The following is a 56,337-nucleotide window of genomic DNA, read 5'->3' on the forward strand; positions in this document are numbered from 1 at the left end:
ATCCACGAACGACAAACTACCGACGCGGTACGACAGTTTTCGAACACCTGTTCGGCGTCGCTTACCGTTGATACGCGGGGGTCGGGGACGTAAGGGTCGAAAGAGGACATGGCGAGATTCGGTTCGGGTGCCGGAGCGATGTGCTGACTACGCCCGGACGGCGGCAGATGAGTGCGGTTGGGAGTACCCTGGTCGGCTTATTCGACTGCCGGCGTTGTTACCGTGTTGGCATGCAGCGGCTGGCGCTGTTCGACTTGGACGACACGTTGATCGAGCGGAGCGAGGCGTTCGCTGCCTGGGCCGGCGAGTTCACCACAGCGCATGGGTTGGACGAGAAATGGACCAACTGGCTGATCCTCGCTGATGCGCACCGCTCGGGTCCGATGGACCGGTTCTTCGCCATGGTCCGAAAAGAGTTTGGTCTCGATGAGTCAGTCGATGCGTTGTGGCAGCAGTACCGCCGACGGATGCCGGAGTTGGCGTCATGCCGCCCCGAGGACCGTCGCGCACTCGCCGAGTTGCACAGGACCGGGTGGCGGATCGGGATCGTCACCAACGGGATGACTGACAACCAGCTCGGCAAGATCCGCAACACCGGCCTGGTCGATCTCGTCGATGCGTGGTGCATCTCCGACGAGGTTGGTATCCGCAAGCCCGATCCGCAGATCTTTCGACTCGCGGCTCAGCGGTGCGGCTTACCCATCGACGGCGGCGGCTGGATGACTGGTGACAGCCTGCCCTTGGACATCACCGGTGGCCACCGCGCCGGGCTCCGAACGATCTGGATCGCCGAACCTCGTATGGCTGCTGCGGAAGGGCCCGACTTCTTCGTCGGGCCCGCACCCGATTTCACCGTCGGCTCCGTCGCCCAAGCGGTCGCGATTCTCCTCGCAATCGAATGAAGACCGGTCGCCATGCCGACGTCCATAACGCGCTGCTCGCGGCAATAGCGGACGTTGTCGAGTAGGGCCGTGCGTTGGTGCCGCCGCGATAACACTTGGCCGACTGTCGAACAGCGTGGTACTGCTAACCGGTGCTGTTGCTCCAGCCAGTAATCCAAGTAGTCCCGCTCAACGGGTTCGCCCTGTGGCCGATCTCCACCGCCGGTGGTTGGCTGGCACTGTCGGAAGGTCTGAGTGCGGACCAGGTTGGGTCGGCCGTGGCGGCGATCGCCGCCTACAACCACCATCATCGGCACACCGACTGGCAGGCCGTCCAGGATCCGATGGAAACGGTGCGCCACCTCGTCAATATTGATCCAGAGGCAGGTGCTTTGGTCGTGGCCGGTGGCCTTCGGCTCACCGACGACATCGGTGGCGTGACTATCGACCCGGGCTGCTGCTGCGGGCTGGAAACCTAGCGCGAGTGGCTGGAGGTACCGGCAGGGGGACAACCATGGCTGGGGCATGATCCCGCCCCTTGGATGGAAAGACGCAGTGACGGCAGGATCCGCGTGTGGGCCGATGGCGGCATGGGCGGCAGCGGCTTGGCCGGAGCCGGCTACATCGACATCACCGCCACCGAGCTGCCGGCGCTCCTGCATCGAGCACACGCCGACCTGCTGGGGTTCCTGCGCGTACTCAAGGCTTGGGCGGATTCCCTCATACCGTTCTGCGCCGACGCGCTGGTCGACAGCCTTGATCGGCAGATCGCTATTACCGAGCAGGCCGGTCCAAACGTCTCCCCGCAATAGCCGCCGGCGGCCTTGCTCGTGATGGCCCAGGTCTCATGCGATCAGCGGCATGAGCGTGCACCGGCAGGTGTCGTCGATGAAGGTCCCCGCATCGCCGACGTCGGTGCTTAGGCCTCCGGTGCCGCAATTTGGATGAGGTTGCCGCACGTGTCGTCGAACACTGCGGTCATTGTGCCGCCCATGCTCAGCGGCTCCTGAGTGAAGATCACACCGAGCCCTTTCAACCGCTCGTACTCAGCGGGCACGTCCTTCACGCTGAACATCGTGAAGGGAATCCCGTCTGCTACGAGTGCTCTCTTGAACGTTGCCGCCGCCGGATGCTGGTCGGGCTCGAGGACGAGTTCCACACCGTCGGGGTCTTCCGGAGCCACCACGGTCAGCCACCGGAACTCTCCCAGCGGGATCTCGGTCTTCTTCACAAAGCCGAGCACGCCGGTATAGAAGGCCAATGCCTTGTCCTGGTCGTCGACCAAGATGCTCATGTGTCCGATGCGCATGGTCCTACCCTCCATCGCTGGTAGATCTGTTGAAGTGGGGACGCGTCGAGGTCGATAAATATGTACCTGCCCTCGCGGCGCACCACTACCAGCCCAGCGTCCTCCAGGACGGCGAGGTGCTGGGAGATGGCCTGCCGCGACGAGGTGAACCCTTTACCAATCAGGCGGGTGCACAGCTCGAACAGCGTCTGGCCACTGCGATCCTGCAACTCGTCGAGGATGGCGCGCCGGGTGGGATCCGCAAGTGCCTTGTACACGTCGCCCACCGCCGGAACGGTATGCAAGCAACTGCTTGCATGTCAAGGTTGCGGATGAGGTCATCCGTGTCTGGCTGAGGATTTGGCCCAACCGGCGCCCTCTTCCTGCGGCGCGGTCGGAGCATCCACATCTCGGCACGACATACCGCCGCGCCCGGCGGTCCAGCGCGCGGACAACGGCAGATGAGTGCGCGCCGTTGGGTCCTAGGGGACTTGGATAACCCGTCGGCCGCACTCCGATCCCGCAGAGCGTCACTGGAGCGGGCCGGTGCCATTCTCCCGGCGCAGTCGCCTCTCACGACGCACCACGAAGACCAAGCCTGTGACGATGACGGCGAGGCCGGTGAGCAGCAGGATCGGAACCGCGCCGCGCATCTCATCGTGGGTCTGCTGGTACACGCCGCCGGGTATGAAAACGACGGCGAACCCGACCGTCAGCACCGCGAAGGGCAATTCGAATCCGCGAAGCCTTGGCGGCGTCCAGATACGCGTGACCGCGAGGACAGACAGCACCAACATCCCGGCACCCATCAACGTCACGAGCCAGCCGTACCAGCCGAGCACCGCGGCCGCCAGGAAGACTGCACCGGTTCCCGCCGTGAGCGCTGCGTATCGGCGCTCACGGCCGCGCCATCTCTCCGGAACCCAGTAGCGTGTGATCGCGAGAATCGAGAGCACGAACATGAAGATCGCGAACACCCAGGCAGAGGACACGAATATAAGTTTATCGTTCTGTGGCCCAGTGTCCCCTGCTGGAACCGGGACTGGCCGCTCCTCGCAGCATCAGGTCGCAGCGCGGCAGCGTGCCGGCACCCGGCTCCGCCGGAGCCGTCGCCCGACACCGGGCAGCAAGCGCACTCATCTCGACATGATGGGACGCCACTGTGCAGAACGGCCACCCGGACGTCCGATACGGACAGTGACGAGCGTACTGGCAGCCGGCGCGCCTCGTCGCGGCGGATCCGGGCGTTGCGAGGCTCAGCCGATGCGCTCGGCCAGCGAGACGATGATCCCTTCCGGCCCCCGGACGTAGGCCATCCGCCAAGCACCCTCGTACTCGCCGATGCCACCGACAAGTCCGTAGCCCTCGCTAGCTGCCCAATCGACAGCGGCCTGCAAGTCGTTGACCTCGAAGGACACGTTGCGCAATCCCAGCTCGTTGGCCATGGCGGCCGGCGAGCCCGGCACGGAGTCGGGCCGCACGAAGCTTGCGAGCTCCAGGCGGGCGCCATGGTCCGGTGACTTCAGCATGACGATTTCGGTGCGGGAGTCGGGAATGCCGCAGACCGTCTCCAAGAACTCGCCCTCGACGAACGCCCTGCCCTCGACCTCCAGGCCGAGCGCCACGAAGAAGGCGGTCACGACATCGAGATCTGTAACCGTGATGCCGACGTGGTCGAAGCGTCGTACATGTGACATGGACCGTGCTCCCGTCGTATCGATGGCTCGGCTGCCGTCAGGGCGCGCCCGCCGTACTGAGCGCGCCCTGACCCGTACTTACCTCGGGCTTACTTCACGACCATCCAATCCAGGATCGGCGTGCTCTGCAGCGTCACGAGTACGCACATGAACAGCAGCAGTACCAGGCTCCAACCGACCACCTTGCGGAAGATCTCGCCCTCCCGGCCGGCCATGCCGACCGCGGCAGCCGCGATCGCCAGGTTCTGCGGGCTGATCATCTTGCCCAGGACGCCGCCGGAGGAGTTGGCGGCGGCCAGGAGGACCGGGTCGAGCCCGGCGCGGGTCGCCGTCTGTACCTGTAGCGCGCCGAACAGTGCGTTGGCCGATGTGTCCGATCCGGTCACCGCGACGCCGATCCAGCCGAGGATCGACGACAGGAAGACGAACGCGCCGCCGGTGCCGGCGAAGAACGCGCCGAGCGTGTTGGTCTGGCCGGACTGGTTGAGCACGTAAGCGAGGGCTAGCACGGCCATGACGGTCACGATCGCGTGCCGCAGGTCCACCCACGTCTTGGCGTACGCGCGGAGCGCCGCCCCCGGCCGTACGCCCAGGACGACGGCGGTGAGGATGCCGGCGATGATCATGAGGGTACCTGCCGCCGGTAGCCAGTTGAGCACGAACGTCATCGACGACTGCGGCTTGCCCGCGGCGGTGAGGACGTCGAGCCCGGGCCATTGGAACTTCACCGTCCACGGCTCCTTCGCGAGCGCGGTCTTCACCGCACCCAGGTTGGCGATGGAGAAGAGGGCGATGATGATGGCGTACGGCGCGTAGGCGCGGACGGCGTCGGCGCGGCTGTCCAGTGGACGGGCTTCCACACGCTCCACAGTGGAGGTGGACGTGCCGGGGCGGGTCGTCGTCGCGGAGACGGTGGTGTCCCCGTCGACCGTACCCGCGGCAGCGGCGGAACCGTCACCGACAGCGTCCTGGGAAGCGCGCAGGTCGGGCGACTCGGACGGGCGCCACACCCGCAGCAGTAGTACGACGGCGGCGGCGGACACCAGCGAGGCGACGATGTCGGTGAGCGGCACCGAGATGTAGTTTGCCGCGACGAACTGGGCGATTGCGAACGTGACGCCGGCCAGGACCGCCGCCGGCCAGGTCTGGCGAACGCCCCGCTTGCCGTCGACGACGGCGACCAGGACGAGCGGAACGATGATCGCGAGTACGGGCGTCTGGCGGCCGACCATCGCGCCCAGGTTGTCCAGCGTCAGCCCGGGGTGGTCGCTGGCGCCGTGGGTGACGGTCGCGAGCGTGGTGATCGGCGCCGCGAGGGCCCCGAACGCCACCGGAGCGGTGTTGGCGATGAGGGCGACCGACGCCGCGTGGACCGGGCGGAAGCCGAGCGCCATCAGCATGACGACGGTGATGGCCACCGGGGTGCCGAAGCCGGCCAGCGCTTCGAGCAGCGCGCCGAAGCAGAACGCGATGATGATGGCCTGAATGCGCAGGTCCGGGCTGACCCGCTCGAAGGAGCGGCGTAGGACGTCGAAGTGCCCGCTGGTCACCGTGAGGTTGTAGACCCAGATCGCGTTGATGACGATCCAGAGGATCGGGAAGAAGCCGAACGCGGCGCCTTCGCTGGCCGACAGCAATGCCTGCCCGAGTGGCATCGAGTAGACGATGACGGCGACGACGAGCGCGATCGCGAGTGAGATGAGCCCGGCCAGCCATGCCTTCATGCGGACCACGCCGAGCAGGATGAACAGCGCGATCAGCGACAGGGAAGCGAAGATGGCCGATAACGCGACGGATCCGGAGAACGGGTCAGTGATGATCTTGTATTGCTCAAGCATAGAGATCACCTCGGCGCTGAGGGGGGGGTGAGGGTGAGGGGGGGTGGGGGTGAGGAGGGGAAGGGGGTGCCGAAGGGGGTTACTTCAGGCGGATTACTTCAGGGTTTCGACGGGCAGCCCGCGGATCGAGGCGTCAAGCACCTGCGCGGTGTGGGCCAGACCGATGGTCCCGTTGAGCCGCTGGACAGACGCCGCCACCTGCATGAGGCATCCGGGGTTGGCTGTCACGAGCAGTTGCGCGCCGGTCGCCAGCACGTCGCGCGCCTTGCGATCGCCCAACTGTCGGGCGGGTTGCGGATTGAGTATGTTCCATACGCCTGCGGAGCCGCAACAGATCTCCGCGTCGGCGATCTCGCGTAGCTCCAGCTCCGGGATGTCCCGCAGCAACTGGCGCGGTTGCGCCCGTACGCCCTGGGCGTGCCCGAGGTGGCAGGCGTCGTGGTAGGCGACGGTCACCGGCAACGGGTGCCGGGGCGCGACCGGGCCAAGCTCGACGAGGATCTCGGACAGATCCCGCACCTTGGCGGTGAACGCCGTGGCTCGCTCGGCGTACGCCGGGTCGTCGGCGAGCAGCCGGTCGTACTCCTTCAGCGATGATCCGCACCCCGCCGCGTTGACGACGAAGTAGTCCATGCCGACGTCCTCGAACGTGTCGATGAGGGCGCGGGCGAACTTCTGCGCCTCGGCCTCCCGGCCGTTGTGGACGCTCAGCGCTCCGCAGCACCCCTGCGTACGCGGAATGACGACCTCGCAGCCTTCCGCGGCGAGGACCCGGGCGGTCGCCGCGTTCACGTCCGGGAAGAACGCGCTCTGTACGCAGCCCGTGAGCATGCCGACGACCGCTCGCCGGGTTCCCCGCGCGGGGATGCGCTCGGCCAACCGTTCGGGCCGGCGCAGCCGGGGCGCCAACGACTCCATCGTGGACAGCGTGGGCATCAGCTTCAGCAGCCCGGTACGCCCGACGAGGCGCTGCAAGCCACTGGCCTGATAGGCCCGCAGTGGCCCGCGGAGCAGGCGCAACCTCTTCGGGTACGGGAAGAGCGTGAAGATGGCCTCCCGCAGCGCCCGGTCCCGGGGCGATCGGGGGTGTCGCCGCTCGACCTGCTGGCGGGTGTCGGAGATGAGTTTGTCGTACTGGACACCGGACGGGCAGGCGGTGACGCACGCCATGCAGCCCAGGCAGCGGTCGAAGTGCTCGACCATGCTGTCGGTCATCGGTTCGCCGTCGAGGCCCTGCTTCATCAGGTAGACGCGCCCGCGTGGCGAGTCCATCTCCTCGCCCCACAGCACATACGTGGGGCAGGTGGGTAAGCAGAACCCACAGTGGACGCAGTCGTCGACGAGGTCGAGCCCGGGCGGGTGGTGCCCGTCGAAGGCGGGCTCGCCGGGGGTGCTGCCGACGAGGCCGAGGACGTCGCGCGGCGCGCTTGTGGGATGTGAGCCCGAGGGCGTGGAGACAGCGTCGTCGGGCATTTCAGATCCCTCCCACGAACCGACCGGGCGCGAACCGCGCGTCGGGATCGAACTGTTCCTTCACGCGCCGCATCAGGTGCAGCCCCTCGACCGGGCCCCACAGGTCCAGCTGTGGGCGTACGGCCGAAGGGGCGGTCAGGACCACGGCGTGGCCGCCCGCCCGGCCGGCGGCGGCGCGAAGGTCGGCAAGGACGGCGGCAACGACGTCGGGCGACGTGGTGCCGGGCAGCCCCGCGTAGAGCACTCCGGTGCCCGCCGAGCCGCGCACTGCGAGCGGAACGCCGTGCCGCTCCCGGGCTGCGAGCCCCGCGGCCAGCAACCCGGGTACGGCCGACAGCGCGGCCGTCAGCTTGAACCCGACGCCGCCCGGGCCCCAGGGGTACGTCGCCCACCAGTCCGGCGCGGTATCGGAGACGGCGGCGTCACCGCCGAACAGGAAACGCGTCGTCTCGACCCGCCCCCGCACACCTTCCGGTACACCTTCCACCAGGACGCAGACCTCGATCCCGCCGTCCGGGGCAGTGCTGACCTCGAGCGCGCTCGGTACGACCTGCGCGCCGAGCACCGCGGCGACGATCCGGCCGGCCTCGGCCACGCCCGCGACCCGCCGCGAGACGTACGCGTGCGCGGCGGGCAGCGGGTGTAGCCGGAAGACGCACTCGGTGACCAGCCCGAGGGTGCCGTACGAGCCGGTGATGAGCTTGCCCAGGTCGTACCCTGCGACGTTCTTGACGACCTTGCCCCCGGCGTGGGCGACCACGCCGTCTCCGCGTACCATGGTGACGCCGATGAGCAGGTCGCGTACGGTGCCGTACAGCATGCGGCGCGGCCCGCTCATGTTCACCGCGACCGTGCCGCCGACGGTCGAGCTGAGGATCGGCGCGTCGAGCGCCAGCTGCTGCCCGGCCGGAGCGAGCTTCTCGCCCAGCTCGGACAGGGGCGTGCCGGCGCGGACGACCGTGATGAGGTCGCCGGCGGCGTGGTCGACCACTCCGGTCAGCCGGCCGGTGTCGATGATCAGGTCCAGCTTCCGGGGCGGTGCGGCCCAGTCCTGCTTCGTGCCGGCACCGCGCACGACGATGGCGAGGTTCTTTTCGGCGGCGGCCCGCACGATCGCCGCGGCCTCCTCGGTGGTGGCGGGGGCAGCGACGTAGCGCGCCGGCACCCCCGCGATGGCGTCCTGGTCGGTGGCGGGGATGAGACCTTCAAAGGGGACAGACATCAGAAGACCTCCGCCACGCCGGCCTCCTGCAGCGGGTGTACGCCCTTGTGCCGGCCCGGCACCTCCCCGCACAGCCGTGGAGTCGGGAAGACCTTGCCGGGGTTGGACAGTCCGCGCGGGTCGAACGCGCACCGGACGAGCTGCATCGTGTCCAGGTCGTCGGCGGAGAACATGCGCGGCATGTACTTGGCCTTGTCCATGCCGACGCCGTGCTCACCGGTGATCGATCCGCCGTACTCGATGCACAGGTCGAGGATCGCGCCGGAGACCTCCTCGGCTCGCTCGGCCTGACCGTCGATCGCGTCGTCGAAGAGGACGAGCGGGTGCAGGTTGCCGTCACCGGCGTGGAAGACGTTGGCAACGCGCACCCCGCGCTCGGCGGCGATCTCCCCGATGCGGCGCAGCACCTCGGGCAGCGCGGTGCGCGGGATGACCCCGTCCTGCACGATGTAGTCCGGGCTGATGCGCCCCACCGCGGCGAACGCCGATTTGCGGCCCTTCCAGAACAGCGCCCGCTCGGCGTCGTCGCGCGCGATGCGGATCTCGAACGCGCCGTTGTCCCGGCAAAACCGTTCGACGTGTACGAACTGGGCCTCGACCTCGGCGGCCGGCCCGTCGAGCTCGACGATGAGCACCGCACCCGCGCCCGCCGGGTAGCCGCAGTGCACGGCCGCCTCGGCCGCCTCGATCGCGAGGGCGTCCATCATCTCCATCGCAGCGGGCACGACGCCCGCGCCGATGATGGCCGACGTGGCGGCGCCCGCGGCGTCGGTGGTCGGGAACGCCGCGAGCAGGGTGCGTACGGACTCGGGCAGCCGTACCAGGCGTACGGTCACCTCGGTGGCGATGCCGAGCGTGCCCTCGGAGCCGACGAACGCGCCGAGCAGGTCGTAGCCGGGGGCGTCCGGGGCGCGCCCGCCGAGGCGTACCAGGTCCCCGTCGGGCGTGACGATCTGTACGCCGGTGACGTGGTTGGTCGTGAACCCGTACTTGAGGCAGTGCGCGCCGCCGGAGTTCTCCGCCACGTTGCCGCCGATGGAGCAGATCTGCTGGCTCGACGGGTCCGGCGCGTAGTAGTACCCGCTGGGCGTCGCCGCCCGGGTCACCTGCAGGTTGATGACGCCCGGCTCGACGACGGCCCGCTCGTCGGCCGGCGCGATCTCCAGAATGCGGCGCATCTGTGAGGTCACGATGAGGACCCCGTCGGCGTGCGGCAGGGCACCGCCGGACAGGCCGGTGCCCGAACCGCGGGCCACGAACGGCACGCCCGCGTCCACGCACGCCTTCACGACGTCGGCGCACTCGGCCGCCGTGTGCGGAAAGGCGACGAGCGCCGGGATGACCTTGTAGTGGGCCAGCCCGTCGCACTCGTACGTGCGTAGCTCCTGCCGGTCGCTGATGACCCTTTCGTTACCCAGTACCGTGCGCAGTCGCGTGGCGAGGGCGTCGATGTCGGTCGTCGCAGCCGTTGTCATGGCCAGCTCCCTGAGCGTTAGGGCGTGAGCGTTAGGGCATGCGTTCGTACGCGGGCAGCGTGAGGAAGTCGGCGAAGTCGTCGGCGACCGCCACCTCCATGAACAGCGCCCGCGCCTCGTCGTACCCGCTCGGGTCGTCGCCCAGCTTGGCGATCTCCTCGGCGGTGATCCGGTCGATCAGCTCGCGGGTGACCTTCTCGCGGGAGTCGGCGAGCGTCACGTCGTTGTGCAGCCACTGCCACACCTGCGACCGCGAGATCTCGGCCGTCGCGGCGTCCTCCATCAGGTTGAAGATGGCCACCGCGCCGGAGCCGCGCAGCCAGGCGGCAAGGTACTGGATGCCGACGCTGACGGCGTTGCGCAGCCCGGTCTCGGTCATCTCGCCCGGGGTGTCCTTGACGTCGAGCAGTTGCGCGGCCGTTACCGAGATCTCGTCGCGGGTCTTGTCGCGCTGGTTGGGCGCCTCGCCCAGCACGCCGTCGAAGACCTCGCGGCAGATCGGCACCAGGTCGGGGTGGGCGACCCAGGAGCCGTCGAACCCGTCGTTCGCCTCGCGGGTCTTGTCGGCACGGACCTTCTCCAGCGCCGCCTCGTTCACTTCCGGGTCCCGGCGGTTGGGGATGAACGCCGCCATGCCGCCGATCGCGTGGGCGCCGCGCTTGTGGCAGGTACGCACCAGTAGTTCGGTGTACGCCCGCATGAACGGCGCCGTCATCGTCACCGAGTTGCGGTCGGGGAGCAGGAAGTCCTTGCCGCGGGTACGGAACTTCTTGATGGCGCTGAAGATGTAGTCCCAGCGGCCGGCGTTGAGGCCCGCCGAGTGCTCGCGCAGCTCGTACAGGATCTCTTCCATCTCGAACGCCGCCGGGTACGTCTCGACGAGCACAGTGGCCCGGATCGTGCCGCCCGGGATGCCCAGCCGCTCCTGCGCCAGTACGAAGACGTCGTTCCACAGTCGAGCCTCGAGGTGGCTCTCCATCTTGGGCAGGTAGAAGTACGGCCCACTGCCGCGCTCAAGCTGCAGTTTGGCGCAGTGGAAGAAGTAGAGGCCGAAGTCGACCAGGCTGCCGGACATGCGCTCGCCGTCGACCAGGATGTGCTTCTCGGTCAGGTGCCAGCCGCGGGGGCGGACCACGATGGTGGCCAGCTCGCCGTCCTTGAGCGCGTAGCGCTTGCCTTCGGGGGAGGTGAAGGACAGCTTGCGCTCGATCGCGTCGCGCAGGTTGAGCTGGCCCGCAATGACGTTCTCCCACAGCGGGGTGTTGGCGTCCTCGTGGTCGGCCAGCCACACCTTGGCGCCCGAGTTCAGTGCGTTGATCGCCATCTTGGCGTCGGTCGGGCCGGTGATCTCGACCCGGCGGTCCTCCAGGCCGGGCGCCGGGTCGGCGACCCGCCAGTCGCCCTCGCGGATGTGCCGGGTCTCCTCCAGGAAGTCGAGCGTGCCTCCGGCCGCGAGTTCCGCCTCCCGCTCCGTGCGCTTTGCCAGCAGGTCCCGGCGACGGGCGTCGAAGGTGCGGTGCAGCTCGGCAAGGAAAGTCAGTGCCTCCGGGGTGAGCACCTCGTGGAAGCGCTCCCGCATGGGCCCGGTGACCTCAACGCCAGCTGGGTTAGTCATGACACGCTCCTGGGATGGATTTTCCGCTTTCTGACACACTCTCGCCTGGCGGCGAGGCTAGGCGAAAGGGGGCGGCGGTAGAAGATCGAAGTTGATCGCCGTGCGGTGAGCGGTCGATTAGTAGCGCCGGGCGTCACGGAGGGCTGCGGACACGCGCGGACCCCGCCGCGGTGGTCGACGACTCGTCCGCGGCGGGGTCCGCACGGTGCGACGGCACGGTGTGACGGCACGGTGTGACGGCGCCTGACGCGTACCCGTCCGTGCCGCCGTAAACCGCGGTGGTCTACCAGTAATGACGCCTGCCGGCAACGGGCCGGCCGAGAGAGCCCATGACGAACAGGGCCGCTCCGACCACGAGCAGGATGATGCCGATCGTCCACAAGATCGAGACCTTGAGGATCAGGCCGAGGAGAAGGAGAATCGCTCCGAGGATCAACATCGGTCGCTCCGCTCTCGAGTGGGATGGTCCGAGCTGTCGTTCGGATAACGCGCACGCGTACGCGTGCTGTACAGCCGTACGCCGACTGTCGATCCAGTCGATATCTACGGTGGTCTGGCCGGCAGGCGCGTACAAGCGAAATCAGGGAGAACGTTCCGGCTACGGAAGAACCGACAAACAGGGCCGAGTAGCTTGGTTCCATGACCGAGGCGCGAACGGGCGGTCCGGTGACGACGGGCACGGACGTCCCGACGTCCACCGGTGCGTCCACCCGGCGACCAGGTACCGTGCGGCGCTGGTCTCGCCGGATCGCCCTCGGTGTCGCCGTGCTCTTCCTTGCCGGCACGGTCGCCTCGTGGGCGTACAACGCGGCGACCGACCGCCGGGAGAGCCCGCCGCCCGGGCTGCGGTACGTGCAGACCGGCGACATTCGCACCCGTTACGTGCAGTGGGGAACGGCGGGTAGTCCGGTCGTGCTGGTGCACGGGGCCTTCGAGTCCGCCGATACCTGGGAGCCGACCGCGCGACTGTTGGCGTCCGGGCACCGCGTGTACGCCCTGGACCTGGCCGGGTTCGGCTACACCCAACGAGACGGCCACTACGGCCGCGACTACCAGGCGCGCCAACTGCTCGCCTTCCTCGCCGCACTCGAATCGGGGCGACTCGGGCTGGACCGACCCGGAACTGACCGACCCGGAACTGACCGACCCGGAACTGACCGACCCGGATCTGACCGGCCGCTGCTGGTCGGCCACTCCAGCGGCGCGGCGATCGTGGCCGAAGCGACCCTGCGGGCGCCCGAGCGGGTCGGCGCGCTCATGCTGCTCGACGGCGACGCCCTCGCAACCGGCGCCGGTGCGCGCTCACCGGTCCGTCACCTGTTCATCGACCCGTACCGGACGACCCTGCTGCGGGCGGCGCTGCGCTCAGACGCGATCATCCGCGATGTGTACCAGCAACAGTGCGGCCCGGCCTGCCCGCGCTTGACGGCGCAGGGTGTAGCGGTGTGGCGGCGGCCGTTCCAGGTGGCCGGCGGCGAGCAGTCCGTGTGGGCGATGCTCGATCAGGGCGTACCGGGCATCGAGCCGGACCGGCTCGCCCGGCTGGCCCGGCTGCCGCTTCCGAAGGCGGTGGTCTTCGGAGCCGAGGACACCGTCTTCGACGCCGGGACCCCGCAACAGACCGCCGCCCGCATCGGTGCCCCGGCTCCGGCGGTCGTCCCCGGCGCGCACCACCTCATCATGATCGGTGCCCCGGACGCCGTCGCCGGGGCCGTCGGCGCGCTCGCTGCCCGCATGTCACCGCCCGGATGACACGACCGCGTTACGCGTGCCTGTCTTTACGCGTACTCGTAGAACGTCCGGTGATCCAGCAGGTCGCGGGGGGTCACGTCGCCCCATGGCCGCATCCTGTCGTCGAGGCTGACGACCTGTGGCGTGCCACCGGCGGTGCTGGCCGGCAGGTACCCCTGGTCGGGGTGCGCCGCCTGCCAGTCTGCCCAGAGCTTGTCGACGAAACAGTGGTGCAGCCAGAAGACCGGATCGTTGGGGGAGACGCCGGAGGCCATGTGCCCGCCGATCCACGCGTGTACCCGGTTGTGGATGTTCGGTCCCTGCCAACCCTCCAGCTGGTTGCGGAATCCGCTTGAGCCGCTGTTCCAGGGCGGGGCGTCGTACGGCGTGATGGCGAGTACCTGGCGCACCTCGGCCGCGGTGGGCAGCGACTGCCCGCTGGCGCCGAGGTTGCGGCACAGGTACTGGCGGCTGTCGACGCGGACCGTCAGCGTCCAGTTCCCGGTCTGGTACGCGAACGGCCCCGTCGTCACCTGCTGGTCGGAGCGGCGACCGTTACCGCCGAGGAAGTCCGGCGCCCACAGCGACGATGTCGGGCTGCGGTCGGTCGTCCAGTCCCAGTACGGCAGGTTCACGCTTGGATCGATGCTCTGCAGCGCGCGTTCGAATTCGAGGAGGAACTGGCGGTGCCACGGACCGAACGACGGGCTGCGGTGCGCGACGCGTGGCCCGCTGTCCTGGTCGCTGAGGATGAAGTTGTTGTGGGTGCGTACGAAATCGTCGTACCCTCCGCGCCGCTTGAGTGCGATCACGGCGTTGACGAACGCGCGCTTCTCGCTCGCGGAGAGCCTGATCTGGTTTTTGCGGGTGCCCATCGATGGTGACCTTCCGGGATGCGTCAGCCGTGGTGGTGCACGGGGGAGAGGGTCGCGGTACCCAGGCTGTCGACCGCCGCCCGCGCGACCTCACGCAGCGAGCGGAACGACTGGTAATGATTGACGACGCTGGTGTACGTGCCGTCCGCGTTCGTCATGACGTGCAGCGCCCTGCCGTCGATGAGTACCTGTGGTTCGATGGGTACCTGCAGCGCGACGGGTACGTGAGCTCCCGTTTGGGCGACAGAGAATTTCGCGTCCAGGGGCGTGCCCGCGCTGCCGGAGATGCGCCGGCCCTGATAGACCTCGTCGAAGTGCTCGGCCGTGACGCCCGTTTCGGCGGTGTCGCCCGCCGCCCGCGACCCGTGGGTTGTCAACTGCTGGGCCGTAACGGCGGCCGCGGTGCTGCCCATGATGCCTACCGCGGCGATTCGCAACGCGGTGCGCCTGCTTATTCGCCCGCCAAGACCGATTTCTGGCATGCCGAATGGGGCCCTTTCATGGCTAGGGGGTGCGCCAACAATTCTCGGTTTCGCTGCTGTTGGTTTCGCTGCTCGCGGTTTCATTACCGGCGGGTGGTGAAGTGAGGTGAATCGATGGTTGCCTCAAGCTCGTGAAGCTTCCCGCATGCGCGCTCAACAACCGCCATCCCCGACGGGATCAGTGGTCATAAATATTCTTACGCTCGATGTCGGATGACACCAAGCGATTAATTGGCATGTATGAATGTCTTGGTGAGGATCATCGCTGGCCGATGTAGTCAGGCGTCAATGGGCGACGTGCTTCTTCATTCGTCTCCGTAGAGTAGCCGCGATGAGCCGTGTTTGCAGGATGAGAAAGCCATCGCGGAAAAATGCGCAGGAGGGAGTTCGATCGCGCTGCTGTCGCAGGCGGACGTTCACCGGGTCAGCCGGCCCGTGTACCCCGCCGCTACCAGTCGGCCGTACGCCGCGCGTACCGGAGCCGGCATCTCCTGCGGGACCGCGTACCCGCGCTCGGCGTACAGGTCGATGCGCTGCGTGTCGCCCACGATCATGTCGATGACCCGTTTCGCGTCGCCGATGCCTTCGACGTAGGCGTCCAGCGACAGTCGCCGCGCCGCGCACACGACCTCGACCTCAGGCCACAGCTTCTTGCAGGTCGCGTACGCACGTCGCTGCTGGTACGGCCGGCACATGATCAGGACCGAGCGCGGCCGGATGTGGTGGGCGGCCAGTACCTCACGCGCGAACGCGATGTTCTGCATCGTGTTGGTGGCCCGGGGTTCGAGCAGGACCGACCCGGCCGGAACCCCGTTCGCGATGGCGTACTCCCGGTAGTGAACGGCCTCTCCCCGCGGAAAGCGGTGAACGGTCGCCGGCGTCCTGCCTCCGGTGAAGACGACGCATGGGAAGAGTCGGCGCCGGAACAGGTCCACCGCCACGACCGCCACCCCGAGGTCGCGGCCACCGAGCCCGATCCCCGCGTCGCATGGCCGCAGATCGTGTCTCAGGTCGTGGTACTCCCACAGGGTTTCCGCGTCTGCGCGAACGCGTTCCGGGACGCGCGCGTCGGGCGCTGCCGGATCGGGCACCGTCGGGCGATACCCGCGAGGAGCACGGCGAACCGGTGACCGTCAAGCCGTGATGACCGCGACGACCGTGGTGCCGGGCTCGAAGGCGCCGGCCTCGGCGAGCGCGACGATTCCGTACATCATCTTCGCCACGTAGATCCGGTCCAGTGGCGTCCCGTGCCGGTCGGCCCAGTCGGCGACGAAGGCGTCCAACTCGCCGGTCCGCTTCGCGTACCCGCCGAAGTGAAAGCCGTACTCGATGTGCCAGTTCTTCGAGGGCGACCCGAACGCACGTCGCTGCAGTTCCTCGACCTCGCCGGCGAGGAACTCCCCACCCTTCAGGACCGAGAATCCGATCGCGCGCCGGTGCGCGGGCAGCCCGCCGGCGATCCCGGCGAGGGTGCCGCCGGTGCCGACGGGTACGCAGATGACGTCGTACGGCTCGGCGAGCTCGGCCGGGACTTCGGCACAGCCCCGCACCGCCAACTCGTTGCTGCCGCCCTCCGGAAGCAGGTAGAACTCGCCGAACTCCCGGCGTAGCCGGTCGACCACCTCCGGGGTGTGCTTGCGGCGGTAGGTGGAGCGGTCCAGGTACGTCAACCGCATCCCGCGGCTCACCGCGTACTCCAGGGTGAGGTTGAGGGGTGTGTGCTCTTCTCCTCGGATGACCCCGATCGTGTCGAAGCCGAAGTGGAACCCGGCCGCCGCGGTGGCCCGGATGTGGTTCGAGTAGGCGCCGCCGAAGGTCAGCAGCCTTGGGTGTCCCTGTTCAGCCGCTCGTACGAGGTTGTACTTCAGCTTGCGCCACTTGTTGCCCGGAAGGTCCGGGTGGATCAGGTCATCGCGCTTGAGCAGCAGTCGCACGCCCCGCCGGTCCAGCCGGTCGTCGGGCACCCCGACGAGCGGAGACGGCAGCCGGAGGTGGACGGGCACGCGCGCCACCATCGCACATCGGTCGATGGCGATCGTCACAAGCGCTGTTTGGCGCGCTGCTCCGTGGGGACTTATCTCCATGGATCGCTGGCCGCATGGTGACGGGCTCGTAGGACGGCGGGTGTCGACGCCGCGAGACCCGGAGCCCGGCCCGTACCGAACCGTGACTGAGCACGCAGTGACTAGGCACGATCCTTCGTGCCGGGATGGAGCGAGAGATGAGTGAGCACGAACCCACGCCGCTTTCTCCGGACGAGATCGCCGCGGAGGCGGCCACGCCGCTGCCGCCCAAGGAGGTCATGTCGATTCTCGACCTGAACGCCGACCTCGACCTGGCGCTGCACGCCGCGGCCCCCATCGACCTCGCGGTGGCGGCCAACGCCAACGTGGCCGCGCCGATCAACGCGGCCGTGGGCGCCAACGTGCTGTCCCTGGATTCCAAGGTCGGTTCGCTGGCCGACCAGGCGGTGAGCATCAACCAGGGCATCTCCGGTGATGCGATCGCGCACGCGCCGCAGGACAGCACGATCGACCAGGCCCAGCCAGCCGCAGACCAGCCAGGTGCGGCCGCGCCGGCCGACCCGGCTGCGGCGCCGGCGCCCGCCGCACCGGCCGCCGGCGTCGGCGCGGTACCGACCGACCCCGCGCAGATGCTCGACGGCGACCTGCTCAACGTCAACGTCAACGCCGCCCTCGACGCCAAGCTCGCGGCGCCGATCAACGGGGCGGTCGCTGCGAACGCCAACGTCGCGGCCCCGATCGACGCGTCCGTCGGCGCCAACGTCGCGTCGATCGGCTCGGAAGCCACCTCGGTGGCCAACCAGACCGCCATCATCGACCAGCACCTGGACGGCGTCACCGCGGAGGCGACCGCCGACCAGAAGTCGAGCATCACCCAGTAACGCCGGCCGATGAGCGCGCTTCCCGCATCCGCGGCCCAACCCGACGCTGCCGGCGGACACGCTGCCGGCGGACACGCTGCCGGCGGACACGCTGCTGGCGAACGCCCGGCCGCGCACGGTGACATCGTGCCCGTCCGGGCCCGCGGCGTCGAGTTGCTGGGCGAGCAGCCCGGTACGGGGTACCGACAGGCGCAGGCGCTGGTACGGCGCGCCGACGGGCAGACCATCCAGCTGACCCGGCTGCTGTACCTGACCCTCGAGGCGATTGACGGGAAGCGTGACCTCGCGGCGATCGCAGAGGTCGTCGGCGCCAAGACCGGGCGCCTGGTCAGCGCGGACGACGTACGCCTGCTGATCGAGTCCAAGCTGCGCCCGCTCGGCGTGCTCCGCTCGGCCAACGGCGACGAGCCGTCGGTCCGGCCGGTGAACCCGCTACTGGCGCTGCGCCTACGGTACGTGGTCTCCGACCCGCGGGTGACGCGCCGCGTCACCGGGCCGTTCGCCGCGTTGTTCCGGGCGCCGATCGTGGTGCCGGTCGTCGCAGCGTTCTTCGCCGTCGCGGGCTGGGCGCTGTTCGCCAAGGGGCTGGCGTCGGCGACCCGGCAGGCGTTCGACCAGCCCGGCCTGCTACTGCTCGTGTTCGCCGTGGCGCTGCTGTCCGCCGGTTTCCACGAGTTCGGCCACGCCGCGGCGTGCCGGTACGGCGGCGCCACGCCGGGAGCGATGGGCGTCGGCCTCTACCTGGTCTGGCCCGCCTTCTATACCGACGTCAGCGACAGCTACCGGCTGGGGCGCGGCGGTCGGGTCCGGGTCGACCTCGGCGGCCTGTACTTCAACGCCATCTTCGCCGTCGGCATGTTCGCCATCTGGGCCGTCACCGGCTGGGACGCGATCCTGCTGATCATCGCGGCGCAGGTGCTCCAGATGCTGCGCCAACTGGCGCCGTTCGTGCGCTTCGACGGGTACCACATCCTCGCCGACCTCACCGGCGTGCCTGACCTCTACGGCCGGATCAAGCCGACCCTGCTCGGCCTTCTGCCCACCCGTTGGGGCTCGCCTGAGTCCAAGGTGCTCAAGCCGTGGGCGCGGATCGTCGTGACGCTTTGGGTCCTGATCGTCGTGCCGCTGCTGCTCGCGAGCACCGTCCTGATGGTGGTGTCACTGCCGCGGGTCGCCGCGACCGCCTGGGCGAGCCTGGGCCGCCAGTGGCGGAGCCTGGGGGTCACCCTCGACCAGGGTGACATCGCGGGAGTCGGGGTCCGGCTGCTGTCGGTACTCGCGATCGTGCTGCCGCTGGCCGGGATGTGCTTCATGGCGTGGCAACTGGGCCGGAGCCTGACCGGGAAGGTCGTACGGGCCACCGAGGGCCGGCCAGCGCGCCGGGCGCTCGCCATCGTGCTCGCCGTCGCGGCGGTCGCGCTGCTCGTCGGGGTGTGGTGGCCCACCGGGGACAGGTACAGGCCGATCCGGGCGGATGAGCGCGGAACGGTGTTCGACGCGCTCCCCGCCGCCAACCAGGCGCCGCTGGGTCTGCGGAGTGCTGGCCTGCGCGACGGCCAGATCGGTACGGCCGGGACCAGCGTCTGGGCCGCCACGTCTCAACCGCCGACCCGCGATCATCCGCGACTGGCGCTGGTACTGGTACCGCGCGCGGCGAACGCCGCCGGCCAGGCGGCCTCCCCCGCCTGGGTGTTCCCGTTCAATCCGCCCAAGGCGCCCGGCGCCGGCGACAATCAGGCCCTCGCCGCCAACACCAGGGACGGCGCGACCCTGTACGACGTTGCGTTCGCGCTGGTATGGGTCACCGACGGCAGCGCGCTGAACCGCAACGAGGCGTACGCGCTGGCCAGCTGCCGGGGCTGCCGGACGGTGGCGATCGCGTTCCAGGTCGTCCTCGTTGTCGGGCAGGCCAACGTGGCGGTTCCGCAGAACATCTCGGCGGCGGTCAACTACTCCTGCGTCGCGTGCGTGACGTTCGCGCTCGCCCAGCAGTTGGTGCTGACGATCCCGCACCCGCTCAGCGCCGACGCCCTGGCCAGGCTGACCGCGTTGTGGGACGAGATTCAGGCGTACGCGGCGAACATCGAGAACGTCCCGCTCGCGCGGATCCAGAGTGACCTGCGCAGGTACGAGGCGGCCATCCTGGCGATCGTCCGCGCTGATCTGGGCCTGAGCCCATCGGGTAGCGCCGCCCCGTCAGCCGGACCGTCAGCCGGACCGTCGGCCGGACCGTCGGCCGGACCGTCGGCCGGACCATCGGCCGGACCATCGGCCGGCTCGTCCAGCGGCGCGTCGCCAGCCGAGCCGGGTGCGACTCCAACGGCGCCGGGGAACTCGTCGACGGCGCCGCAGCCAGCGCCGACGCCGGCGTCACCCGTACCGTCGGGCTCCCCAACCGCCTCCACGGGCGCCAGCGCGACGACCGCTCCGGCGGGCTAGGTGGGTTCCGGCACGACATTCGCGATCATCCCTGGTTCGCCGTCATCACCGCGCGCGGGGCATGGACGGTCGCGGCCGGAGTCCGGATGGCGTAGCGGCGGACCACGTCATCGATCCGCCGGTGCTCGGCGCACATCGTCGCGCGGTGATCCGCGGTGAGCCGGGCGATCCGGTCGAGTACGGCCGGCGAGGTCGCCCGTACCGTCCCCACGAGGAGTTCCCAGCCGATCTCGGCGAGCACCCGCCGGGCCTGCCGGTCGGCGCCGACCTGGCACCACCGTTCCAACTCGGGCAGCCGGTCGACGACGTCGGGCGCCGTACAGGCGACCATCGAGGCGCTGTCGACACCGGCGACGCCGGCGTCCTCCACCCGATGTGCCTCGATGGCATTGAGTAGCGGGCTGACGTCACCGGACAGCGTCGGGTCGTACAGGCCGGGGTACGGCGACTGCTCGTACCCCGGCTCGTACCCGGCCAGATAGATCGGGGTGACCCGGCTCGACGCGATGACCCCGAGCGCCAGGTCGAGCAGGTTGACCGGCCAGCCGAGGTCGCGGATCGCGTACAGCCGGAAGACGTCGTCGGCGGGCGCCAGGGCGGCGGCGAGCAGGAGTTGGGCCGACTCGAGCGCCGACTGGACATAGAAGACCGTGTCGGGGGAGTGCAGCCGTACCACCTCCCCGTCGTCACACCAGCGGCGCAGGCGGTCGACAACGATGGAGTTGTCGACGACGTGCGTGAACCGGGCTCCAGAGCAGGCCATGTGGCCATGCCGGGCGACATCGGCCAGCATCCACTCGCCTACCCGTTTGGAGGCGGTGTATACGCATCGGGAGTACGGCCGCAGCGCTTTACCGGTCGAGGCGTACACGAAGCGGCGCGTACCGGTGCGCGCCGCGGCCCAGGCCACCTTCGCGGTACCCAGCACGTTGGTCTCGATACTGCGGCTCGCCTGCTGTTCAGCGAGGCCGGGGTCGCGCTGAGCGGCAAGGTGGAAGACGATGTCCGGCCGGTACCGCGCGAAGAAGCCCTCGACCGCGCCCGATGAGCGTACGTCGACCTGGACGTACTCGACCCCGGGCACCGGCCATCGCGGTGGTGCGATGTCGGCGCTGATCACGCGGGCCGCGCAGAGCCGCCTGATCTGTCGGAGCAGGACGGTGCCGATGCAGCCGTTGCCGCCGGTGACGACGATGGCGCGACCGCGCAGTTCGCCCGCCACCCGAGGCTCGGGGAGGGGCACGGCGCGGCGGCTGACCGACAGGAACCGTTGAAGCTCCGCGCCACCGTCGGCCCGCGCCGCGAGCAGCTCGCCGGTCAGCGCGGCCAGGCGCCGGTGCGTCGACTGGTCGACCGAATCCTGGCCGGGCGGTACGATCGAGCGCATTTCAGCCAGTACCTCCGGGGTGCCGCGCGGATAGTACCCGTGTCCATGGTCCACATCGGACACTAGGCTCGCCGGCGCCTCGGGAACGGGAGCAGTATCGCCTACGGTCACGCGAACGCCCATGCCCGGAACAGAAGTCGTACCGACTGGTACGCCGGGTGTGTTCTCCCCCGACGTTGGAGCTAGTACCGGTGGGTTAGCCCGGGTCAGGGCATCTCCATCGTCTCCGCCCGCGCGATCTCCGCGAACGCGGCGTTCAGGTAACCGTCGAGTCCCTGCTCCGACACCGTGAGCAGGTCGGCGACCAGCAGCGGAGCGTGCACGGCGGTGTCCATCGGGCGCAGTGGCCGGGCCTGGCCGTCGGCGTCCTGGCGGAAAGGCTCGTGAAAGCCGAGCGCACCCACCAACAGCGCGGCCAGGACGTCCGGGTCGACCTGGGGGAGCCAGCCGGCCGTGGCGCGAACGCACCGCTCGAGCACGGCCTGTACGTCGTCGCCCGCCAGCCCGTCGGGGTGTACGTCCTCGAGTAACGACCGCACGACGGCGCCCAGCACCATCCCGACCTGCTCCGGGTTCAGCGCCGCCAGCCGGGTGGCCGACTCCTGGAACTCGGCGCGGTCACCGGCCTGGGCGGCCGCGACGGCGTCGGTGACGCAGGCGGCGATGGAGCGCGCGGGCTCGGGCAGTCTCATGGTGTCATGCTCCCTTCACGGGCAGCATGCGGTCGGGAAGTACGAGGCGCATCGCAGGGTCGCGGGTGCGCTCGAAACCGAGGGAGCGGTAGAGCGGCTCGCCCTCCGCCGAGGCCCGCAGGTCCACCCTGGTGACGCCGCGCCGCTGGAACCAGTCGAGCAACGCCTGCATGCACGCTCGCGAGTATCCCCGCCGCCGGTGCTGCGGGTCGGTCGCCACGCTGAACACGTAGCCCGTGTCACCGGCCGGGTTGTCGGGGCTCGGCAGCCGGCGTTCGATGACGCCCACCACGGCCGAGGCCAGGGCCCCCGGCTGGTGCGGCGCGTCCACGACGAAGGCGACCAGCGACCCCGCCGGCTCGGCCAGTCGCGTACGCAGTGACCGGAGCGCCGCCTCCTGCCACGGACCGGCGGCCGGCTCTGTCCCGTCGAGGGACGCGAGCATGACGGCTCGCAGCCGGACCAGTTCGGGGGCGTCTTCGACGGTTGCCTCGCGTACCTGGATCACTCGGGCACGATAGCGGTGACGCCTCGCCTGCGGCCAGTGACAGCCCTCACCCGCCGCCGACCCGGCGGCCACCCGTTCGCGCCCGCTCCTCACCACGGATGCCGCACGGTCGGCAGCGGCCCCGATCCCTTATTTCACAACGGTTCCGCTGTTTGGCGGGGCCGTCGACGGAGAGGGCTGCCGGGCGAGATCGCCGTGCCGCGCCAAGTTCCCGCACGGCGGTCCCGACGCCAGGTGCCACCGTCGCGCCCCTCTCGCACGCCACACGGCACGCCACGCGGCACGCGCCAATGGCGTGTGCCCCGTCCCGTCGAGCGCTATCACCGTCCAGCCCGCAACGGTAGATATGGGGAGAAGTAATGACAGATACCCAAGCGCGGCACCAGAAGTTGCCCGTGCTGTCGGAAACCGGGTTCGTCGTGCTACGCGCTTTCCGGGAGCGCCTGGACCCGGCCGAGTGGGAGAGCCTCACGTACCTGGACTGGAAGTCGGGCGGGGACAGCAACTTCGCGGTCCTCGCCTCCGCCACCGGAGAAGACGACCCCCGTGGGTTCTGGGAGCACGGCAAGCCGGACAAGGACGGGATCTGGACGTCGAACGCGCTGCGCGCCCCCACCCTGCGCAGATGGGTGACGTCGGTCGGCGCCCGGTTCGGTCGGGTACGCATCATCAAGCTCCAACCGTCCACAAGCGAAGCCGAGGTCACCGCGCAGCACCTGCACCTTGACGACAACAACCGGTTGAACCCCGACGGCGCGGGCTGGGTCGTCCGGGCCTGGCTCAACCTCACCGACGACCCCGACAGCTACATGATCCTGCGCGAGGACAAGGACGATCCGGCCACCGAGCATCGCATCCCGATGCCGGCCGGCGCCCAGTTCGTCGTGGACACCGAGCGGCTCTGGCACGCGGCCTACCACACGGGCAAGGCCCCGCGGTACGCGATGATCACCAGTTTCGAGTCCGGCCCCGCGCTGCAGGCGTGGATCGACGCCAACGCCGTGGATCGCAGATCGGCGAGCCCGCGCAGCGCCGCCCTCGGCTGACAACGCCGGTGCCCTTCCAGCGCGAAATCGTGCTGGAAGGGCACCGGCGTATTCGCACGGTCGTACAGTCGACGGCATGACTGAACCATCGGCCGTCGCGGTCACCGGTGAGCCGGCGAGCGTCCTGCTGCCCGGCCACGACGTACCGCTCGGCCGGTACACGACGGTTCGTCGACTGCTGCCGCAGCGGGCGCTGCGCATGGTCGGCGCGTGGTGCTTCGTCGACCATTTCGGCCCGGACGACGTGACGGGACGGCCGGGCATGCAGATCGCGCCGCACCCGCACACCGGCCTGCAGACCGTCAGCTGGCTGGTCGAGGGGGAGATCCTGCATCGCGACAGCCTCGGCAGCCTGCAGACGATCGTGCCCGGTCAGGTGAACCTGATGACGGCTGGCCGGGGCATCGCGCACTCCGAGGAGTCGCCTGCCGCGCACCCTCCGGTCATGCACGGGCTGCAACTGTGGATAGCCCTGCCCGACGAAGCGCGCAACGCGCCGCCGCGCTTTGAACACCACGCGGCCGTGCCCGTCCGGTACGACGGCGCAGTGAAGATCACCGTCGTCGTGGGTAGCCTCGACGGGGCGCGCTCACCCGCTCAGGTGCACTCGCCGCTGGTCGGGGCCGAGATCCTGCTGCCGGCGGGCGCCGTCACGCGGCTGCCGCTCGATCCCGCCTTCGAGTACGCGGTGCTCGCCATGACCGGCGGCGCCGAGGTCGCGGGCGCCGCCGGGGTCACCGGCGCTCCGCTGACGCCCGGATCGCTGCTGTACCTGGGAGACGGCCGGTCCGACGTGGTCCTGCAGGCGGCGGTGGACACGCGCCTGTTCCTCCTGGGTGGCGAGCCGTTCGCCGAGCCGCTCGTCATGTGGTGGAACTTCGTCGGCCGTACGCACGACGAGATCGTCGAGGCGCGCCAGGACTGGCAGGCGGGACGCCGGTTCGGCACGGTCGTGGGCTACGCCGGCGACCCGCTCCCGGCGCCGGAGATGCCGACGACGCGGCTCAAGTCGCGCGACCGGCACGGCCGGACCGCGACGAACACGCCCAGGAGCGCCAGCGCCGCGGCGATCGTGAACCCGGACAGGTAGGCGGCCGTGGGCGACGACGTGACCCAGGCGGCGAACAGGGTGCCGCCGACCGCGAGCATGGTGGTGGAGAACAGCGAGTCGGCCAGTTGCAGGGCCGAGCTGTTGGTGCCCTGCTCCGCCGGCGTGGACAGCTGCAGTGTCAGCGCCGACATCGTGGGGTAGGACAGTCCCATGCCGAAGCCGGCGAAGGTCCAGCCCGCGACGCAGATCCCGACCGGGACCTCCGGGGCCACGCACGCCGCGGCGGTCGCGACGCCGAGGACGATCGTGCACAGGCCGATCCGAAGCCTGCGGGCAGGGGGGAGCCGCTGGCCCCAGCGCCCCTGGTACCAGGAGCCGAGAAACCACGACACGCCGCTGATGGTCAGCGTCAGCCCGGCCGTCGCGGGCGAGAAGCCGCGCTCCCGCGACAGCAGCAGCGGAAGAAAGACGTCAGCCTGGATGAAGGCCGCCCCGGCGAGGCCACGCAGCAGCACGACGCTGGGCAGGCCCGGTCGCGCCGAGAACGTGCCGCGCGGCAGCAGGCGCGGCGCGAACACGACCAGGCCGACGAGGGCGGCGGCGATCAGTACGGGCGCGGCCGCGCCGCGCTGCTGACCGCCGACGTGCAGCAGGCACATGCTCGCGGCGGCGCCGAGCGCCCATCCCGTACGGGCCAGCTGCCCGCGGGCGCCGCCAGGCCTCGGCGTGGCGCTGGGAGAAGGCAGCCGCCGCAGCCCCGACCGTACGAGCAGCGCGGCCGGAACGGTGAGCAGCACCATGCCGAGAAACACCCAGCGCCAACCGGCCTGCTCGACGATAAGGCCGGCCAGTGCCGGGCCGGCGATCGACGGCACCACCCACGCCCCGGCGAACGCCGAGAACACTCGGGGGTGCAGGTGCGACGGGTACGCGCGACCGACGACCACATAGAGCGCCACCGTGATCAGACCGCCGCCGAACCCCTGGGTGGCCCGGCCGGCGACGAGCAGCCACATGTCGGGTGCCGAACCGGCGAGGAGCAGGCCGGCGCAGAATGTGGACACCCCGGTCCACATCGGTGCGGCGGGGCCCTTCGCGTCGCTCCACCCACCGGAGATGACCATCGCCACCACCCCGGCCGCGAGCGTCCCCCCGAATGCCAGCGCGTACAGCGGAAGCCCGTGCAGCGCGCGTGCCACGGTCGGCATGGCGGTCGTCACGGCGACGGCCTCGAACGCGACCAGCGAGACCAGCGCGACCATGCCGACGGTGAGGCCCCGGTACGGCGGCGCGAGTGGCCTGTTCGTCACGTTTTTCTCTTTCGATCGTCGGAAGGTATCGATCATGCAAGTTCAACGTGACTTGAGGTCAACCGGTCCGCGGTGAGTAGGCTGACGCGGCGTGATTCATCGGGCATGCGAGCGTCGCTGTGCCGTCTTCGGGTCGCGGCCGTGCGCCGGACGCCGATAAAGTACCGAGAGCTACAAGATCGCCGTTACACACCATCCGTCCGCCAGGTGACTCGAGCTGTGGAAACCTGGCCAACACCGATGCCGGGAGCGTCCGGGTGCTGATCCCGACCACGAAGTACGGGCTCGCCTTCTGCCGCACGGTCGGCGCCAGCGGCGCTGTCGTCATCGCCATCGGCGGCCTGCTCGCCGGCGTCCAGCCGTTCACCGACCCGGCCGGCGTCCTCCCCGGCGTCCGCGACCTGCGTGAGTCCGCGGTGCTGTCGGTGCTCGTCGTCTACGTCGGGCTGACCCTGCTGCTGGCGGCCTGGTGGCGGATCGGCGCGCTCGTCCGCCGCTCGCAGGGGCCGTCCTGGCGCGAGTTGGCGGTCACCGCGGGCTGGTGGGCGGCGCCGTTCGTGCTCATCACCCCGGTGTTCAGCGGCGACGTCTACAGCTACATCGCGCAAGGGGCGATGACAGCGATGGGCATTGACGCGTACACCGCGGGCCCGGCCGTCATGGGCGGGCCGCTCAGCGCGAACGTGCCGCCGATCTGGCAGTTCACCCCCGCGCCGTACGGACCGGTCTTCCTCGACCTGGCGGGCTCGGTGACCCGGATGACGGGCGAGCACACCTGGTCGGGCGTTATCGGGATGCGGATCCTGGCGCTCGTCGGCGTCGGACTGCTGGTGTGGTCGGTACCGCGGCTCGCCCGCGCGTGCGGCGTCGAGCCGAACGCGGCGGTCTGGCTGTCCGTGCTCAACCCCCTCGTGCTGCTGCATCTCGTGGCCGACGCCCACAACGACGCGCTGATGCTCGGACTGATGGCGGCCGGCCTGGTGTTCGCGCTGGACCGGCACCCCGTACTGGGCTCGGGGCTGATCGCCCTCGCCGCGTTGGTGAAGGCGCCGGCCGGGCTCGCTGTCGCGTTCGTCGTCCCGATCTGGGCGGCTGCGCTGACCGGGCGCTGGCGGTGGGCGCGGGCGGCGGTGGGTGCTGTCGGGTCCGCGGCGTTGACCGCGGTCGCCGCCACCGCGGTCGCCGGCACGGGGTACGGCTGGATCCACGCGCTCAACACCCCGACCCGCGCGCGTACCTGGCTGTCCATCACCACCGACCTCGGTAACGTGACTGGCCGGCTGACCGAGTGGTTGGGGCTGGCGAGCCTCGACCAGGCCATGCACGCCTGGTGGACGGTCGGGCTCGTCGCGGCGGGGTGCGTCATCGTGGGCCTGTGGCGGTACAGCGCCCAGCTCGGCCCGGTCACCGCGCTGGGCTTGAGTCTCGGCGTGCTCGTGGTGCTCGGCCCGGTCGTGCACCCCTGGTACCTGCTGTGGGCGATCGTGCCGCTCGCCGTGGCCGGGTCGGAGCGGATCCGCCGCGGCGTGGCCGTAATGTCGGCCGTTCTCGTGATGTTCGTGCTGCCCGGCGGCGTTACGCCGAGCGTCGAGGCGTTCACCGGCGCGGCGCTGGGCGCGGCGGCGGTCCTGGTCGCCTTCGTGGCTACCACCGGCCTCGGTCGCCGGCAGCTGTGGGCGCCGCTCGCGGCCGCGTCCGGTCCCTTTCCGGTGCCCGCGGCCGACGGCGGCAGCAGGGTGCTGGAGCTGCGCTGACCCCTACCTGATCGGGGTACGCGACTCGTCGCCGAGCGCGACCAGGACCTCCCGCAGCGCGTCGATGGCGGCCCGGGCGGTGGCTTCCGGGACCGACCGCAGCAGCGTGGCCTGGGCCCCGCTCGCGGCGCGTACCGCCATTTCGGCGATCTCGATGCCGCTCACGGTGAGCCGCACCCACGAGCTGCGGGCGTCGCGCGGATCGGCCTCCCGCTCGACCAGGCCGATCTGGGTCAGGCGGCGCAGCAGGTTGCTCGTTCCACCCGACGACAACAGCAGCCGGCTGGTGAGATCGGTGGGGCGTAGCTGGTAGGGCTGCCCGGCGGCGCGGAGGATGGCCAGCACCTCGTACTCGGCCCTGGTCAGGCCGAGGCGGCTCAGCTGCCCGTTGGTGGCCTCGCCCAGCAGCGCGGCGAGTCGGGCGGCGCGCTTGCCCAGCTCCAACTCCGGGCCGGCCGCGGCCGGGAGTTCGGCGCGCCAGGCATCGACGATGTCGTCGACGGTGTCCCGCCGTGTGGTGCTCGTGTTCACCACTCGACGATACCGGTCCGGCCTTTCCGGAAAGCTTTACGGCGAGCCTGTCTCACGTACCGGGGAGGTTCACCGCAGCTCGACGGTGAGAGTGCCCCCTGCGCTCAGCCCTGCCGCCGAGCCGAACCGGCACTAGGCTTTTCCGGGTGATGGAGCGCACGGCGGACCCCGCGCAGCTCGGCTTCGACCCGACTCGGCTGGACCGCATCGACCGGCACTTCGCCCACTACGTCGACTCCGGCCGCCTACCCGGGTGGCAGCTCGTGGTGACCCGCCGCGGTGAGGTCGCGCACGCCTCCATGTACGGCTACCTCAAGCGCGAGGAGCGGGTGCCGGTCCGGCCGGACGCGCTGTGGCGGCTGTTCGCGATGACCAAACCGATCACCTCGGTCGCGGCCATGATGCTGTGGGAACGGGGACTGTTCGAACTCACCGACGAGATCAGCCGGTGGCTGCCGGAGTTCGCCGACATGCGGGTGTACAACAAGGGCTCGGCGCGGCGCCCGCAGACGCTGCCGGCGACGGAGCCGATCCGGGTGTGGCACCTGCTCACCCACACCTCCGGCCTCGCGTACGGCTTCCTGCAGAACACCCCCGTCGACGAGATGTACGGCAACGAGGGCTTCGACCTGTACCCGCCGGCCACCCACACCCTCCGCGACGCGTGCGAGGTCTGGGCCCGGCTGCCGCTGCTGTTCGAGCCCGGCACCGCGTGGGCCTACTCGGTCGCCACCGACGTGCTCGGCCGGCTGGTCGAGGTGGTCAGCGGGGAGACGCTCGACGGCTTCTTCGCCGAGCGGATCTTCGGCCACCTCGGCATGGCCGACACCCGCTGGTGGGTCGAGGAAGCCGACAAGGAACGACTGGCCGGGCTGTACGCGCCGCACCCCGTCGACGGCCACGCCGCGCACGCCGACGACGTCGGCCGGCTGGCGCTGATGAAGCCGAACATGCTGTCGGGCGGCCACGGGCTCATCTCGACGGCCACCGACTACCACCGCTTCACCCAGATGCTGCTGCGCGGGGGAGAGCTGAACGGAGAGCGGCTGCTCAGCAGCCGCACGGTGGATTTCATGACCCGCAACCACCTGCCCGGCGACGCCGACCTCGGCCGACTGTCGAGAAGCGACTTCGCGGAGACCGCGTTCGAGGGCGTCGGCTTCGGGCTCGGCTTCGCGGTGGTGGACGACCCGGTGCCGGGCCGGGTGCCCGCCGGCTTCGGCGCGTACGGCTGGGGCGGCGTGGCGAGCACGACGTTCTGGGTCGACCCGGCCGAGGAGCTCACCGCGATGTTCTTCACCCAGCTGATGCCGGAGAACGCGTACCCGGTGCGCACCCAGCTGCGTCAGCTCGTCTACTCGGCACTCGTCGATTGACGTGTGACGCCGGTTACCAGCGCGTGAACCGGTTTTGCTCCCGAGCGCGAACCGGATCGGCTCCCGGTGCCGCCTTCACTGGGTAGGACCTCACCTTGGCGCGCCCCGGAGCCGGATGTGCGCGGTGACCGACGGAGCGGGAGAGAACCATATGGCGGCGACGGGCCGCGGACACACGCTGACTGACGGCCGGCTGCAACTGCCGGCCGTCCGCCGTGTCACCGCCCGTGTGGTCGCCGTGGCCGGCTCGGTCGGTCTCACCGGCAAAGGCGACCCGACGCGGTGGGGCCGCCCGCCGGGGTCGCCGACGCGCCACACCGACAAGTTCACCGGCGCCCAGGTGGCGAAGGTGACGGTCGCGGCGGTCGCCGCGTACGTCGTCGCCGACCAGGTACTGGGCGGGCACCGCCCCACGATCCTGGCGGCGTTGACCGCGCTGCTGGTCGTCCAGGTGACGCTCTACGACACCATCCGCTACGGCTGGCAGCGCATCGGCAGCGTGGTGGTCGGCGTGCTGCTCGCGACGCTGCTGTCCGCAGTGTTCGGCCTGACGTGGTGGAGCCTGGGCGTCACCGTGCTGGCCGCGCTCGGCGCGGGTCAGCTGCTCCGGATGGGCGACCACTCGCCGGAGGTCGCGGTCAACGCGATGCTCGTGCTCGCCCTCGGCAGCGGCAGCCACGGCGGCCTCGACCGGGTGTCCGAGACGCTGATCGGTGCCGCGGTCGGTGTCCTCGTGAGCCTGGTCGCTCCGGCGGTGCACGTCCAGCCGGCCGGCGACGCCATCCGCAAGCTCTCCGACGAGCTGGGCGGGCTGCTGCGCGCGGTCGCGACCGACGTCGCGCGGGGCTGGACCGTCGAGCGGTCACTGAACGCGCTGATGCGCGCGCGTGGCCTGGAGGGTCACGTCCGCGCCGCCCAGAGCGCGCTGGCCCGGGCCGAGGACAGCCTGCGGCTCAATCCGCGTCGCGGCGCCGCCCACGTACCCGAGCGGCTCCGCTCGGCGCTGACCGCGCTCGAGTACTCGGTGATCCACGTACGCGTGACGTGCCGCTGCCTGGCCGACCGGGTCGAAGGGGTGGCGGTGGCGAATCTGCCCGACCCGGAAGTGCGCCAGGACCTGGCCGGGCTGCTCGACGCCGCCGGGGAGGCGGTTATCGCGTTCGGCCGGCTGGTCACGTCCGATGTGGGCGGGACGACGGAGGACGCCGACGGGCTGCGGCAGGCGGCGCGGCGCGCCCGCTCCCTGCGCGACCGGGCCAGTGACTCGCTTCTGGTCGACGCGAAGAAGGAGCCGAAGCTCTGGCGGGTGCACGGCGCGATGCTCTCGCACCTCGACCGGCTGCTCGACGACGTGGACCCGGGTGGCAACGCGGCGGCGTACGCGATCAGCCGGCTCACCCTGGTGCCGCCCGTCACCACGGCGTCTCCCGCGCTGTCGCCGGTGGGTATTCGGCTACGCATCCAGCAGGGACTGCGTCGCTGGTCCAACGCGGCCTGAGTGATCGAGCCGTTGGTAGCTTTCGCTCACATTGGCGGATCTGACTCGTAAGATGATCGTTGATCGGTCGTATCGGTGCGGCGGTCTAACGGGAGTGGAAGCTATGAGGGCGTCGGGCCGTGGACGGACGCTGACTCGGGGCCGGCCGCCGCTGCCGGCAATTGCTCGCCTTCGTAGGTCTGGCCGATCCTCGCCGCCGGCCGGGGCGAGCCGGGCCCGGCTGCGGGCAGCGGCGGCCGGTCACCCTTCTGCCCTCCGTCTGGTCACGCCGCCCGGCGCGGCTGCCGATGCCGGCTCGGCCGGCTCGGCCGGTGCTGCTCGCTCAGACGGCGCCGTCCGCCCTGCGAAGACGCTGTGGTGGACCCGCCGGCCTCGGGTACCGGTGCGCCGCAACGGCCGGCTGCCCGGTTCGCAGACCGCGAAGGTCGCGGTCGCGACCGTCGCCGCCTATGTCGTCGCCGAAGGCCTGCTGCATGGCGCACAGCCGCCCCTGCTGGCCGCGCTTTCCGCACTGCTGATCGTCCAGGTCACGCTCTACGACACCATCCGGCACGGATGGCAGCGCATCGGCAGCGTGGTCGTCGGCGTCGTGCTCGCGGCGCTGCTGTCCTCGGTGGTCGGCCTGACGTGGTGGAGCCTGGGTATCACGGTGCTCGCGGCGCTCGTCCTCGGTCGGCTGCTGCGACTGGGCGACCACGCGGTCGAGGTTCCGATCAGCGCGATGTTCGTCCTCGCCGTCAGCAGCCACACGCAGGTCGGGCTGGGGCGGGTGTACGAGACGCTGATCGGCGCCGTGGTCGGGGTGTTGGTCAGCCTGTTGGCGCCGCCCGTGTACGTCCAACCGGCCGGCGACGCCATCGGTGAACTGGCCGAGGAGCTCGGCGACCTGCTGCACTCGGTCGCCGCCGACATCGACGAGGACTGGACCCGTGAGTACGCGGCGGACGCGCTGCGACGCGCCCGTGGCCTGGAGGTGGCGGTTCGCACTGCCCGCAGCGCCCTGAACCGGGCCGAGAACAGTCTGCGGCTCAACCCGCGTCGCCGAGCCGCCCACGTGCCCAAAAGACTGCGCTCAGGGCTGACCGCGCTCGAGTACTCGACGATCCACGTCCGCGTCACCTGCCGCTGCCTCGTCGACCGGGTCGACCGGGTGTCGGGGACGGACACGCCCGGCCCGGAGGTGCGCCGGCCGCTCGCGGCACTGCTCGACGCGGCGGGGGAGGCCGTCACGGCGTTCGGCCGGCTGGTCGCGTCCGATGTGGCCGGTCCGGCGGGAGACGCTGACGGGCTGCGGCAGGCGGTGCGGCGCGCCCGCACCCTGCGCGACGTCGCGAGCAGCGCGCTACGGGTGGACGCGGGGAAGGAGCCGGAGATCTGGCGGGCACACGGTGCGGTGCTCGAGCACCTCGACCGGTTGCTCGACGAGATCGACCCGGACGCCGAAGAGGCGGCGTACGCGATCGGACGGGTCGCCCCCGCGAGAGGACCCGCCGCCGCGTCGCTCGCCAGGCTCTCGCCCGGTGGCCTGCGCCGGCGTATCCCGGCCGGACTGCGCCATCGCTCCGCTGCGGTCCGGCCGGCGCGGCCGCGTACCCGCTGAGGGTTCTAGGTCCGGATAACGCTCGCCTGGTCTTCGATCTCGTCGGCCGTCTCGTCATCTAGCCAGACGCCACCCGTGGCGAGATAGCGGAACCGGTGTTCGCCCGGCGGAAGCGTGATCGAGATGCTCCGGGACCCGTTGCGGCGGGCGACGAGCACATGCCGTCCCGGCTCCCAGTCGTTGAACGTGCCCACGACGCTGACCTCGCCGGCTGGCTCGTCGGCCGGCAGGGTGAAGGTGACGCGGGTCTTCGCGCCGAACAGGCGCGAACGCTTGATCATGTGTCGAGCTCCTTCGAAGGGGCCAGGCGAGTGGCAACACCACGCCGCGGGCGTCCGCAGGAGGCCCGCGATCTACCGTAAGAGTACGACACTCTTCGCAAGAACCGACATCTCACATCGATAGGGAAAGATCAGGACCCGGGCCGGTGGGGTGACGGCTGCTGCGCCGGGCCGACGTAGCGGTTGCGGCCGGCCAGCACGCCGGTCACCAGTTGCGGTACGGCGAGCAGGAGGAGCAGCGCGATCGCCGGCGTCCACGACCGGGTTGCGTCGTGGACCGTGCCGACGAGCAGTGGCCCGCTGGCCGCGATGAGGTATCCGCACGTCTGCGCCATCGCCGACAGCCGGGCGGTATCGGCGGTCGTGCGGGTACGCAGGACGAAGAGCGTGAGCCCGAGTGGGAACGCGCTGCCCTGGCCCACCCCGACCAGGAGCACCCACAGATACGGCGCAGCCGTCGGGGCCAGCAGGACACCGGCCAGACCCACGATGGTCACCAGCGTGGCGCCGGCGATGAGGGCACGCTGCGCGGGCATCCGGGCCGCGAGGCTCGGCAGCACGAGCGAGATCGGGATCTGCACCAGCACCGAGGTCGACAGCAACAGCCCGGCCGCGGCGGCGCTGTAGCCGTGGTCGCGGTAGATCGACGGCAGCCAGGCCAGGACCGCGTAGAACGACAGCGACTGCAGCCCGAAGAAGACGGTCACCTGCCAGGCGAGCGGATCGCGCAGGAGCGACCCCTCACTCGTTCGGCTCGCCGGCGGGCTGTGCCGGCTGCGGGTGAACGGCAGCCAGCCGAGGAGCGCCACCACCGCCGGCAGCGCCCAGGCGCCCAGCGCCCCCTGCCAGCCGAGTCGCAAGGCATCGCCGATCGGTACCGTCGCCCCGGCGGCGACGGCCGCCGAGCCGGTCAGGGCCATCGAGTACACGCCCATCATGGTGCCGCTGCCCTGTGTGAAGTCCCGCTTGATGATGGCCGGTAAGAGGACGTTGGCGATGGCGATGGCGCCGCTGGCCAGCACCGTGCCGGCGAACAGCACGGTCGTGCCGCCACCGACCCGCAGGAGCAGGCCGGCCCCGATCACGGCGAGGATAGCGGCGATCACCGGTTCCATACCCCAGCGGCGTGCGAGGGCCGGCGCGGCGGCGGCCGCCGCGCCCAGGCACAGGACCGGGGCGGCGGTCAGCGCCGAGGCCTCCGCCCCGGACAGGCCGAGGCTCGTCCGCAGATCGGTGAGGACCGGGCCGACGCTGGCGAGCGCCGGCCGGAGGTTCGCGGCGACCAGCCCGATCGCGAGGCCGAGTAGTACGGGGTGAGGGGCGCGGGTCCTTTTGTCGATCGCGGTCGCTTGTGCCATGGGTCAAGGATCGTTCATGACGGCGGTCACATGGTGAGGTGTGCCCTCCGCTCCCACCGTTGGAGAAGAATTCACGCATACCAACGTCTGAAAACATTGGTGATCAGTTGATTCGCATCAGCAGATTGACATTCGTGGCGGGTCGTGTACCGGTCGGGTGATCACCGTCGACGCGTACGGCTGGTTCCAGGGTGACCTGGGCGCTCATGGCGCGGTGGCGCTCCATGTCGGGGCCAGGCTTGGTTAGGTCGGGAGCGCGGTGTCGGGGGCGCGGTGTCGGGGGCGCGGTGTCGGGGCCGCTACGTCGAAGGGCGCCAACGGTAATCCGCTTCACATTTCGGGCAGCTGGGCCTCCGATCTCTCTCTCCGTATAATGGTCATTCTTGTCCGTAAAGTGGACACCCGGGACTCGGGCGGCTTCAGGGTAGGAGTGCACATGCAAGCGATCGCCACCCTCTCCGAAGACGGGGATCGGGTAGGTGGTCCCGGCGGGGAGACCGCGGCGTCGGTCGAGCCGCCGATGGGCTTGCGGGCGCGTAAGAAGCTCGAGACATTCCGGGCGCTGCAGTCCGCGGCGCGGCGCCTGGTGGGCGAGCGGGGCCTGGCCAACGTGACGACCGAGGAGATCGCGGAAGCCGCGAACGTCTCCAAGCGCACGTTCTTCAACTACTTCGAGTCGAAGGAAGCCGCGATCTTCGACCGGGAGCCGGGCCGGGCCGAGCGTCTGGCGGACGAACTGGCGGCCCGGCCGGTCGACGAGCCCCCGCTTCAGGCGCTGCGGGCGGCCTGTGTCACCACGCTCAGGTGCTACGCCCACGAGCTGCAGGAGCTCACCGCGCTGGTCCGGGCCGAGCCGAGCCTGGCCGGGTTCCAGCTGAACGCGTTCGCGGGGTTCGAGAAGGTCATCGTCGAGTGGGCCGCCGCGCGGACCGGCACCGATCCGGCGACCGACGTGTACCCCGCGCTGCTGGCGGGCGTGACGAACGTGATGCGCCAGCTGACGGTGGCGCGGTGGCGGCCGGAGACGGGCGACGAAGGGTTCCTCCGGTTGGCGGAGGAGATCTTCGACCTGCTCGCCGGTGGCCTGGATCCGTCCAGCGGTGTGTCTCCCCGTCGGTGAGTCGCCTCCGCGCGTAGCCAGGCTGAGGGTAATGTTTGTGTAGCTTTATGGTTGTTAGTCCTATTTGTAGCTTATTTGGGCAGGAAGTGTATGGAAGCCGCTGATGCCGTGGACCCCGCCGAGCGGAAGGCGGTGCCGGCCCGCGTGCCCCTTGGGCTGCGCGAGCGCAAGAAGCTCGAGACGTTCCGGGCGCTGCAGTCCGCGGCGCGGCGCCTGGTGGGCGAGCGGGGCCTGGCCAACGTGACGATCGAGGAGATCGCGGAAGCCGCGAACGTCTCCAAGCGCACGTTCTTCAACTACTTCGAGTCCAAGGAAGCCGCCGTCGTCGACCCGGAGATGGGCAAGGTCGAGCTGCTGGCGTCGGAACTGGCGCGCCGACCGCTCGATGAGACCCCGCTGGAGGGTTTGTGGCGGGCGACCCTCGTGGTGCTGAAGGAGCACGCGGCCGGCGTTCAGGACACGTCGGCACTGCTCGCAGCCAACCAGGCCTTGGTCACGCGCCAGGCCGCCTCGTACGCGAAGTACCACGAGGTCATCACCGAATGGGCGGCCGCCCGGGCCGGATGTGAACCGGGCGATCTCTATCCGGAGCTCCTGGCGCGCGTTGCGGGCGTGATGACACACCTCTCCGTGACCCGCTGGGAACCGGGCAGCGGCGTCGAGGGGTACATCCGACTCTCGGACGAGATCTTCCGCCTGCTGGCCGCCGGTCTGGCCGCCCCGCAGCCGCCGGCCACGTCCTGAGCCCACAGCCGGCAGGTCGCCACAGGCGGCGGCCCGCCGGCTGGTCCGCGGGTCGCCTCAGACGGCGGCCGCGCCCGACACCCGCCAGTCGTTACCGACCCGGACCATCGTGAGCGTCACCCGGTTCTGGTCGACCTTCTCACCGACGATGTTGACGTTGCGGCGGTACTGGTTCACGTACAGCAGCACCTCGACGCGGTCGGGAGCGGCGGTGATGACGCCCGAGGCGGAGACCTGAGCCCGCACGATGGCCTGCTCCTTCTGCGCCGCTTCCTTCAGCGTCGAGGTGGTCTGCGCGTACTCCTTGGCGAACGGGCCGGTCGCGAACGTCTTGCCGTTGGCGATGCTCGTGTCGAAGGTGCGGTAGTCGTACGAGAAGATCGCCTGCGCGGCGGTCTTGGCCGCCGCCATCGAGTCCCGGCCGGCGCTGTCGCGCTGGTCGGCACGGTGCTGCCCGTACCATGCCGCGCCGGCGAGGCCGGCGAACAGTACGATCGCGACCGAGAGCACGATCACCAGACGGCGGCCCGGGGCGCCGGACGCCCGGCCGGCATTGTCAGAACCTCGCATCACGGCCTCCGATCAACCCACGAACTGCAGCTTCGACACCAGCCACTGCCCGGACTTCGCGTCCTTGGTCACGTTGACCTGGATCCGGTAGTGCGACAGCCGGCCCTGCGGGGCTTTGACGTTCTTGACGGTGGCGTCGACGGCGACGAGCACCACGGCCGAGTCGTTGTCCCCGGACACGAGCGCGGCGCGCAGGACCGAGCCGCGCGATTCGACCTTGTTCTCCACCACCGCGGCGCGCACCTGTGGCGCACCCCGGGTGAACTCGTCCTTGAAGTCCCCGGTGGCACCGTCGGTCACCCGCTTGAGATCGCGGTCGACCGTCGCGGCGCTGACCGACACGAAGTTGACCGTCGTCTGTCGGGCCGCCGCGAGGGCTTGCTGGTGTGCCTCGTCCAGGCGCTGCTGGGCGTACCAGCCGTAGCCGGCGAAGCCGGCCGCCGCCACCGCGGCCGCGAGGGCGATCGCGAGGCAGGTGACAACCAGTCGCGGGCCGCGGAACGCGCGGCGGGTCCGACCGCCGGCGGCTCCACGACGCGCAGCCTCGGTCGATGTCCGGGTCGACGTCTCCGTCGGCGCCTCGGTCGCCAGCTTCTCGGCCGGCGTCTTCGCGTCACGCTCTTCGGCAGGCGACTCACCCTCCCCCTGGCGGAGCGGGCGGCGGACGACTGTTCGGCGGCGTACGGGATCCCCCGCAGCTGCCTTCAGTCTCGTACGTGCCGACATTCTCGCCTCCTCAACTCCGCTCACGGCGCCAGGCCAGCGAGCAGTAGGTGCTTCCAGGACTGCTCACCCGCCAGCTGGTACTGCCCACCGGTGCCGCCGAACTGTAGCGGCAGGCCGTCAGGGCCGGTGATCAGACCCGTCGCCGGGTCGTAGCCGGTGACGTTCTGGCCAGGCGCGGACGACGACGGACCGCCCGAGGACGGCCCCGGCGGCGCCGGCTCGGCGCCGCCAGGGCGCGGCGCGCGCTGGGAGCCCCGGATGTTCGAGCCCTGCCGCAGCTCGGCCGCCGTGCAGACCTGCGGCTGGCCGCTGGCCACGTAGTTGCACGACGGCGGATCGCCGGCGTTGGTGACCAGGCCGAAGTGGACGGTGCCATCGCCGGGCACGACGGTGAACCCACCGGCGACCACCATCGGGTACACGACGAGCGCCTGTTCGAAGCCGGGCAGCCGGCGCGCCGTGATGCCGTTGACCGTGATGAGGTTGCCGAGCAGCGTCCCGATGGTCGGGTCCAGATCGTCGAGCAGGCCGACGAGCTGCTGTGCCGCGGGCGGTCCGTTCGCCAGCAACTTGCGCAGATCCGGGTCGGAACTGCGCAGCGTCGCGCTCAGCTCCGCCAGCGCGGCGGCCCACCGGCGGATCGCGTCCGAGGAGGCGATCTGCGTGGTGAGGACGGTCTTGCCGTCGCGGATGAGGGTCTGCTGCTCCGGCAACGTCCGGTTGGCTTCCTCCAGCAGCGCGCTGTTGGCGTCGAGCAGGCGCTTGAGGGCCAGTTCGCTGCCCTCGAACGCGGTACCAAGCTCGTCGATGACGGTCGTCAGGTCCTGCGCGTTGACCGACCCGACCAGGGCGTCCAGGTTGGTCAGCAGGACCTCGGGGGGCAGTGGCCGGCCGGTCTTGCTGCGCGGGATCACCCCGCCGTCGGCCAGGTACGGGCCCGCGTCCGTGTTGGGGCGCAGATCCACGTACTGCTCACCGACTGCCGAGCGCTGTGTGACCACGGCGTGCAGGTCGGTCGGGATCCGGTTGCCGCCCTCCACCCGCATGTCCACCCGTACCCCACCGTCGTGGAGGTTCACCCCGACGACCCGCCCGATGGACACGCCCCGGTACGTCACCGGCGCGTTCGTGAAGATGCCGCCGGCTTCGTCGAAGTCGGCGTGGATCCGGTAGGCGCTGCCGACGAGCCGGTCACCGAGGCGCACGTAGTTGACCGCGACGTAGACGATGCCGAGCACGCTCACCACGAGGAATGCGATGACCTGGAGCCGGACGGTACGGGTGATCACGGGTGCAGCCCTCCCTTGAGGACGTCGATCAGGCCACCGACCTGGCCGATGATTTCGCCGGTCGCGCTACCCGGCGGCGCCACGGGCAGAGCCGGTACGCCGGGCGCGGGGGGCAGGATGCAGGCCGGCGTGAGGATCGTGCCCGGGATGAGCCGGGCGCCCGCGGGCAGGACGGTGCCGGGCGCGACCACACCGTCCGGCGGCAGGTAACCACCGGGCGGAATCGGGCTGCCCGGCGGCAGCGACTTGCACTCCGGCGGCAGGGTGCACCCGGCCGATAGCTTGTCGAGGCCGGGGAGCACCTGGTCCAGGGGGATGCAGATCGGCGGCAGGACGTTGCCCAGTACCGGTGGGACGGCCGGCAGCGCCGGTGTGCGCGGAACGGTGGCGACCGTTGGCGGTGCGGCCCCGGCCGGTGAGTTCGCGATCAGCAGGTTCGACAGGATGTTCGCCGCGTTCAGGTCCAGTGTGAGGTGCAGATTCATCGCGCCGTCGACGATGTTCTGGTCCGCGTTCGGCGGGAACGGGTACGACAGCATGAAGTCGAGCGACTTGGGGAAGTGATCACCGGCGGCGACGAGCTCTGACAGGATCGGCTGCAGCGCGCGCAGGCTGGCGACGGTGTTGTCGCGGGTCTGGTTGATCACCCGGGTGCCGACCTGGCCCAGCTCGCCGAGGGCGGTCAGCGCGGTGGTGAGCTGAGCGCGCTGCTCGGCGAGCACCTTCAAACCGGGCGCGAGGGAGTCCACCGCGCCGCCGATGGTCGCGCGCTGCCCGTTCATCCGCGCGCTGAGCCGGTCCAGCGCGTCGATGGCGCGCACGATGTCGGCCTTCTGGGCGTCCAGGCCGCTGATGAAGGTGTTCAGTTGACGCAGCGCGTCGCGGGCGTTCTCCTCCCGCCCGTCGAACGCCTTGCCCAGCTCCTCGTTGATCGTCTTGAGCTGGGCCAGGCCACCGCCGTTGAGCAGCAGTCCGAGCGCGCCGAGGACCTCCTCGACCTCCGCGCTGCGCCGGGTACGGCTCAACGGGATGACGTCGCCCTCGGACAGGTTCCCGACCGCCTTCTCACCGGTCGGTGCCGACAGCGCCACGAACTTCTCACCCAGCAGGCTGGTCTGCCGGACCGCTCCGGTCGCGTTGTCGGGGAGGTGCACCTTCTTGTCGACCTTCAGGCGGACCCGCGCGGTCCAGCCGGACAGCGAGATCTTCTCGACGCTGCCGACGGTCACGTCGTTGACCTTCACCGCGGACTGCGGCACCAGGTCGAGGACGTCGGAAAACTCGACCGTCACGTGGTACGCGTCCCCGCTCGGCCCGCCGCCGGGCAGGGGAAGGTCGGCCAGGCTGGGTGGGGTGCAGCCGGCGGTCAGCGTCACCGTGAGCGCGGCGGGAACCATCAAGCGGACCGCACGAGCTGTGCTCGTCAGCGCGTTGCTGCGCGCGAAACGACGGGTCATGGCTTACCTCGCAGGATGCCGCCGAGCGTCGGGTCGCTGGCCAGGGCACCACTCGGCATCGGGGCCTGAGCGGGTGCCGCCGCCGGTGCCCCGCTGGGAGCCGCAGCCGCGGCCGGGGCGGCGCCGGGCGGCAGCCCGAGCAGGCGGCGTAACTGGTCGGTCATGGGCATGTTGTGTGCGTGGAGCGTCTGCGCGAGCGCGAAGCACTCCGGCGGCACCTTGGTCGCCGCTAGCGAGTCGATCATGAGGGAGCAGACGAAGCTGGCCGGGTCGTACGGGCCCATCGCGTTGTTGCGGGTGTCCAGCGTGCCCGAGGTCGGGTTGTACAGCAGATTGAGGTTGGACAGGGCCAGCGGCGTGATGTCGAGGATGTCGATGATCGCCCGCTGCTGGCGTACCAGCGTGCCGGTCACGTCGGCGAGGCCCTCCACGTTGGACCTGAGCTGTTCGCGGTTGTCCCGGACGAACGCGGTCACCTGGGCGAGCGCGATGGCGAGGCTCTTCAGCGCGGCGGCCAGCTCGTCGCGTTCACCGGCCAACTGCTCGGACACGTCGGCCAGTTGGCTGTTGAACTTGCGTACCTGCTGGTCGCTCTCGGCGAGCGCGGTCGTGAACTTCTGCAGGTTGGCGAGGCCGCCGAAGAGGTCCTCCCGGCCGTTCGACAGCGTCGTCATCGCCTTGGACAGCCCGTCGAGGGTGTCGTGCAAATTCTGTCCGTTGCCCTCCAGGTTGGCCCGCCCGGTGGCGAACAACGTGGACAGCGCCCCGTCGGCGTTGGCGCCGTCCGGGCCGAGCGCCTTGTTGAACTCGTCCAGCGAGCGGTAGATGTCGTCGATCTCCAGCGGCACCACCGTACGGGAGACCGGTAGCTCCGCGCCGTCCGCCAGCTTCGCGCCGCCGGTGTACGCGGGGGTGAGCTGGACGTACCGGTCGCTCACCACGCTCGGCGGGATGACGACGGCCTGGGCGTCGGCCGGGATGTCGTACGTGGGGTCGTAACCCAGCTCCACCCGTACGGTCTTGCCGTGGGGTTTCACCGCGATCACGTGGCCGATCTTCACTCCGAGCACCCGCACGTCGGAGCCCTCGACGATGCCGACCGCCTTCTCGAAGTTCGCGACCAGCCGCCGCTCCGGCGTGCGCGCCTGCCACACCGCGACGCCGGCGACCGCCACGAGCATGACGCCCGTGCCGGCGGCCACCCAGGTGCGCCACCTCATCAGCGACCTCCGATAGTGGGTTGGTAGGGCTGGAGCATTCCGGCGACGTACGAGTCGAACCATCGACCGTTGCCGGTGACGTTCGCGAACACGGTCACGAACCGGCCCATGGACTGCAGGGCATGCTCGAGGTTGGCCCGGTTGCGCTGCAGCGTGTCCACGACCTGGCGCAGTTGGCGCAGCGCCGGCTCGAGCTGGGCGCGGTTCTCGGCCACCAGGGCGGACAGCTGGTTGGCCAGGTCGTTGGTGGTCACCAGCAGGTTGTGGATCACGTCGCGGCGCCGGCTGACCTCGTCGAGCAGCAGGTTGCCGTCGGTGACCAGCTTGCGGAACTCCTCGTCCCGGTTGGCCAGCACCGAGGTGACGCTGCGGGCGTGCGTGAGCAGGTCGCGCAGTTGCTCGTCCCGTTCGGAGACGGTCTGCGACAGCCGGGACAGGCCGGTCAACGAGGCCTGCACGCTCGCGGGTGTGTCGGCGAACGTCTGCGAGAGCACGGTGAACGCGGACGCCAACTGCTTGGTGTCGATCTGGTCGAGCGTTCCGGCCAGCCCGCTGACGGCCTGGACGACGTCGAAGGGCGAGGCCGTACGCTCCAGCGGGATCTGCGCCCCGGGCTCCAGCTTGCCGTTCCCGGCCGGCGCGATCCCGAGGTACTTCTGGCCGAGCACCGTCTTGATCCGGATCATCGCCTCGGTGTCGCGGCCGAGCCGTACGCTGCTGTCCTCGATGCGGAACGTCACGCGCACGTACGGGCCGGCCTTGCCGCGGGCCAGTTCGACCGTGTCGACCTTGCCGACCTTTACCCCGGCGATGCGTACCTCGTTGCCCGACACCAGGCCGCTGGCGTCCCGGAAGGCGGCCTTGTACTCGATGCCGCCGCCGATCAGCGGCAGGTCCGCGACGCGGAACGCGCCGAGCACCATGGCCGCGAGGACGGCGATCCCGACCGCGCCGATGATGACGGGGTTGCGTTCCCGGAACGGTTTCACTGGGCACCTCCCGGGTTCGTGCAGCGGGCGGCCGACGAGCTGAACGTGGCCGGGTTGACGTCGGGCGCGCCGGGCAGGCCGACCCGTCCGTCGAAGTCGCACAGGTAGAAGCTGAACCACGACCCCTGCGAGGCGGTCTGGATCAGGGCGTCGTACCGCTTGGGCAGCCGGTCGAGGGTCCCCTCCAGCACGGAGGTGTTCTTGTTCAACGTCCCGGCGAGCGTGCCCAGGCGGTCCACGTCGGCGGCGAGCGGCGGCCGGGCGTCGTTGAGCAGTGACGCCGTCGCGCCGGTCAGCTCGCTCATGTTCACCAGCGCGTTGCCGATGGCGGTCCGGTCGGCGGCCAGCCCCGACACGAACTGCTGCAGCTGGCTGATGGTCTGGTCGAGGTTGTCCTGGCGCTCGCTCAGCGTGCCCAGTACGGCGTTGAGGTTGGTGATGACCCGGCCGATCACCGCGTCGCGGTCGGCGAGGGTGTTGGTCAACGAGGCGGTGCGCTGCAGCAGGCTGGCCATCGTCCCGCCCTCACCCTGCAGGACCTGGATGATCTCGTACGCCAGCTTGTTGACCTCGTTGGGCGACAGCGCCGTGAACAGTGGCCGGAAGCCGTTGAACAGCACGGTCAGGTCCAGGGCGGGGGTGGTCTGCGCCAGCGGGATCAGCCCGTTCTCGCGCAGTCGCTGCCCGCCACCCGGCGCTTCCGACAGGGCGATGTAGCGCTGGCCGACCAGGTTGCGGTACCGGATCTTGGCCCGCACCGTGTTCGCTACCGGTACCTGGTCGTCGACGGTGAACGCCACCTCCGCGACCTTGTTGTCGACCAGCTTGACCTTGGTGACCTGGCCGACCTTGACGCCGGCGACGCGGATGTCGTCGCCGGGGAGCAGGCCGGTCACGTCGGTGAAGTGGGCCCGGTACGTCCTGCCGCCGCCGAACGTGAGCGACCCGAGGGTCTGGGCGAGCAGCCCGGTCAGCAGCAGGGTCACGGCCGCGAAGACGATCAGCTTGATCAGTGGCCCGGCAATCCCGCGACCTTCAAGTGCCTTACTCATGCCGACACTCCGCTTCGCTCCGTGCCGTCATGAGCCACCACAACACTGAGCTCTCTGATTCGCTCGCTTCGCTTGCTCATTGCGCATTCACCACCGCTCCGCGCAGCAGCGGGCCCCACAGGAACACCGCGATGTCGGGTACCTCCGCCGGTGACGTGCCGGTGGCCGCCCCGATGAGTGGTTTGACCAGGGCCTGCTCCTCGGGGGTGCCGGCGTAGCCCATCGCCGGGTTCGACAGGGGAGTCCCGGCGGGAATGCCGACCGGCAGCTTGGGCGTGTGCCGGTCCTTGCCGTGGTCGTACCCGTCAACGATGGGGGTCTCCGGGGCGGGTACCGGGGGATTGGCCAGGCCCAGGCAGCCCGGGCCGTCCTTCGCGCCGTAGAACGGCTCGTCGCCCGGCTCGTACTTGCCCTGGTTCTGATTCACCTCGACGGTGATGTGCATCCGCCCGTCCGAGAAGACCTTCTCCACCCGTGGCTGGAGGTTCTGCAGGCCGTCCAACGTGCACTTGAACGCCGGGGCGTACTTGGCGAACAGCTCCAGCACCGGGCGGCTGACCGAGCCGACCTGGATCAGCTGGTCGTCGTGCCGGTCGAGGAAGCTTCGGGTCACGTCGGAGGTGCTGGTGGTGGTGGCCAGGAACGCCGCGAGCTGCGCGCGCTGTTCGCTGATGGTGTTCATGTTGACCGTGGCGTCCCGAAGGATCGCCAGCAGGTCCGGCATCGCCCCGTCGTAGGTGTTCAGCACGTCGGCGAGCTTGCGCACATCCTCCTGGAGGGTCGGCATCTCCTTGTTGATGGCGGTCAGGTAGGCGTCGGCCGCGACCAGGTCCTGGCCGATCCGGTCGCCGTTGCCGCGTAGCGCCTCGGCGACCGCGCCCAGCGTGGCGGCCAGCTTGTCGGGCTTGATGGTCTGTAGCAGGGGAAGAAGGTTGTCGAGGACCCGCTCCAGTTCGATGGCGGAGGTGGTGCGGTCCTGGCTGATCACCGCACCGGCGCGCAGCGGACCGGCGGAGCGCCCCTCGGGGGGCATCAACGCGACGTACCGCTCGCCGAACAGCGTCTTGGGCAGCAGCCGGGCGCTGACGTTGCTCGGGATCTGATCCGTCATCGCGGGGTTGAGGGCGAGCCGCAGGGTGGCGGTCTTGCCGTCGGACGTGATGTCGCGGACGTCACCGACGACCACCCCGCGTAGCTTGACCTCGGCGCCGGAGAGGATCTGGGCGCCGGTGCGGTCGGCCTTCAGCGTCACCCAGGTCATCGGGGTGAACGCCTTCTTGTACTGGAGCACGGACATCGACAGCGCCCCGACGAGCAGGACGATGAAGGCGATGCCGAGGAAGCGGTTGCGGTTCATACCTGCCTCACCCTGAGATCCGGACGGTCGTGGAGGCGCCCCAGATGGCGAGCGAGAGGAAGAAGTCGATGATGTTGACCGCGACGATCGCGGTCCGCACGGCCCGGCCGACCGCCACGCCGACCCCCGCCGGCCCGCCGCTGGCGGTGTAGCCGTAGTAGCAGTGCGTGAGCACCACGACGAGGCTGAACACCAGCACCTTTCCGAACGACCAGAGGACGTCTTCGGGCGGCAGGAACAGGTGGAAGTAGTAGTCGTACGTGCCGGTCGACTGCCCGAAGTAGACGGTTGCGATGGTGCGGGTGGCGAAGTAGCTGGCGAGCAGGCCGATGATGTACAGCGGGATCACCGCGACGAACCCGGCGATCATCCGGGTGGTGACCAGGAAGGGCAGCGACGGGATGCCCATCACCTCGAGGGCGTCGACCTCCTCGGAGATGCGCATGGCCCCGAGTTGGGCGGTGAAGCCCGAGCCGACCGTGGCCGACAGGGCCAGCGCCGACACCAGCGGGGCGATCTCGCGGGTGTTGAAGTACGCGGAGATGAAGCCGGTGAACGCGCTGCTGCCGATCTGGTTGAGCGACTGGTAGCCCTGCAGGCCGACCTCGGTGCCGGTGAAGAACGTCATGAAGGCGATGATTCCGACGGTGCCGCCGAGTACCGCGAGGGCGCCGGAGCCGAAGCTGACCTCGGCGAGCAGGCGGACGACCTCCTTCTTGTACCGTCGGGCCGTCCGCGGCGCCCACGCGAAGGACCGCACGTAGAACGACAGCTGTCCGCCGAGGTCGTCGAGGCGGTCGAAGATGGCCATCTCAGCTCCCCTTCTGCGGTACGACCTGGAAGTAGATGGCCGTGACGACGAAGTTGACGGCGAACAGCAGCATGAAGGTGATGACGACGCTCTGGTTGACCGCGTCGCCGACGCCCTTCGGGCCACCCTTGGCGGTCATGCCCTTGTAGGAGGCGACGATCGCGGCGATCGCGCCGAAGAGCAACGCCTTGACCTCGCCGGCGATCAGGTCCGGCAGCTGCCCCAGCGCCTGGAAGCTCGCCAGGTACGCGCCGGGCGTGCCGCCCTGCATCATGACGTTGAAGGTGTAGCCCCCGGCGACGCCGACAACGTTGACCAGGCCGTTGAGCAGTACCGCGATCAGCATCGAGGCGACCACCCGCGGGGCGACCAGTCGATGGATCGGGTCGATGCCCAGCACCTCCATCGCGTCCAGCTCCTCGCGGATCTTGCGCGCGCCCAGGTCGGCGCAGATCGCCGAGCCGGCGGCGCCCGCGACGATGAGGGCGGTCACGATCGGCCCCGCCTCGCGGACGATGGCGATGACCGAGGCGGCGCCGGTGAACGACTGCGCGCCGATCTGCCGGGTCAGTGAGCCGAGCTGCAGGGCGATGACCGCGCCGAACGGGATCGACACCAGCGCGGCCGGCAGGATCGACACGGAGCTGATGAACCAGGCCTGCTGGATGAACTCGCGGACCTGGAACGGCCGGCGGAACAGGCCCCGTAGCGCGTCGAGGCAGAACGCGAAGAAGTTGCCGTAGATCCGCAGCCCCTCGGTGGCGTACCCGACCACGGGGCCGCCCCGGTGCTTGCGGGCGACCTCAGGGTTCGCCGGCGGTCCCACGCTCATGACGCCACCACCGGAAGCTCGTGTGTGTTCTCCACCGAGTGCCGGCCGGTGCTGGGCATGTTCGTCTCGAACGACCCGGGCGGCGGAACGACCCCGTTCTCGCGGCACCACTGGCCGGCCGGGCGCTGGGCCCGGCGCGGCAGGCCGTTGGAGGGTGGCAGCTGGGGCGGGATGGGCGGTAGCGGCGGCAGTTCGACGCCGGCCGCGGCCTCGGCCTCCAGCTCGTCGGCGTCCTTCTCCTCGGCCATGCCGATCGGGCCGACGCGCTGAGCGTTGAGGAACTGGCGGACCACCGGCTCCTCGCTGGACAACAGCATCTCGCGCGGGCCGAACATGGCCAGGTGCCGGTGGTACAGCAGGCCGATGTTGTCCGGCACGGTACGGGCGGTGTTGATGTCGTGCGTGACGATGAGGAACGTCGCGTCGGTCTGCTGGTTGAGGTCGACGATGAGCTGGTTGAGGTACGCGGTGCGGACCGGGTCGAGGCCGGAGTCCGGCTCGTCGAACAGGATGATCTCGGGGTCCAGCACGAGCGCCCGGGCCAGGCCGGCGCGCTTGCGCATCCCGCCGGAGATCTCGCCCGGCAGCTTCTTCTCCGCCCCGGTCAGGCCGACCATCTCCAGCTTCTCCGAGACGATGGAGCGGATCTCCGACTCCGACTTGCGGGTGTGCTCACGCAGGGGGAACGCCACGTTGTCGTAGAGGGTCATCGAGCCGAACAGCGCGCCGTCCTGGAAGAGCACGCCGAAGAGCCGGCGGACCTCGTACAGGTCGCGTTCGGACAGGCGGGGCAGGTCCCGGTCGCTGATCCAGATCGACCCCCGGTCCGGCTTCAGCAGGCCGATCAGGGTTTTCAGGAAGACAGACTTACCAGTACCGGAAGGACCAAGGAGGACAGATATCTCACCTGTTGGCAGCGTGAGACTCACGTCGGCCCATACTGGGTGGCCGCCGAAGGACTTGGTAAGGCCTTCGACGCGTACCTCGACGCCCAACTGCTCCTCCCCAGGGTGAATGTTGTTACATACATCGCAGTGGGGCCCCGGCGTGTAACACGCCAAACCCCACGCCCGTTGTTGATCGCTCGGACATGCTGCCCGAAGCGGGGTATACCTGGCAACCTTCGGTTGATCTGTCATCAACCGTTAGGCGGTTAGCGATCATCCGGATAACGTGCGGGATACTCGTCGGTAACGGGAGGGATATCACCGGTTCAGATGACCGTGCAAGAGGCAGAGCTCGTCAGCCGCGCTGCGCGTAGCGACCCGGTCGCGACCGCGGCGTTGCTCGCGCGCCTACGACCCGGTGTCGTCCGGTACTGCCGGGCCCACCTCGGCCGCGTCGGCGGCGCCTACACCACCGCCGACGACGTCGCCCAGGAGGTCTGCCTGGCGATGCTGCGTGCTCTGCCCCGGTTCCAGGACCAGGGACGCCCGTTCTCGGCCTTCGTCTACCGCATCGCCGCGAACAAGGTGGCCGACGCACAGCGGGCCGCGCTGCGGCACCTGTCTGTCGCCGGTGTCGACATGCTGCCCGACCGGCCGGACTCCGCGCCCAGCCCCGAGCAGCAGGCGGTCTCCACCGACGAAGCGCGGCGGCTGGCCAGGCTCCTGCGCCAGTTATCCCCGACCCATCGGGAAATCATCGTGCTGCGGGTGGCCGTCGGCCTGCCCGCGGAGGAGGTGGGCAGCGTGCTCGGAATGTCCGCCGCTGCGGTACGCATGGCACAGTCGCGCGCATTGGCCCAGCTGCGTACGCTAGCCGGCGACACGCTTGACGAGGTACCGGCATGACAGACAAGCCCTCGACCGCTGGCGAGCGACCGTCCGATCTGGGCGCGGTCGCCGCCGACACGCTGCTGCTCGACGCCCTGGGCCGCGGCGCGCCGGCGCTCGCGGACGACCAGGTCGCGTCGCTGCTCGCGGCGTGGCGCGCCGACCTCGACGACGGCCTCGCCGTCACGGAATCGGACCAGGCCGCCGACCCGGCGGTGGTCCGCCTGGTCGGGGCCGAGCGGCGCGGCGACCGTACGCGTCGCACCGGCCGCCGGGTACTCGGTGCGGCCGCTGCCGTCCTCGTCGCCGGCGGCGGCCTGCTCGTCGGCGCCGAACACGCGACCCCCGGCAATCCGCTGTGGCCGATCACCCGGGTCATGTACCCCGAACGCGCGGACAGCGTCGTCGCCGAGCACACCCTCGCGCAGGCGCGCGAGGCGGCCGCCGACGGCCGCCAGGACGACGCGCGGCGCCTGCTCGCGGAGGCGGCCACCGTCATCGGCCACGTGTCGGACGAGGGTACGGCCCAGCGACTGCGCGCCGAATTGGCGACCGTACGCGGCATGCTCCCCCCCGCCGTCGTGCCGGCCGCGTCCGCTCCGGCCGTACCCGACCCGGCTCCGACCGGGGCGGTGGTACCCGGATCGCCGGGCGCGCCGACCGCCGGCCCCGTGCCGCAGCCGACCGGGGGTGCGCCGCAGCCGACAGTCACCTCCGGGGCCACGCCTCCAGGGGTTTCGGTCCCATTGCTGCCCACGGTTCCGGCCCCGTCGACCGGACTACGGCTACCGTCGACGGTGGCTCCCACCCTGCCACCGGTCGGTGGCCTGCTGCCCCCGTTGCCGTAGCGGACGGCTCGGGTTGCTTTTGCGGCTCGGGTTGCTTTTGCGGCTCGGGCTGCTTTTGCGGCCCGAGCCGCCGCCGCGCGAGGATGAGGTATGCCCGCGCGAGGCAGTTGCCCCTACCCGGCCGGGCCTGCCGGCACGGCCGGGTCCGCCGAGCCCACCGGCCTGCTGCGGTCGGTCGACCGGGCGGTGCGCGTGCTCGATCACGTCGCTGACGCGCCTGGCCCGCTCGCCGCGAAGGACATCGCGCGCGACCTCGACCTGACGCTGCCGACGACCTACCACCTCCTGACCACGCTGGTCCGGGCCGGCTATCTCGTGCACCTGACTGCTGCGCACGCGTACGCCCTGGGCCACCGGCTGGACGACCTGGCGCGGGCGCTGCGCCGGCAGCTCGCCGTGCCGGCCGAGGTGGAGCGGATCGCGGCGATCTGCCACGAGGAGGCGCGCGCCGCGGCGTACTACACCGCGCTGCGCGACGGCGAGATGGTCGTCGCGTACGTGGCCGACTGCCCCGACCACCCGCGGATGCGCCTGCTCGACGTGGGTTTCCACCACGCGCCGCACGCCACCGCCTTCGGCAAGCTGATGCTGGCCGCGCTCGACCCGGCCGCCCGCGATGAGCTGCTCGCGCGCACCGGCACGCGGGCGGTGACGCCGTGGACCGTCACCGACCCGCACGCCCTGCGCCGCCAACTCGACCAGGTGCGCGCCACCGGGCTCGCGATCGAGACCGACGAGGTCCAGTCCGAACTCGGTGGCATGGCCGCGCCGGTCACCGACGCGACCGGTCGGCTTGTCGGTGCGGTGGCGGTCTCGATGCCGACCGGCCAACTGCTTCGCCGGCGGCGCGAGGTGGAGCGTGCGGTCCGTACCGCCGCGGTACGCGCCAGCCGGGCGGCCTGCGCCGCCGCCGTACGCGCCGGTGCGGCGTGACGGTCAGGCGCGACTGCCGCGGTTCGGTACGAGAATCGCGCGCCCGGGCAGCCGGCCGGCCTCCAGATCCTCGATGGCGTGGATGACGTCTTCCAGGAAGTACGTCTGGGTGTGCAGCCGCACGGTGCCGTCGGCCGTCAGGGTCATCAGCTCGTCGAGCTCGTTGTACGTGCCGACCAGGTTGCCGATGATGCTGCGCTCGGTCGAGATCAGGTCGAGGGTCGGGATCTCGACCCGGCCGCCGTACCCGATCGCGAAGTACGAGCCGGCCGGTCGGGTCATCGCCAGGCCCTCGGCCTCGGTGCCGTGCTCGCCGACGAAGTCGAAGACCACGTGCGCCCCGGCGCCGCCGGTCAGCTCCATGACCCGCTGCACGTGCGGGCCATCCGCCTTGATCGCATGGACCTCCCCGTAGCTGCCCGCGAGCTGCAGCGCGGCGTCGCTGCGGTCGATCACGATCACGGTGGCGGCGGTCAGCGCCAGCAGGCACTGCACCCCGATGTGGCCGAGACCGCCGACGCCGATCACGACGCACGTACTGCCGGGGTGCAGCAGCGGCAGGGCCTTGCGAACGGCGTGGTATGCGGTGAGCCCCGCGTCCGCCTGGGCCGCCACATCGACCGGCTCGAGCCCCGGCTGGAGCTTGACCGCCGACCGGACCGACGTCAGCAGCAGTTCCGCCATGCCGCCGTCGCTGTCGATGCCGGGGAACCGCGAGTTCTCGCAGTGCTGGTCGATGCCGGCCCGGCAGGCGCGGCACAGCCCGCACGTCACCAGCGGATGCAGGATGACCGCGTCGCCGGGCCGGACATTCGTGACGGCGCTGCCCACCGCACGTACCCAGCCCGCGTTCTCGTGGCCGAGCACGTACGGCAGCCTGACGGCCGACTTCTGCGCCCATTGCCCCTCGATGATGTGCAGGTCGGTGCGGCACAGCCCGGCCGCGCCGATCTCCACCAGGATGTCCAGCGGTCCGCTGATGGTGGGTTCGGGGATGTCGTCGACGGTCGGCGGCTTCCCGTAGGCGTGGAGCCGGACAGCCTTCATAGTCCGAGCCTGCAATCCGGCGGTTGCCGCCGCCCACACCGCGTTCAGATGCTGACAACGGGCGTGTGGCACACTCCCCGCCATGCTCATCAGGCAGGCATCCGAGGAGGACTGGCCGCGCATCTGGCCCTTCTGGCACGAGATCGTCGCCGCGGGCGAGACGTACACCTGGGAACCCGACACCGGGCCGGACGCCGCGCGCGAGCTGTGGATGGGGCGGTCGTCGCGGGTGTTCGTGGTCGAGTCCGACGGGCGGATCGTCGCGAGCGCGTACCTCAAGCCCAACTACGGAGGCCGCGCCGCCCACGTCGCCAATGCGGGGTTCATGGTCGATCCCGGGTATGCCGGCCGCGGTGTCGGCCGGCGGCTTGCCGAGCACATCCTCGACGAGGCGCGGCGGGCCGGCTACCGCGCGATGGTGTTCAACGCGGTCGTCGAGACCAACCCGGCGCTGGCGCTGTGGCGGTCGCTGGGTTTCGAGGTCGTCGGGACCGTCCCGCAGGGCTTCGACCACCCTCTCCACGGCCCGGTGGCGCTGCTCGTCCTGCATCGCACGCTGTAAGGACCGCCGAGGTTACCGGCTGCGGCGCTGGGTAGTGCCAGCCCCGACCGCGGGGGTGGACATGAGCGTACTTGTCGAGACGCCGGATCGGTACGGGGCGTACCCACGCCTGAGCGACGCCCAGATCGAGACCCTCACGGCGCGCGGCGAGCGCCGGCGCACCCAGACCGACGAGGTGCTCATCCGCGAGGGAGACGCGGGGTACGACTTCTTCGTGATCCTCGCCGGCAAAGTGGCCAACTACGAGGCGCACGGCACCCGGGACGAGCGCCTGATAAGCGTGCACGGTCCGCGTCGATTTCTGGGTGAGCTGAGCCTGTTCACCGGCCAGACCGCGTTCTTCACGTCGGTGGTGGCCGAGCCGGGCGACGTGCTCGACGTGTCCGCGGACCAGATGCGGGAGGCCGCCGTACAGGACCCGGGGCTCGGCGACCTCATCCTGCGCGCGTACCTCATCCGGCGCTCGATTCTGATCGGGCTCGGCGCCGGCATCCGGATCATCGGATCGCGGTTCTCTCCCGACATCCGGCGGTTGCGCGAGTTCGCCGCCCGCAACCGGCTGCCTTACCGCTGGATCGACCTGGAGAACGACCGGCAGGCCGAGGAGCTGCTGCGCCAACTCGGCGTGGAGCCCGGGCGGACGCCGGTGGTCATCTGCCCCGGCGGGCAGGTGCTGCGCAACCCGAGCAACGCCGACCTGGCCCGCGTCGTCGGCCTGCCGACGCCGCACATGGCCGAGGCGACCTGCGACCTCGCCATCGTCGGGTCGGGACCGGCCGGCCTGGCCGCCGCCGTGTACGGAGCCTCGGAAGGCCTGGTCACGATCGCCCTCGATGCGGTCGCCACCGGCGGCCAGGCGGGGACCTCGTCGAAGATCGAGAACTACCTCGGGTTCCCGGCGGGCATCTCCGGCGGTGAACTTGCCGAGCGTGCGGTCCTGCAGGCCGAGAAGTTCGGGGCGAGCTTCAACATCCCGGCCGAGGCGAAGTCGTTGGAGACCCGCGAGGACGGCCACGTGATCCGGTTCGCGGACGGCTCGGAGCTCACCGCCCGTGCCGTGCTGGTCGCCACCGGCGCCCGCTACCGCCGGCTGCCCGTACTGAACCTGGAGAAGTACGAGAAGACGAACGTCTACTACGCGGCGACGACAGCCGAGGCGCTGATGTGCCGCAACGACCCGGTAGCGGTTGTGGGCGGGGGAAACTCTGCCGGGCAGGCGACCCTGTTCCTGTCCAGGTACGCCACGCAGATCCGACTGATCATCCGCCACGAGGACCTCGACCGGGACATGTCGCGCTATCTCGTGGACCGGATCCTGCGGCTGCCCAATGTGGAGATTCTCCGGCAGGCCGAGGTGCGCGAACTGCTCGGCCGGGACACGCTCGAAGGGATCCTCGTCGAGGACAAGCAGACCGGAGAGCACCGCATCATCTCCGCGCGGGCCCTGTTCGTGTTCATCGGGGCGGAGCCGTGTACCGGATGGCTCGCCGGCAAGATCGCGCTCGATGGTCACGGCTTCGTGCTCACCGGTCGGGACAACGGTCGCGGGGGCAGCGAGGGGTCTGCGCTGCTGGAGACCAGCCAGCCCGGCGTGTTCGCCGCGGGCGACGTCCGGTACGGCTCCATCAAGCGGGTGGCCTCCGCTGTGGGCGAAGGCGCGATGGCGGTGCGGTTCGTGTGGGAGTACCTGCACAAGGCCGGCCGTGCGGAGATGGCCCGCACCAGGTGACCAACTAATCCCGGCCGGCTGACCACACGCCGGCGACGGTGGCCGCGACGACGGCGGCCTGTTCGCGGCCGGCCCGGGCGGCGGGAGCACGCCGCGCCGGGTCGAGCACGTTCCGGCCGATCGCCTCCTTCGTGCGCTTGTCCGGCGACACGACCGCGACCCGGCCCGACAGCTGCGCGGCCTGGGTGGCGACGCTCGGTACGGGCCCCGCGCCGGCGGTCGTCGGCGCGAGCACCACGACCCGCTCGTACCCCTGCGCGAGGTCGACGTTGGCTGTCGACCGTACTCCGCCGTCGATGTAGCGGTACCCGTTGATGGTCACCGGTGGCCAGACGCCGGGCACCGCGCAGCTTGCGCCGACCGCATCGACCAGGCTCACCCCGCTGTCGCGATCGAAGACGACGAACTCGCCCGACTCGGCGTCGACGGCGGTGATCAGCAGCCGTTGCCGGGGCCATTCGTGTACGGGTAGCCGGTCCTCGATGACCGCCCGCCGGTCGTCCTCCGGCACGGTGCGGGCGGCAAGGGCCATCCTGCCGATCCGGGCGCGGCCCTGCTGCGGGTCGCGGCTGCCGACGAACGCCAGGACCCACTTGAGCATGGTGGTCGCACTGATCCGTGCCGCTATCTCGTTGCCGGCGCCGATCAGTTGCCCCGCGTACAGCTTCTCCAGGTCGGTGCCGGAGGTCAGCTGCGCCGCGACGACCGAGCCGGCCGAGGTGCCGACGGTCAGATCGGCGGACCCGAGATCGATCCCCGCTTCGGCGAGCCCGGCGAGCACGCCGAGTTCCCATGCGACCCCGGTGACGCCGCCCCCGCCCAGTACCAACGCTCGACCCGCCATGGCGTCACCGTAGCGGGTCCGGCCACTTCTATCGACGGCAGGCTATCGGTTCCCATTCAAGATCCGCGCAATGCGTCAAACATTGCGGCCTCAGTGCGCGATGAAGCAGCAATGTGTGCGACATTGCGCGGATCTTGGGGAAGCCGTCAGGCGGACCTCAGACGTGCGGCGCCGCGGCCGCGGTCCTCGCCTCGGGGCCGTCGTGCGGCCCGTCCTTCGGTGCGGAGTGGTCGTCGTCGAGCATGGTCTGCTCGTCGAACGGGTCGTCACCGCGCAGGACCCGGGTGGCGCGCGCCCGGTCGAACTCGCCGGACCAGGTGCCCAGTAGGACCGTGGCGACGGCGTTGCCGGCGAAGTTCGTCAGCGCGCGGGCCTCCGACATGAACCGGTCGATGCCGACGATGAGCCCGACGCCGTCGACGAGTTCGGGGCGGTGCGACTGTAGCCCGCCCGCGAGGGTGGCGAGGCCCGCGCCGGTCACGCCGGCCGCGCCCTTGGAGGCGATGACCATGAAGACCAGCAGCGAGATCTGCTGCCCGATCGACAGCGGCTTGCCCAGCGCGTCGGCGATGAACAGGGACGCCATCGTCAGGTAGATCGCCGTGCCATCGAGGTTGAAGGAATACCCCGTCGGCACCGTGATGCCGACGACCGGCCGGGACACGCCCAGGTGCTCCATCTTCGCGATGAGGCGCGGCAGGGCCGACTCCGACGACGAGGTCGACAGGATGAGCAGGAACTCGCGGGCCAGGTAGCGCAGCAGCGAGAAGATGCTCACCCGCGTGAAGGTCCACAGCAGCGTGCCCAGCACGAGGATGACGAAGATCAGGCAGGTGGCGTAGAAGCCGAGCATGATCTGGGCCAGCCCGGCGAGCGCCTTCCAACCGGTCGCGCCGACCACAGCGGCCATCGCGCCGAACGCGCCGATCGGTGCCACCCACATGATCATCGCCAGGATCCGGAACACCAGGCGCTGCAGGTGGCCGATGCCGCGCAGGATCGGCTCGCCGCTGCGCCCCATGGCCTGCAGCGCGAAGCCGACCAGCAGGGCGACCAGAAGCGTCTGGAGGACCTCGCCGTGGGTCAGCGCGGAGAACAGCGTGTCCGGGATGATGTGGAGGAGGAAGTCGACCGTGCCGGTCGCCTTCTCCCCGCCGGCGGCCGTCGCGCCCGCCTTCTTCGCGGCCTCGGTCAGGTTCAGCCCGGAGCCGGGGTGGATCAGGTTGCCGACGACGAGGCCGATCGCGAGCGCGACGGTCGACATCACCAGGAAGTACACCAGCGCAAGGCCGCCGACCTTGCCGACCTTCGCGGCCTGGCGCACCGAGCCGATGCCGAGCACGATCGTGCAGAAGATGATCGGACTGATCATCATCTTGATCAGGTTGACGAAGCCGGTGCCCAGGGGCTTGAGCTCGACGGCCACCTTAGGGGCGACGAGCCCGACGACGATGCCGGCGATGACGGCGACGATCACCGCCAGGTACAGGTAACGGGTGCGATCCCGCTTCGCCGGCGCTGCCGGGTCCGCTGTGGTCTGTGACATCGCGAGGTCCTTCGAGGGGGGGAGATTATACGACAGCACCGTCTTGACGGAAGATCGCCAGCGCCGCTGTCGGGCCCTACCTTGCCAGACCCCTCGGACGGGAAATTGCATCAGGGTAGGCCGGAGGCGTTGTTCCGCGGATAAACCACCGAGCGCAGGGTAAAGCGCCCAACGCTCGCACCGGGGAGCCCGGTGCGAGCGGTCGACAGCGGCGGGAGCACACCCTGTGGAGGGATCATGGCGGGCCGGGTTCCGCGGCGGGACGGGCGGGGATGACTGGCGGCACCGCGCTGGTGCTGTCCGGCAGCGGGGTACCGGCGGCGTACTTCGGCGCCGGCGTCATCCAGGCTTTGGAAGCGGCGGGCGAGCGTCCCACGGTCGTCTCCGGGTCGTCTTTCGGCGCGGTCAACGCGTACGCCCTGGGGGCCGGGCTGGACGGGCTGTCGCTGGCCCGGATGTGGTGCCACATGGGCTGGCGGGACGTGTACCGGCCGCGTACGGACGTGTGGCGCGCGGTCAACGCGCGCCGGCTGCTGCGGCCGACGACCAACATCGCCGAGTACGCGCTGGGCG

Annotated in this window: 54 protein-coding genes and 1 pseudogene (1 of these 55 only partly in view); 20 read left to right on the forward strand and 35 right to left on the reverse strand. The window is 70.3% G+C overall.

What is annotated here, in order from left to right:
• Positions 1–230 precede the first annotated feature (230 nt).
• From HC028_RS10750 to HC028_RS10760, 3 genes are all read left to right on the forward strand, one after another.
• The gene (locus HC028_RS10750; RefSeq protein ID WP_239075761.1) at positions 231–902 is read left to right on the forward strand and encodes an HAD family hydrolase; all 672 of its coding nucleotides are present in this window, start codon (positions 231–233) and stop codon (positions 900–902) included.
• A 131-nt stretch (positions 903–1,033) separates the two neighbouring features.
• A complete protein-coding gene (locus HC028_RS10755; protein WP_168075988.1) occupies positions 1,034–1,360 on the forward strand; it encodes a hypothetical protein in 327 nt (108 codons plus the stop codon).
• A 63-nt stretch (positions 1,361–1,423) separates the two neighbouring features.
• Positions 1,424–1,693 carry a hypothetical protein gene (locus HC028_RS10760; protein ID WP_168075990.1) on the forward strand — a complete coding sequence of 90 codons (270 nt, stop codon included), beginning with the start codon at positions 1,424–1,426 and terminating at the stop codon, positions 1,691–1,693.
• 107 nt (positions 1,694–1,800) lie between these two features.
• Here the strand turns inward: HC028_RS10760 and HC028_RS10765 are convergent, their stop codons facing one another.
• The 10 genes from HC028_RS10765 to HC028_RS10810 all read right to left on the reverse strand — a co-directional run bounded on the left by HC028_RS10765 (position 1,801) and on the right by HC028_RS10810 (position 11,928).
• Complete coding sequence (locus HC028_RS10765) at positions 1,801–2,190, reverse strand: VOC family protein (RefSeq protein ID WP_168075992.1); 390 nt, start codon at positions 2,188–2,190, stop codon at positions 1,801–1,803.
• Positions 2,172–2,456, reverse strand: a complete 285-nt coding sequence (locus HC028_RS10770) for an ArsR/SmtB family transcription factor (protein WP_168075994.1) — start codon at positions 2,454–2,456, stop codon at positions 2,172–2,174. Before HC028_RS10770 ends, HC028_RS10765 begins: the two co-directional genes overlap by 19 nt.
• Positions 2,457–2,699: 243 nt before the next feature.
• Positions 2,700–3,161, reverse strand: a complete 462-nt coding sequence (locus HC028_RS10775) for a hypothetical protein (protein WP_168075996.1) — start codon at positions 3,159–3,161, stop codon at positions 2,700–2,702.
• A gap of 264 nt (positions 3,162–3,425) precedes the next feature.
• Positions 3,426–3,866 (reverse strand): VOC family protein, encoded by a 441-nt coding sequence (locus HC028_RS10780; RefSeq protein ID WP_168075998.1) that lies wholly within the window; start codon positions 3,864–3,866, stop codon positions 3,426–3,428.
• Positions 3,867–3,955: 89 nt separating this feature from the next.
• On the reverse strand, positions 3,956–5,704 hold the full coding sequence (locus HC028_RS10785) for an L-lactate permease (RefSeq protein WP_168076000.1): 1,749 nt from the start codon (positions 5,702–5,704) through the stop codon (positions 3,956–3,958).
• A gap of 93 nt (positions 5,705–5,797) precedes the next feature.
• Positions 5,798–7,177, reverse strand: coding sequence for a (Fe-S)-binding protein (locus HC028_RS10790; RefSeq protein ID WP_168076002.1), 1,380 nt, complete (start codon positions 7,175–7,177; stop codon positions 5,798–5,800).
• 1 nt (position 7,178) lies between these two features.
• Positions 7,179–8,399 carry an FAD-binding oxidoreductase gene (locus HC028_RS10795; protein WP_168076004.1) on the reverse strand — a complete coding sequence of 407 codons (1,221 nt, stop codon included), beginning with the start codon at positions 8,397–8,399 and terminating at the stop codon, positions 7,179–7,181.
• The gene (locus HC028_RS10800) at positions 8,399–9,874 is read right to left on the reverse strand and encodes an FAD-linked oxidase C-terminal domain-containing protein (protein ID WP_168076006.1); all 1,476 of its coding nucleotides are present in this window, start codon (positions 9,872–9,874) and stop codon (positions 8,399–8,401) included. Before HC028_RS10800 ends, HC028_RS10795 begins: the two co-directional genes overlap by 1 nt.
• A 31-nt stretch (positions 9,875–9,905) precedes the next feature.
• Entirely contained in the window at positions 9,906–11,489 is a 1,584-nt protein-coding gene (gene aceB, locus HC028_RS10805) for a malate synthase A (RefSeq protein ID WP_168076008.1), read from the reverse strand.
• A 283-nt stretch (positions 11,490–11,772) separates the two neighbouring features.
• Positions 11,773–11,928, reverse strand: coding sequence for a DUF6131 family protein (locus HC028_RS10810; protein WP_168076010.1), 156 nt, complete (start codon positions 11,926–11,928; stop codon positions 11,773–11,775).
• Between the two features lie 200 nt (positions 11,929–12,128).
• Here HC028_RS10810 and HC028_RS10815 point away from each other — a divergent pair, with 200 nt between their 5' ends.
• Positions 12,129–13,241, forward strand: coding sequence for an alpha/beta fold hydrolase (locus HC028_RS10815; RefSeq protein WP_168076012.1), 1,113 nt, complete (start codon positions 12,129–12,131; stop codon positions 13,239–13,241).
• 26 nt (positions 13,242–13,267) lie between these two features.
• Here the strand turns inward: HC028_RS10815 and melC2 are convergent, their stop codons facing one another.
• The 4 genes from melC2 to HC028_RS10835 form a co-directional block, all read right to left on the reverse strand.
• A complete protein-coding gene (gene melC2, locus HC028_RS10820) occupies positions 13,268–14,095 on the reverse strand; it encodes a tyrosinase MelC2 (RefSeq protein WP_168076014.1) in 828 nt (275 codons plus the stop codon).
• Between the two features lie 23 nt (positions 14,096–14,118).
• Positions 14,119–14,508: a tyrosinase family oxidase copper chaperone gene (locus HC028_RS10825; protein WP_203981104.1), complete on the reverse strand. Its 390-nt coding sequence runs from the start codon at positions 14,506–14,508 to the stop codon at positions 14,119–14,121.
• 485 nt (positions 14,509–14,993) lie between these two features.
• Positions 14,994–15,668, reverse strand: coding sequence for a YdcF family protein (locus HC028_RS10830; RefSeq protein ID WP_168076018.1), 675 nt, complete (start codon positions 15,666–15,668; stop codon positions 14,994–14,996).
• Between the two features lie 42 nt (positions 15,669–15,710).
• Positions 15,711–16,580 (reverse strand): 1-aminocyclopropane-1-carboxylate deaminase/D-cysteine desulfhydrase, encoded by an 870-nt coding sequence (locus tag HC028_RS10835; RefSeq protein ID WP_239075209.1) that lies wholly within the window; start codon positions 16,578–16,580, stop codon positions 15,711–15,713.
• A 218-nt stretch (positions 16,581–16,798) separates the two neighbouring features.
• Between HC028_RS10835 and HC028_RS10840 the strand changes: the two genes are divergently transcribed.
• Positions 16,799–17,482, forward strand: coding sequence for a peptidoglycan-binding protein (locus HC028_RS10840; protein WP_168076022.1), 684 nt, complete (start codon positions 16,799–16,801; stop codon positions 17,480–17,482).
• A 9-nt stretch (positions 17,483–17,491) separates the two neighbouring features.
• Positions 17,492–19,921 carry a zinc metalloprotease gene (locus tag HC028_RS10845; protein WP_168076024.1) on the forward strand — a complete coding sequence of 810 codons (2,430 nt, stop codon included), beginning with the start codon at positions 17,492–17,494 and terminating at the stop codon, positions 19,919–19,921.
• Positions 19,922–19,946: 25 nt separating this feature from the next.
• On the opposite strand, the gene HC028_RS10850 is transcribed toward HC028_RS10845, so the two are convergent.
• From HC028_RS10850 to HC028_RS10860, 3 genes are all read right to left on the reverse strand, one after another.
• Positions 19,947–21,308, reverse strand: a complete 1,362-nt coding sequence (locus tag HC028_RS10850; protein ID WP_168076026.1) for a polysaccharide biosynthesis protein — start codon at positions 21,306–21,308, stop codon at positions 19,947–19,949.
• 206 nt (positions 21,309–21,514) lie between these two features.
• Positions 21,515–22,000, reverse strand: a complete 486-nt coding sequence (locus HC028_RS10855) for a hypothetical protein (protein WP_168076028.1) — start codon at positions 21,998–22,000, stop codon at positions 21,515–21,517.
• A 4-nt stretch (positions 22,001–22,004) separates the two neighbouring features.
• Positions 22,005–22,508: a GNAT family N-acetyltransferase gene (locus tag HC028_RS10860; protein WP_168076030.1), complete on the reverse strand. Its 504-nt coding sequence runs from the start codon at positions 22,506–22,508 to the stop codon at positions 22,005–22,007.
• A gap of 359 nt (positions 22,509–22,867) precedes the next feature.
• On the opposite strand from HC028_RS10860, the gene HC028_RS10865 reads away from it, so the two are divergent.
• Both HC028_RS10865 and HC028_RS10870 read left to right on the forward strand, forming a co-directional pair.
• Positions 22,868–23,554 carry a hypothetical protein gene (locus HC028_RS10865; RefSeq protein ID WP_168076032.1) on the forward strand — a complete coding sequence of 229 codons (687 nt, stop codon included), beginning with the start codon at positions 22,868–22,870 and terminating at the stop codon, positions 23,552–23,554.
• Between the two features lie 76 nt (positions 23,555–23,630).
• Positions 23,631–24,644: a pirin family protein gene (locus HC028_RS10870; RefSeq protein WP_239075210.1), complete on the forward strand. Its 1,014-nt coding sequence runs from the start codon at positions 23,631–23,633 to the stop codon at positions 24,642–24,644.
• Here HC028_RS10870 and HC028_RS10875 read toward each other — a convergent pair.
• Positions 24,623–25,951 (reverse strand): annotated as a pseudogene (locus tag HC028_RS10875) (MFS transporter); the annotation flags it as partial. The gene HC028_RS10870 and the pseudogene HC028_RS10875 overlap by 22 nt on opposite strands.
• A 221-nt stretch (positions 25,952–26,172) precedes the next feature.
• Between HC028_RS10875 and mptB the strand changes: the two are divergent.
• Positions 26,173–27,669: a polyprenol phosphomannose-dependent alpha 1,6 mannosyltransferase MptB gene (mptB, locus tag HC028_RS10880; protein WP_168076036.1), complete on the forward strand. Its 1,497-nt coding sequence runs from the start codon at positions 26,173–26,175 to the stop codon at positions 27,667–27,669.
• Positions 27,670–27,672: 3 nt separating this feature from the next.
• Here the strand turns inward: mptB and HC028_RS10885 are convergent, their stop codons facing one another.
• Positions 27,673–28,200, reverse strand: coding sequence for a MarR family winged helix-turn-helix transcriptional regulator (locus HC028_RS10885; protein WP_168076038.1), 528 nt, complete (start codon positions 28,198–28,200; stop codon positions 27,673–27,675).
• 149 nt (positions 28,201–28,349) lie between these two features.
• On the opposite strand from HC028_RS10885, the gene HC028_RS10890 reads away from it, so the two are divergent.
• From HC028_RS10890 to HC028_RS10900, 3 genes are all read left to right on the forward strand, one after another.
• A complete protein-coding gene (locus HC028_RS10890) occupies positions 28,350–29,576 on the forward strand; it encodes a serine hydrolase domain-containing protein (RefSeq protein WP_168076518.1) in 1,227 nt (408 codons plus the stop codon).
• A 151-nt stretch (positions 29,577–29,727) separates the two neighbouring features.
• Positions 29,728–31,074: an FUSC family protein gene (locus tag HC028_RS10895; protein ID WP_168076040.1), complete on the forward strand. Its 1,347-nt coding sequence runs from the start codon at positions 29,728–29,730 to the stop codon at positions 31,072–31,074.
• A gap of 382 nt (positions 31,075–31,456) precedes the next feature.
• Positions 31,457–32,674 carry an FUSC family protein gene (locus HC028_RS10900; protein ID WP_168076042.1) on the forward strand — a complete coding sequence of 406 codons (1,218 nt, stop codon included), beginning with the start codon at positions 31,457–31,459 and terminating at the stop codon, positions 32,672–32,674.
• A 5-nt stretch (positions 32,675–32,679) separates the two neighbouring features.
• On the opposite strand, the gene HC028_RS10905 is transcribed toward HC028_RS10900, so the two are convergent.
• Positions 32,680–32,955, reverse strand: coding sequence for an isoamylase early set domain-containing protein (locus tag HC028_RS10905; RefSeq protein WP_168076044.1), 276 nt, complete (start codon positions 32,953–32,955; stop codon positions 32,680–32,682).
• Positions 32,956–33,086: 131 nt separating this feature from the next.
• Positions 33,087–34,313, reverse strand: coding sequence for a CynX/NimT family MFS transporter (locus HC028_RS10910; protein ID WP_168076046.1), 1,227 nt, complete (start codon positions 34,311–34,313; stop codon positions 33,087–33,089).
• Between the two features lie 436 nt (positions 34,314–34,749).
• Here HC028_RS10910 and HC028_RS10915 point away from each other — a divergent pair, with 436 nt between their 5' ends.
• Together HC028_RS10915 and HC028_RS10920 are read left to right on the forward strand one after the other, a co-directional pair.
• Positions 34,750–35,433: a TetR/AcrR family transcriptional regulator gene (locus HC028_RS10915; protein ID WP_168076048.1), complete on the forward strand. Its 684-nt coding sequence runs from the start codon at positions 34,750–34,752 to the stop codon at positions 35,431–35,433.
• Between the two features lie 90 nt (positions 35,434–35,523).
• A complete protein-coding gene (locus HC028_RS10920) occupies positions 35,524–36,177 on the forward strand; it encodes a TetR/AcrR family transcriptional regulator (protein ID WP_168076050.1) in 654 nt (217 codons plus the stop codon).
• A gap of 57 nt (positions 36,178–36,234) precedes the next feature.
• Here HC028_RS10920 and HC028_RS10925 read toward each other — a convergent pair whose 3' ends face one another.
• From HC028_RS10925 to HC028_RS10975, 11 genes are all read right to left on the reverse strand, one after another.
• Positions 36,235–36,747, reverse strand: a complete 513-nt coding sequence (locus HC028_RS10925) for a hypothetical protein (RefSeq protein WP_168076052.1) — start codon at positions 36,745–36,747, stop codon at positions 36,235–36,237.
• 12 nt (positions 36,748–36,759) lie between these two features.
• Entirely contained in the window at positions 36,760–37,473 is a 714-nt protein-coding gene (locus HC028_RS10930; RefSeq protein WP_168076054.1) for a hypothetical protein, read from the reverse strand.
• 20 nt (positions 37,474–37,493) lie between these two features.
• Positions 37,494–38,762, reverse strand: coding sequence for an MCE family protein (locus tag HC028_RS10935; RefSeq protein WP_168076056.1), 1,269 nt, complete (start codon positions 38,760–38,762; stop codon positions 37,494–37,496).
• Positions 38,759–40,219, reverse strand: a complete 1,461-nt coding sequence (locus tag HC028_RS10940) for an MCE family protein (RefSeq protein ID WP_239075211.1) — start codon at positions 40,217–40,219, stop codon at positions 38,759–38,761. Before HC028_RS10940 ends, HC028_RS10935 begins: the two co-directional genes overlap by 4 nt.
• Positions 40,216–41,439: an MCE family protein gene (locus HC028_RS10945; protein WP_239075212.1), complete on the reverse strand. Its 1,224-nt coding sequence runs from the start codon at positions 41,437–41,439 to the stop codon at positions 40,216–40,218. Before HC028_RS10945 ends, HC028_RS10940 begins: the two co-directional genes overlap by 4 nt.
• Complete coding sequence (locus tag HC028_RS10950; RefSeq protein ID WP_168076060.1) at positions 41,439–42,428, reverse strand: MCE family protein; 990 nt, start codon at positions 42,426–42,428, stop codon at positions 41,439–41,441. The genes HC028_RS10945 and HC028_RS10950 overlap by 1 nt, the downstream gene beginning before the upstream one ends.
• Positions 42,425–43,480: an MCE family protein gene (locus HC028_RS10955; protein WP_168076062.1), complete on the reverse strand. Its 1,056-nt coding sequence runs from the start codon at positions 43,478–43,480 to the stop codon at positions 42,425–42,427. The genes HC028_RS10950 and HC028_RS10955 overlap by 4 nt, the downstream gene beginning before the upstream one ends.
• 76 nt (positions 43,481–43,556) lie before the next feature.
• Positions 43,557–44,837, reverse strand: coding sequence for an MCE family protein (locus HC028_RS10960; RefSeq protein ID WP_168076064.1), 1,281 nt, complete (start codon positions 44,835–44,837; stop codon positions 43,557–43,559).
• 7 nt (positions 44,838–44,844) lie between these two features.
• Entirely contained in the window at positions 44,845–45,648 is an 804-nt protein-coding gene (locus HC028_RS10965) for an MlaE family ABC transporter permease (protein ID WP_168076066.1), read from the reverse strand.
• 1 nt (position 45,649) lies between these two features.
• The gene (locus tag HC028_RS10970) at positions 45,650–46,480 is read right to left on the reverse strand and encodes an MlaE family ABC transporter permease (protein WP_168076068.1); all 831 of its coding nucleotides are present in this window, start codon (positions 46,478–46,480) and stop codon (positions 45,650–45,652) included.
• Positions 46,477–47,475, reverse strand: a complete 999-nt coding sequence (locus tag HC028_RS10975; RefSeq protein ID WP_168076070.1) for an ABC transporter ATP-binding protein — start codon at positions 47,473–47,475, stop codon at positions 46,477–46,479. The genes HC028_RS10970 and HC028_RS10975 overlap by 4 nt, the downstream gene beginning before the upstream one ends.
• Before the next feature lie 222 nt (positions 47,476–47,697).
• On the opposite strand from HC028_RS10975, the gene shbA reads away from it, so the two are divergent.
• The 3 genes from shbA to HC028_RS10990 all read left to right on the forward strand — a co-directional run bounded on the left by shbA (position 47,698) and on the right by HC028_RS10990 (position 50,036).
• Positions 47,698–48,273, forward strand: a complete 576-nt coding sequence (gene shbA, locus HC028_RS10980) for an RNA polymerase sigma factor ShbA (protein ID WP_168076072.1) — start codon at positions 47,698–47,700, stop codon at positions 48,271–48,273.
• On the forward strand, positions 48,270–49,103 hold the full coding sequence (locus HC028_RS10985) for a hypothetical protein (RefSeq protein ID WP_168076074.1): 834 nt from the start codon (positions 48,270–48,272) through the stop codon (positions 49,101–49,103). The genes shbA and HC028_RS10985 overlap by 4 nt, the downstream gene beginning before the upstream one ends.
• A gap of 90 nt (positions 49,104–49,193) precedes the next feature.
• Positions 49,194–50,036, forward strand: a complete 843-nt coding sequence (locus HC028_RS10990; RefSeq protein ID WP_168076094.1) for an IclR family transcriptional regulator — start codon at positions 49,194–49,196, stop codon at positions 50,034–50,036.
• A 3-nt stretch (positions 50,037–50,039) separates the two neighbouring features.
• Here the strand turns inward: HC028_RS10990 and HC028_RS10995 are convergent, their stop codons facing one another.
• Positions 50,040–51,083: an NAD(P)-dependent alcohol dehydrogenase gene (locus tag HC028_RS10995; RefSeq protein ID WP_168076096.1), complete on the reverse strand. Its 1,044-nt coding sequence runs from the start codon at positions 51,081–51,083 to the stop codon at positions 50,040–50,042.
• 82 nt (positions 51,084–51,165) lie between these two features.
• On the opposite strand from HC028_RS10995, the gene HC028_RS11000 reads away from it, so the two are divergent.
• Together HC028_RS11000 and HC028_RS11005 are read left to right on the forward strand one after the other, a co-directional pair.
• Positions 51,166–51,645 carry a GNAT family N-acetyltransferase gene (locus tag HC028_RS11000; RefSeq protein ID WP_168076098.1) on the forward strand — a complete coding sequence of 160 codons (480 nt, stop codon included), beginning with the start codon at positions 51,166–51,168 and terminating at the stop codon, positions 51,643–51,645.
• A 61-nt stretch (positions 51,646–51,706) separates the two neighbouring features.
• Complete coding sequence (locus tag HC028_RS11005) at positions 51,707–53,374, forward strand: FAD-dependent oxidoreductase (protein WP_168076100.1); 1,668 nt, start codon at positions 51,707–51,709, stop codon at positions 53,372–53,374.
• 4 nt (positions 53,375–53,378) lie between these two features.
• Here the strand turns inward: HC028_RS11005 and HC028_RS11010 are convergent, their stop codons facing one another.
• Together HC028_RS11010 and HC028_RS11015 are read right to left on the reverse strand one after the other, a co-directional pair.
• A complete protein-coding gene (locus tag HC028_RS11010) occupies positions 53,379–54,218 on the reverse strand; it encodes a patatin-like phospholipase family protein (protein ID WP_168076102.1) in 840 nt (279 codons plus the stop codon).
• A gap of 157 nt (positions 54,219–54,375) precedes the next feature.
• Positions 54,376–55,764 carry a cation:dicarboxylate symporter family transporter gene (locus tag HC028_RS11015; RefSeq protein ID WP_168076104.1) on the reverse strand — a complete coding sequence of 463 codons (1,389 nt, stop codon included), beginning with the start codon at positions 55,762–55,764 and terminating at the stop codon, positions 54,376–54,378.
• 272 nt (positions 55,765–56,036) lie between these two features.
• Between HC028_RS11015 and HC028_RS11020 the strand changes: the two genes are divergently transcribed.
• Positions 56,037–56,337, forward strand: partial view of a patatin-like phospholipase family protein gene (locus HC028_RS11020; RefSeq protein WP_168076106.1) — the 5' portion only. Its footprint extends 653 nt past the window's final position; only the first 301 of its 954 coding nucleotides appear in the window; it begins with the start codon at positions 56,037–56,039; its stop codon lies beyond the right edge, outside the window.

Source organism: Planosporangium flavigriseum, assembly GCF_011947225.1.
In the GTDB taxonomy this organism is placed as follows: Bacteria; Actinomycetota; Actinomycetes; order Mycobacteriales; family Micromonosporaceae; genus Planosporangium; species Planosporangium flavigriseum.

Coding starts and splice junctions, on each gene's coding strand:
- HC028_RS10955 (WP_168076062.1), bottom strand. CDS start 43,480: ATGAGTAAGGCACTTGAAGGTCGCGGGATTGCCGGGCCACTGATCAAG.
- HC028_RS10985 (WP_168076074.1), top strand. CDS start 48,270: ATGACAGACAAGCCCTCGACCGCTGGCGAGCGACCGTCCGATCTGGGC.
- HC028_RS10990 (WP_168076094.1), top strand. CDS start 49,194: ATGCCCGCGCGAGGCAGTTGCCCCTACCCGGCCGGGCCTGCCGGCACG.
- HC028_RS10865 (WP_168076032.1), top strand. CDS start 22,868: ATGACAGATACCCAAGCGCGGCACCAGAAGTTGCCCGTGCTGTCGGAA.
- HC028_RS10915 (WP_168076048.1), top strand. CDS start 34,750: ATGCAAGCGATCGCCACCCTCTCCGAAGACGGGGATCGGGTAGGTGGT.
- HC028_RS11000 (WP_168076098.1), top strand. CDS start 51,166: ATGCTCATCAGGCAGGCATCCGAGGAGGACTGGCCGCGCATCTGGCCC.
- HC028_RS10790 (WP_168076002.1), bottom strand. CDS start 7,177: ATGCCCGACGACGCTGTCTCCACGCCCTCGGGCTCACATCCCACAAGC.
- HC028_RS10895 (WP_168076040.1), top strand. CDS start 29,728: ATGGCGGCGACGGGCCGCGGACACACGCTGACTGACGGCCGGCTGCAA.
- aceB (WP_168076008.1), bottom strand. CDS start 11,489: ATGACTAACCCAGCTGGCGTTGAGGTCACCGGGCCCATGCGGGAGCGC.
- HC028_RS10750 (WP_239075761.1), top strand. CDS start 231: ATGCAGCGGCTGGCGCTGTTCGACTTGGACGACACGTTGATCGAGCGG.
- HC028_RS11005 (WP_168076100.1), top strand. CDS start 51,707: ATGAGCGTACTTGTCGAGACGCCGGATCGGTACGGGGCGTACCCACGC.
- HC028_RS10815 (WP_168076012.1), top strand. CDS start 12,129: ATGACCGAGGCGCGAACGGGCGGTCCGGTGACGACGGGCACGGACGTC.
- HC028_RS10905 (WP_168076044.1), bottom strand. CDS start 32,955: ATGATCAAGCGTTCGCGCCTGTTCGGCGCGAAGACCCGCGTCACCTTC.
- HC028_RS10945 (WP_239075212.1), bottom strand. CDS start 41,439: ATGAGGTGGCGCACCTGGGTGGCCGCCGGCACGGGCGTCATGCTCGTG.
- HC028_RS10930 (WP_168076054.1), bottom strand. CDS start 37,473: ATGTCGGCACGTACGAGACTGAAGGCAGCTGCGGGGGATCCCGTACGC.
- HC028_RS10965 (WP_168076066.1), bottom strand. CDS start 45,648: ATGGCCATCTTCGACCGCCTCGACGACCTCGGCGGACAGCTGTCGTTC.
- HC028_RS10840 (WP_168076022.1), top strand. CDS start 16,799: ATGAGTGAGCACGAACCCACGCCGCTTTCTCCGGACGAGATCGCCGCG.
- HC028_RS10890 (WP_168076518.1), top strand. CDS start 28,350: ATGGAGCGCACGGCGGACCCCGCGCAGCTCGGCTTCGACCCGACTCGG.
- HC028_RS10970 (WP_168076068.1), bottom strand. CDS start 46,480: ATGAGCGTGGGACCGCCGGCGAACCCTGAGGTCGCCCGCAAGCACCGG.
- HC028_RS11015 (WP_168076104.1), bottom strand. CDS start 55,764: ATGTCACAGACCACAGCGGACCCGGCAGCGCCGGCGAAGCGGGATCGC.
- HC028_RS10995 (WP_168076096.1), bottom strand. CDS start 51,083: ATGAAGGCTGTCCGGCTCCACGCCTACGGGAAGCCGCCGACCGTCGAC.
- HC028_RS10940 (WP_239075211.1), bottom strand. CDS start 40,219: ATGACCCGTCGTTTCGCGCGCAGCAACGCGCTGACGAGCACAGCTCGT.
- HC028_RS10810 (WP_168076010.1), bottom strand. CDS start 11,928: ATGTTGATCCTCGGAGCGATTCTCCTTCTCCTCGGCCTGATCCTCAAG.
- HC028_RS10910 (WP_168076046.1), bottom strand. CDS start 34,313: ATGGCACAAGCGACCGCGATCGACAAAAGGACCCGCGCCCCTCACCCC.
- HC028_RS10765 (WP_168075992.1), bottom strand. CDS start 2,190: ATGCGCATCGGACACATGAGCATCTTGGTCGACGACCAGGACAAGGCA.
- HC028_RS11010 (WP_168076102.1), bottom strand. CDS start 54,218: ATGGCGGGTCGAGCGTTGGTACTGGGCGGGGGCGGCGTCACCGGGGTC.
- HC028_RS10845 (WP_168076024.1), top strand. CDS start 17,492: ATGAGCGCGCTTCCCGCATCCGCGGCCCAACCCGACGCTGCCGGCGGA.
- HC028_RS10925 (WP_168076052.1), bottom strand. CDS start 36,747: ATGCGAGGTTCTGACAATGCCGGCCGGGCGTCCGGCGCCCCGGGCCGC.
- HC028_RS10795 (WP_168076004.1), bottom strand. CDS start 8,399: ATGTCTGTCCCCTTTGAAGGTCTCATCCCCGCCACCGACCAGGACGCC.
- HC028_RS10800 (WP_168076006.1), bottom strand. CDS start 9,874: ATGACAACGGCTGCGACGACCGACATCGACGCCCTCGCCACGCGACTG.
- HC028_RS10785 (WP_168076000.1), bottom strand. CDS start 5,704: ATGCTTGAGCAATACAAGATCATCACTGACCCGTTCTCCGGATCCGTC.
- HC028_RS10825 (WP_203981104.1), bottom strand. CDS start 14,508: ATGGGCAGCACCGCGGCCGCCGTTACGGCCCAGCAGTTGACAACCCAC.
- HC028_RS10850 (WP_168076026.1), bottom strand. CDS start 21,308: ATGCGCTCGATCGTACCGCCCGGCCAGGATTCGGTCGACCAGTCGACG.
- shbA (WP_168076072.1), top strand. CDS start 47,698: ATGACCGTGCAAGAGGCAGAGCTCGTCAGCCGCGCTGCGCGTAGCGAC.
- HC028_RS10920 (WP_168076050.1), top strand. CDS start 35,524: ATGGAAGCCGCTGATGCCGTGGACCCCGCCGAGCGGAAGGCGGTGCCG.
- HC028_RS10780 (WP_168075998.1), bottom strand. CDS start 3,866: ATGTCACATGTACGACGCTTCGACCACGTCGGCATCACGGTTACAGAT.
- HC028_RS10870 (WP_239075210.1), top strand. CDS start 23,631: ATGACTGAACCATCGGCCGTCGCGGTCACCGGTGAGCCGGCGAGCGTC.
- HC028_RS10855 (WP_168076028.1), bottom strand. CDS start 22,000: ATGAGACTGCCCGAGCCCGCGCGCTCCATCGCCGCCTGCGTCACCGAC.
- HC028_RS10960 (WP_168076064.1), bottom strand. CDS start 44,837: ATGAACCGCAACCGCTTCCTCGGCATCGCCTTCATCGTCCTGCTCGTC.
- HC028_RS10760 (WP_168075990.1), top strand. CDS start 1,424: ATGGAAAGACGCAGTGACGGCAGGATCCGCGTGTGGGCCGATGGCGGC.
- melC2 (WP_168076014.1), bottom strand. CDS start 14,095: ATGGGCACCCGCAAAAACCAGATCAGGCTCTCCGCGAGCGAGAAGCGC.